Raw genomic sequence first — 57,671 nt, 5'->3', positions numbered from 1 at the left:
TTGCCCTGGAGCGGGCGAAAAAGGCTGGCATCAAGGCCGTCTGCGTCAACCGCAAGCAGTACGATGGCCGTGAGCCCTTTGAAAAGGCCTTGATTGCTGAGCTCGAAGAAGCAGGGGTAACGTTGGTTGTCTTGGCTGGATTTATGCGAATCTTGACGCCAGTATTTGTGCATCATTTTGCCGGCCGCATCATGAATATCCATCCGGCGCTTTTGCCGAGCTTTCCCGGTGCCCATGCCCATCGCGATGTACTCGCCTATGGCGTAAAGGTCAGCGGCTGCACCGTACACTTTGTCGATGAAGGCACTGACAGCGGCCCGATTATCCTGCAGGCGGCAGTTCCTGTCCTCGATGGGGATACGGAAGAAACCCTGGGGGCCCGCGTTCTCGAGCAGGAGCATATCATCTATCCCCAGGCCATCCAGCTTTACTGCGAAGGACGGTTGCAGGTAGATGGACGTCAGGTACGGATTTTGGATTGAGTTTTTAGACAGAGGAGAATATATCCATGCAGATTAAACGCGCACTTATCAGCGTATCGAATAAAGACGGTGTTGTTGAGTTTGCTCGCCAGCTCCATGAGGCTGGTGTGGAAATCGTTTCGACGGGCGGCACGATGAAGGCCATCAAAGAGGCAGGCATCCCGGTCACTTATGTCAGCGATGTCACGGGCTTTCCGGAAATCATGGATGGCCGTGTGAAGACGCTGAATCCGTATATCCATGGCGGCATCCTGGCTGTTCGTGACAACGAAGAGCATGTCAAGCAGATGCAGGAGCATAAGATTACGGGCATCGACCTGGTAGCCGTCAATCTCTATCCGTTTAAGGAGACGATTGCCAAACCAAACGTCACGCTGGCGGAGGCCATCGAGAACATCGATATCGGCGGCCCGGCCATGGTCCGTGCAGCGGCGAAGAACTTCAAGTTCGTCACGATCGTGACGAATCCTGCCCGCTATGCAGAGATTGCCAAGCAGGTCAAGGAGAATGGCTGCGTCGATGACCGCACGCGCATGGAGCTTTCCCAGGAAGCCTTTGCCCATACGGCAGCCTATGATGCAATGATTAAAGATTATCTCCTTGAGCAGCTGAAGAAATAAGAGGGGTAGACGATGAATATTCTTGTTATTGGTTCGGGTGGCCGTGAGCATACGCTGGCCTGGAAGCTTTCCCAGTCGCCGAAGGCCACGAAACTCTATGCGATTCCGGGCAATCCGGGCATGGCCGAGGTGGCAGAATGCGTTGCGGGCATTTCCATCACCGATAATGATGCGGTGGCCGCCTTTGCCAAGGAAAAAGAGATTGACTTAGCTGTGGTTGGCCCGGAAGTTCCGCTGACAAATGGCCTGGTGGATGCCTTGAATGAGGTTGGCATCAAGGCCTTTGGCCCGACGAAACTGGCGGCTGAGATTGAAGGTTCGAAGGCTTTTTCGAAAGGCCTGATGAAGAAGTACAACATCCCGACGGCAAAATATGAAGTCTTTACCGAGGCTGATGCGGCCCGCGCTTATATCGAGCAGGAAGGGGCGCCGATTGTCATCAAGGCGGACGGTCTTGCCGCAGGCAAGGGTGTTATCGTTGCCATGACGAAAGAGGAGGCCCTGGCAGCCATTGCTGACATCATGGAGGACCAGGAATTCGGTACGGCGGGCAGCCGTGTCGTCATCGAGGAGTTCATGGAGGGCGAGGAAGCCTCGCTGCTCTGCTTCACTGATGGCAAGACCATCTGCCCGATGATCAGCTCCCAGGACCACAAGCGCGCCTATGATGGCGATAAAGGCCCGAACACGGGCGGCATGGGCACCTATGCACCAGCACCGGTCATGACGAAGGCCATGGTGGAGAAGGCATATGAGACAATTCTCGTACCGACCATCAAGGCCATGGAGCAGGAGGGGCGTCTTTATAAAGGCTGCCTCTATGCCGGCCTTATGATCACGGCTGAAGGGCCGAAGGTTGTCGAGTTCAACGCACGCTTTGGCGACCCGGAGACCCAGGTTGTCCTGCCACTTTTGGAAAGCGATCTGGTCGATATCATGCTGGCCTGTGCCGATGGCACCCTGGCCGGGCAGGACATCCAGTGGAGCGATGGCGCAGCTGTCTGCGTGGTCATGGCATCGGGGGGCTATCCGAAATCCTACCAGAAGGGCTTTGCCATTGCAGGCCTGGCGGAGGCCAAGGCCGCTGGTACGGAAGTATTCCATGCCGGTACGGCGGAGAAAGACGGCCAGATTGTCACGGCGGGCGGTCGCGTGCTCGGCGTCGTCGCCAAGGCTGATGATGTCAAGACGGCTGTGGACAAGGCGTATGCTGGTGTCAGGGAGATTTCCTTCCAGGATGCGTTCTACCGCAATGACATCGCACATCGTGCTTTGGAACGGCTCTAAAAATTAGATACGTAACAAGTATGTTTATTTTTGTATACTTGCTATAACTATTTACAACTTGACAGCTGTCTATTATAATTAATTATATAGACGTCGATGATGGACGCTCTGAAGTCTCCTTGGGGACTGCAGAGCGTTTTCTGTATCTAGGTATGATGTGTGGAAAATGTGTAGACAAGCTGGAGGGTTTTATGGATTTTGCAAAACTGATGGCTGACATTAATGATTTTGTCTGGGGACCCATCATGCTGGCCCTATTGGTCGGGACCGGGGTGTTTTTGACCATACGATTGAAGTTTTTGCCCTGGCGCAATCTGGGCTATGCAATACGGATGATTTTCCGGCAGAAAAAAGAACATGAAGGGGATATTTCGCCATTCCAATCGCTGATGACGGCGCTTTCGGCCACGGTGGGAACTGGTAATATCGTCGGCGTGGCGACGGCGATGGTTCTGGGGGGGCCTGGGGCGCTGGTATGGATGTGGATTAGTGCGGCCTTTGGCCTGTCGACGAAATACGGGGAGTCGGTGCTGGCAGTCAAGTACCGTGAGACCAACAGCGTTGGGGAAATGTCCGGCGGTCCGATGTACGCGATGAAGAACGGCATCAAAAACAAGTATGTTGGCCGGGGATTGGCTGCATTATTTGCATTTTTTGTCGTTGTCTCGTCCTTTGGTATCGGCAATATGACTCAGGCCAATTCTATTTCGGCGGCACTTCATACGAGCTTTGCGATTCCTTCCTGGCTGACAGGTAGTGTCGTAGCCATACTGGCTATGTCGGTATTGCTGCGCGGTATTCGCAGCATCGGCAAAGTGTCCAGCGTCGTAGTTCCTTCGATGGCAGCCTTTTATTTTGTGGTCGCCGTCATTGTGATAGTAGTAAACTTTGCGGCAGTGCCAGCAGGGGTGGCGGAGATGTTCCGCATGGCTTTTTCCTTTGATTCAGTGGCTGGCGGTGTCGGCGGCAGCATTGTAGCTTCGATGCTCACTTCCATGCGTTGGGGGGTAGCTCGTGGCGTATTCTCGAATGAGGCCGGCCTTGGTTCGGCACCAATTGCTGCGGCAGCTGCCCAGACGGATCATGCTTCCCGGCAGGGCTATGTCAACATGACGGGCACCTTCTTTGACACGATGATTGTCTGTATGCTTACGGGACTGGTCATCGCTTCTTCGGGGGCTTTAGGTACCGTTGACCCGGAGACGGGGAAGCTGGTATCGGGGGCACAGCTTACGATTTTGGCCTTTAGTTCGGTGTTTGGAGAGTATGCCAAGCTGATTGTATCGGTGGCACTGGCGTTGTTTGCGTTTTCGACGATTCTTGGCTGGGAATACTATGGCGAGAAGGCGCTGGAGTATCTCGTGAGCAATCGCAAGGTTATCATGGGCTATCGTGTTTTGTTCAGCTTGGTTACCTTTGTGGGGGCAACGACGGCGCTGGAGGTTGTGTGGAATTTCTCGGATACGATGAATGGTTTGATGGCAATACCAAACCTTATCTGTCTGCTGTGGCTCAATAAGGATATTGCCGACGAGTGTTTTGAATTCCAGAAAGTGGTAGTAGAACGGGAGAAACAGGGGGAAGACGTTGATTATCCGATTGACTCAGAAGATTTACAGATTTGAGCTGGGGAATCGATGATGCACAATCCATTACGTTATCAGATTTCCAGCTACGATTGTGGCCCTACCTCTTTATTGAATGCGATAAGTTATCTGTTTCCGCGGGAAGAAATTCCCGCGGAAATTATTCGCAATATCATGCTTTACAGTCTTGATTGCTATGGGCCAGGAGGAACGCCGGGGAAAGCCGGTACTTCCCGCATGGCGATGCGATTTTTGGCGAATTGGCTCGATGGTTTTGGCAAGGCGACACCGCTGCCCCTTTCGGCGCGGTATCTTTCCGGTCAGGCTGTGCGGCTGAGCCAGGAGAGCTTGATAAACGACGCGTTGTATCGTGGGGGGGCAGCAGTGGTGCGGCTTTTTTACGATGTGGAGCATTATGTCCTGCTGACTGGCGTCCGGGATGACAAGGTATTGATGTTTGATCCGTGGTATTTGCCAGGAAATGACCAGCAGATGTCCGCAGCTCAGGTGGAGGTCACCCTGTCCCATGAAGACGCGTATAATCGCATTGTTCCCCGGGAGCTATTCAACCGCGAAGTTAAGGAACTCTATGCATTAGGGCCGGTGGATACCCGGGAAGCCGTGCTGCTGTTCAATGAACAGACGGAAAAGACAGCGGCGGCGACGATTGAATATTTTATTTGATTGTTTTTTTCGAAAAAGGGTTGACACTGTGAAAACCCTGTGATAGTATAAAGCACATACAAAACATATCTGATTAATTAAAACAACCGGACATCCGGTAGAACATGTTTTGTATGTTGAGAATTTAAAATTGAAGCGAGCAGCTGATTATACAAATAAAGGCTGGATGGCATGATGATGCCGTCCAGCCTTTTTGTTATTCACTCATTTGTGAATCTGCCCATTTGCAGGCAGCGGCTTCAAAAAAGGATGCCAAAGGCATTAAAGAGAAAGGGAGGAATGACGACATGACAACGACGGCAATCGCGCGGATTTATTCCGCATACCAAGGTGGGGCTACGGATCTGATGATCGCTCCGGAGGCCATGTGCTGTATGGGTTATTGGTACAGCTGCAGAAACGGTGGACAGAAAAAAGATATCCGTGAGAATGCCATGCGTTCATTCGCAGTTCCGTTCTGATGGAGCCCGCTGACAATCTGGACAGGTACCGAAAAGACTTTTGGTGCAATTGCCTTTCATTTGGGGGATTGCACCGGAAAGTCTTTTTCTTTACGCAAATTTAGCTTTCTTTGAGGGGGATGGATTATATGAAATGTGTTTGTATGGTTACCGCGAAAACGAATAGCAGAAAATATGAGCGAATGTGCAGGTAAGGAGGGATGGATATGATTGCCGCGCAGGAGAGTATGACGGCGAAGCTTTGCTCCTTTGCTCGGGCTTACCATTCGATGTTGGGGAAGAACAAGATATTTGATGACTATCTGGCCTACGACATCATTGGGAAAGATGAGTATGATAAAATCGGTGATTTGCTAAAGGGGAAGGCAGCCAGTGATGGATACCTGCCAAGGTATGGATTCGAGAGTTTACAGGTCTTTGATGAGATGGACCACTATTTTTCGCCAGTAGCGCTTTCGCGTATCGCGTTTGCTGAGCGGGCATTGGAACGCTTTGCCAGAGGCAGGGCGGAATGTCAGTATGTAATCTGCGGAGCAGGGATGGATACCTTTGCTTTTCGCAATACCGACGAGATGGTGCAGATTTTTGAATTGGACCATCCCGACACACAGGCCTATAAACTCCGCCGCATCCATGACTTGCGCTGGGAGATACCGCGAAATACCCACTACGCGGCAATCGATTTTGAACGGGACGACTTGGGGAAGACCCTGCTTCGAAGTGGCTTCCACCCGTATGAATCCTCGTTCTTTTCGTTGCTGGGGGTGTCTTACTATCTGACACCGGCAGCTTTTCGCGAATTTGTGCGCAGCATTAGCATCCTGGCATCACCAGGAAGTCAGTTTGTATTGGATTTCCCCGATGAGTCGACCTTCCAACCGGATTCGGCTTCGCGGGTACGTAGGCTGACGGAGCTTACCGAACGTCTTGGCGAACCAATGCGTCACGGCTTTTCCATCGATGAGATGCGGGAGATTCTGAGCGCCGAAGGTTTTGTCATTCGCATCCATGAAGCGCCGGCTGACATACAACGGCATTTCTTTGCGGGGCGCACCGACCAGCAGCAGGCAATGGAGAACATCCACTTCTTATTGGCGGAAAAGAAGCGAAATTAAAATTTTAACAGGAAAGGAACAGCGGGATTATGAGTTATCAATCGTTTCATACAGCTTTGATACATGGTGGTATCTATGGTGATTCAAAAACTGGTTCGGTGAATGTACCGATTTATCAGACTTCGACCTTTGAGCAGGATGGGCTGGGAGAGCTGCGGGAAGGTAAATGGGAATATGCTCGTACAGGAAATCCTACCCGGGCGGCTTTGGAAGCTCTGATTGCGGAGTTGGAGGGTGGTGTGGCTGGCTTTGCCTTCGCTTCGGGGATGGCGGCTATCACCGCCGTGTTGAGCCTGTTGCAGAGCGATGCCAAGGTAATTCTTTCCCGCAATGTCTATGGTGGAACTTTCCGCGTACTCGATAAGGTATTCAGCCGGTTTAATCTGCATTATGCCATCGAGGATACGACGAATCTGGTGGGGCTAGAAAAGCAGTTTACCCCCGATGTGAAGGCGATAATCCTTGAGAGTCCGGCAAATCCCTTATTGACGATAACGGATATCCAGGCGGTGGCTGCCAGGGCTCATCGTCATGGCGTTCTGGTTATTGTGGATAATACCTTTATGACGCCATATTTGCAGCGGCCCTTGGAATTGGGGGCAGATATTGTCGTTCACAGTGCAACGAAGTACCTGGGAGGACACAGCGATTTGGTGGCAGGCTTAGCGGTGGCTAAGACCAAGGAACTGGCCGATAAGTTGGCTTTTATTCAAAACTCTACCGGTGCAGTGCTCGGTCCCCAGGATTCGTTTTTACTGGTGCGAGGCATCAAGACGTTGGGGGTTCGGCTTGACCGCCATGTGGAAAATGCCGAGTTTTTAGCCGATTGGCTGCAGGAGAATGAGGCCGTAAAGACGGTACATTATCCGGGACTGCCCATACATCCTGGTTTTGAAATCAACCGGCAGCAGGCGAAAAATGGCGGGGCGATGATATCCTTTGAACTTACCGAGGAATATGACATCCGGAAATTCTTTAAGGCACTGAGGCTTATCGCCCTGGCAGAAAGCCTTGGTGGTGTGGAAAGCCTTGTCTGCCATCCGGCATCCATGACCCATGCGGCAATCCCCAAGGTGATTCGTGACCGCATTGGCATCACCGATAACCTAATCCGGCTTTCGGTGGGAATTGAGGATAAGAATGATTTGCTGGTGGATCTTCGGCAGGCGATAGAATCCAGCAAGATTGTAAAGTAGAAAGGAGAACCCGCTTATGCATTATTATCACTCCATGCAGGAGCTCATCGGGCATACGCCGCTCGTTGAGCTGACACATTTTGATTTGCCGGCGGGCGTCCGGCTGTTTGCCAAATTGGAACTTTGGAATCCGGGAGGCAGTGCAAAGGACCGCATTGGAAAAGCGATGATTGAAGATGCGGAAAAAAGAGGACTTTTGCAGCCCGGTGGCACGATTATCGAAGGAACCGCCGGAAATACCGGCTTAGGAATTGCTTTTGCGGCACTGAACAAGGGCTATCGCGTTATCTTTGTGGTGCCGGAGAAGTTTTCCGCTGAGAAACAGACTCTGATGAAGGCTTTGGGGGCAGAGCTGGTGCATACTCCGCGGGAAGGCGGGATGCTGGCAGCGGCAGCCAAGGCGGAACAGTTACGAGGTACGATACCGGGAGCCATTACCATGAAGCAGTTTGAAAATCCGGCTAACCCGCGGGCACACTATGAAACTACGGGCCCCGAGATTTTTGCTGACCTTGATGGGGCGGTGGACTTTTTGGTATCTGGAGCGGGAAGCGGCGGCACTTTTTCGGGCATCATGCGCTATCTCAAAGAAAAGAATCCGGCGATACAAGGGGTGTTGGCAGACCCCTATGGTTCAATTATTGGAGGAGGGGAACATGGTGATTACGAGATTGAAGGCATTGGCAACGACTTTATTGCCACTACGATGGAGACATCGTTTGTCGATTCGGTTTATAAGATTGCGGATGAAGAAGCATTTGCTGGGGTTCGTTATCTCGCTGCCCGGGAGGGTATATTTGCCGGCTCTTCGACAGGTGCGGCCCTGGCCGCTTCCTTAAAGCTCGCCCATTCCGGCATTACCGGCAACATTGTGCTGGTGGCCGCGGACCGGGCGGAACGGTATTTTAGCAAACATATCCTGGCGCAGCCGGAAGCAGTGCCGGGAAACTTGTGTGAAAATAATTCCATAACCAGATTGTATGCATAAACCAGTTGATGATAGAAAATCAAGGCTGGGCGGCAGAGGGGAATTCTGCTGCCCGGCTTTTTTATAGAAAGCGAGGTGATTATATGTCGTATCGTATTGCGTTGGCTTCCAGTGATGGGCTGCATATCGACCGTCATTTCGGTCATAGCGATGGCTTTGTCATCGTGGCAGTGGAACCTAGTGGAAATTTTGTCGAGCAGGAACGACGTCAGGCGAAAGCACCATGCCAGCATGGTTTTCATGACGCAGGAGCAATGCAGGCGGCGGTAAGAGCCTTGCGTGACTGCCGCTATGTGGTGGCGGAAGCCATTGGCCCCGGGGCACAGAAGGCCTTGGAACAGCAGGATATCCTGCCCCTGGAGATTGAAGGCGCGACGGTGGCTCAGGTGGTTCAGAAAATCTACGTGTATGAGAAGAATAAGCAGCGGGCAAGTGTCCGTGCTTGAGGAAGGAAAGGGCGTAGCGCTATGGATGCAAAACGAGTAAAAGAAATACACCCATGCTTTGGCGCAAAACAGAATCGAGGACGTATCCATTTGCCGGTATGTCCTGGTTGTAATCTTGCCTGCCGGTTCTGCGACCGAAAACTAAATGATGTCGAGAATCGGCCCGGGGTGACAACAAAAGTTATCGAGCCGGAAGAGGCAGCAGGGTATGTAGAAAAAGCCTTGCAGTTTTGTCCGGAACTCAGTGTAGTGGGGATTGCGGGGCCCGGTGATACGTTGGCCTCGGACCGGGCCTTGGAGACCTTCCGGTTAATTGGTGACCGGTTCCCGCAGCTTCTAAAGTGCATGAGCACCAATGGATTGCTGTTAGCTGAGCGGGCCGAGGAGGTAATCGCGGTCGGCATCGATACGTTGACGGTTACGGTCAATGGCGTTGATCCGTCTATTGTGGCCAAAATCATAAATGGTCTGGTCTATCATGGCCGGCGTTATGAAGGGGAGGAGGCAGGTCGTATTCTAATCCGCAATCAGCTGGAGGGCATCCGCAAGGTGGCAGAAGCTGGTGTGGTGGTCAAGGTAAATACGGTACTGGTGAATGAAATCAACCGGTTCCACATTGGTGAGATTGCCAAAGCGGTCAAGGCGGCAGGGGCTTCTATTTACAACATCATTCCCTTGATTCCGCAGCACGACCTTAAAGATTGTGAAGCACCTAGTTGTGTGGATCTGGCGGTGGCGCGGAAAGAGGCAGGAGAATACATCGATGTATTTCGGCACTGCCAGCATTGCCGGGCTGATGCTGTAGGGGTCCCGGGGAAAAGCAATTTCAGTCAGCAGGTCTATCAAGGGATGCTGGCGATCAAGGAAACCTTTTCTCATGGCTGAGAAAGATGCAGAAACAGTTATCGATAAAAAGGAGAGATTATTTATGGCAAATGAAAGCTTACGTCAGATTGCAATCTATGGCAAAGGGGGAATCGGTAAATCCACGACGACGCAGAATCTTACGGCGGGTCTTACGGAACTGGGGAAACATGTCATGGTGGTGGGCTGTGACCCTAAGGCGGATTCGACCCGGCTGCTGTTAGGCGGCCTGGCCCAGAAGACTGTTCTGGATACCTTGCGGGATGAAGGTGAAGATGTAGAGCTTGACAGCATTTTGAAAGAGGGCTTCGGCGGGACGCGCTGTGTGGAGTCAGGTGGTCCGGAACCGGGGGTGGGCTGCGCTGGCCGTGGCATCATCACTTCAATTGGCTTGCTGGAGCGGCTGGGTGCTTATACCGATGATTTGGATTACGTATTTTATGATGTCCTTGGCGATGTGGTTTGCGGTGGTTTTGCCATGCCGATTCGCGAAGGCAAGGCCAAGGAAATCTATATCGTTGCCAGTGGTGAGATGATGTCTCTGTATGCGGCCAATAACATCTCAAAGGGGATTGCCCGTTATGCGAAAAAGGGTGGCGTGCGTTTAGGGGGGATTATCTGTAACAGCCGCAATGTCGATCGGGAAATCGAACTTTTGCGTGCCTTTGCCAAGGAATTGGGCACGCAGCTCATTCACTTTGTACCCCGTGACAACATTGTTCAGCATGCGGAAATTAACAAAAAGACGGTGATTGAATACAAGCCGGAGGCCCATCAGGCAGATGAATACCGTCAACTGGCCAAAAGCATTGAGGATAATGAGAATTTTGTAATTCCTACGCCCATGACCCAGGAACGGCTGGAAGAAATCCTGCTGGAATACGGCTTGATGGATAATGTGGAAGACGATTATCGCATTTGAAGGGAGGATGTCCTATGCCAAAGAAGATAAATCTGGATATGGCCTCCGTAGAACCGCGGGAACAGCGCCTGGGGACGATTATCGCCTGGGATGGCAATTCGGAGGATTTACATGAGCAGTCCGGGTATGAACTGCGCGGACAAAAGGAGCGGGGCAGGAAAGGATGCGGCGGTAATTGCCGTCTTTGTGAATTGAGTGGCCCCTTCACTCAGGGGGCGGTTTGTAGCGAGCAAATGGTGGAATGCCAGGCTGGCAACGTGCGAGATGCTGTGCTGATTCAGCATTCCCCTATAGGCTGCGGCGGCGGACAGGTGGAATATAATGCCATCTATCGCAATGGCTTGGCAATGCGGGGCTACAAGGTGGAAAACATCCGCATTATCAGTACTAACCTAAAGGAAAGTGACATGGTATTTGGGGCCGCCGATAAACTGCGCCAGTCCATCGATGACGCTTGGGAACGGTATAAACCCCAGGCAATCTTTGTGGCGTCTTCCTGCGCTACGGGAATTATCGGGGAGGATATCGAAAGCATAACCGATGAAAAAGAAGCGGAGCTGGGGATTCCGGTAGTGCCCTTGGCTTGCGAAGGTTTTCGTTCCAAGCATTGGAGCACCGGTTTTGACGCTACGCAGCATGGAATTTTGCGGCAGATTGTACGCCGCAATCCTCAGAAAAAACAGGAAGACTTGGTCAATGTCATCAACCTCTGGGGGTCGGATGTGTTTACGCCGCTGCTCAAGAATTTGAATCTGCGGGTAAATTATGTTGTGGATTTGGCTTCCGTTGAGGAGTTGGCTCAGATGTCGGAAGCGGCCGCTACGGTGGGGTTCTGCTATACGCTGTCCTCTTATTTGGCTGCGGCACTGGAACAGCATTTTGGCGTGCCGGAGGTTAAGGCGCCGATGCCCTATGGCTTTGCTGGTACGGACGCCTGGTTGCGGGAATTGGCGCGGGTCACTCACCGGGAAGATTTGGTGGAACCCTTTATCCAGGCAGAACACGAACGGGTTAAGCCCCGGGTGGAAGAGCTGAAGAAAAAGCTTAAGGGCGTCAAAGGATTCGTGGCTACCGGTTCGGCCTATGCTCACGGCTTGATCCAGGTTATGCGGGAACTGGGGATTGAAGTAGATGGTTCTTTGACCTTCCACCATGATCCGGTCTATGATAGCGGTGATACCCAGGAGGATTCTTTAGGGTATTTGAATCAGCACTATGGCAAGGTCAGCAACTTCCATGTTTCGAATCGCCAGCAGTATCAGCTTTACGCATTTCTGCAGCAAGTCAAACCGGATTTTCTGCTTATCCGTCATAACGGGCTGGCACCATTGGCGTCGCGGCTGGGGATTCCGGCAGCGCCGTTGGGGGATGAGCATATTGCGGTAGGATATGATGGTATGATAAATCTCGGCGAGACCATTTTGGAAATTTTAGCGCATAAAAAATTCCACGATGATATCCGTAAGCATGTAAAACTGCCCTATAAAAAATGGTGGCTGAAACAGAAGGATGCCTATATTCTGGCCAAACATCCGGAATTGATTGAGGATGACGAAGAGGCAGAAGGATATCGTGCAGAGGAAAGAGTGGAGGTTGGTGCTCATGCCTAAGACAAAGAAAGATAAATGCAAACAGACAAATTCCATCAATCAAGTGCGTTATGGCTGCGCGTTGGGGGCGTTGCATTCGGTTACTGCGATTCCGGGAGCCATGCCCATCACCCATTGCGGCCCAGGCTGTGTTGACAAACAGTATATGAGCCTGGCCTTCTATAATGGCTATCAGGGCGGCGGTTATGCTGGTGGTGCCGTAACACCAAGCTCGAATTTGCAGGAAAAAGATGTGGTGTTTGGCGGTGCTAAACACCTTGATCAGCTGATAGCCGCCTCTTTGAAAATCATGGAAGCGGACCTGTTTGTCGTGCTCAATGGCTGTATTCCCGAAATTGTAGGTGATGATATTGGCGCTGTGGTGGCTCGTTACCAGAAAAAAGGGATTCCCATTGTTTCGGCGGAGACTGGTGGTTTCAAGGGGAATAATTTTACTGGTCATGAGATTGTTACCGAAGCCATCATCGAACAGTATGTAGATAAATTTGCGCCGGATAAGACAACCAAGAAGAAAGGCCTGATAAATGTCTGGGCAGAGCTTCCCTTTCAGAATACTTTTTGGCGAGGAGATCTAGCGGAGCTGAAACGCATCCTGGAAGGTGCGGGATGGCAGGTAAATATCTTGTTCGGCTATGGCTCGGCTGGGGTAAAAGAATGGCTGACCATACCCAACGCGGAGTTTAATCTGGTAGTAGGACCATGGCTGGGGCTGAAAACGGCAAAATTGTTGGAGAGAAAATACAAGCAACCCTATCTCCATTTGCCGATTCTGCCCATAGGAGCCAAGCAGGTAGGGGGATTTTTGCGGTCGATTGCGGCCTTTGCGAAAGAGAATGAGGTAAAGACGGAAGCTTTCATCAAACGTGAGGAAAAGGAATACTATTATTATTTGGAATACTTCACGGATTTTTATGCCGAGTATTGGTGGGGACTGCCGGCTTCTTATGCGGTTGCCAGCGATGCGACGTATAATCTGGCTCTTAACAAATTCCTGGTCAACCAGTTGGGACTTATCCCGGCTAAACAGATTATCACCGATAATACACCGGAGAAATACCGGGAGGCGATTCGTGAAGAATACAAACAGTTGGCTGATGATGTATCGGCGGAGGTAGATTTTATCGAAGACGGGTATCTCGTCACTCAGGCAATCAAGCAGGGAGAATATGGACATAAACCGCCGATAATTTTTGGTACCACCTGGGAACGGGACATTACGAAAGAGCTTAACGGGCACATCGTGGAAGTCAGCTATCCGGTTTCCTATGATGTGGTCATCAATAAGACTTACATTGGTTATCGCGGGGCCCTTACGCTTTTGGAGAAAATCTTTACAACAGCCATCAGTAAATCGGCATAAGCAGGGCATGAAATTAAATACAAAAAAGCCAGCAACCGAAGTTGCTGGCTTAACTTTTCAATGGTCGGGATGACAGGATTCGAACCTGCGGCCTCTTCGTCCCGAACGAAGCGCGCTACCAAACTGTGCCACATCCCGTGAGTACATGAAATATTATACGCAGAAACCTAGTGCTTGTCAACACTTATTTTAAAATTTTTCAAGAAAGTTTATAGTTGCATAAATTGTGGGTATTTGTTACACTATTATCGTTAATTGTATAAGAAGATTCACTAGGGGCGCAGGCTTGTCCTGCTGAGAGACGTTACGTCGACCCTTGGAACCTGTTGGGTTAAGACCTGCGTAGGGAAGTGAGATGCAAAAAATGCCGCTTAGCTATGCTGGGCGGCTTTTATATTTTTAGGAGGTAACAATATGGCAACACAGATGCAGCTGGCACGTGAGGGCAAGATTACTGATGCAATGAAACAGGTGGCTTTGGATGAACACCTATCCCCAGAGGTGATACGCGCCGGGGTAGCAAAAGGGGTTATTGCAATTCCTTGCAACATCAATCACAAGGGGCTGAAACCCCGTGGGGTAGGGGAAGGCCTGCGGGTAAAAGTAAATGCCAATATTGGTACGTCCAGTTCCTATCCTGATGTGGCCCCCGAACTGGATAAGCTGGCGGAAGCGGTCAAATGCGGTGCGGATGCTGTCATGGACCTTTCCACGGGCAATAATATTGACCTGTCAAGAAAAGAAATCATCGAACATTCTCCGGTCATGGTGGGAACTGTTCCTCTTTATCAAGCTACGGTTCGGGCCATCAAAGAGCATGGAGCAGTAGTAGAAATGACCGAAGAAGATATTCTGGAGACGATTGAAAAACAAGCCAAGGATGGCGCCGATTTTATGACCTTGCACTGTGGTGTAACGCTGGCCGCAGTAGAGCGCATGTGCAAACAGGGGCGCATCATGGATATCGTCAGCCGGGGCGGGTCTTTTATCGCTGGCTGGATGCTTCACAATGAGCGGGAAAATCCTCTTTATGAGCATTTCGATAAGATTCTTGATATCTGTGAAAAATATGATGTGACGCTCAGTTTGGGCGATGGCATGCGGCCAGGGTGTACGGCAGATGCTACCGATCGCGGCCAGCTGACGGAGCTCATTACGCTGGGCGAGCTCGTCGATCGGGCTTGGCGCCGCGGTGTGCAGGTCATGGTGGAGGGGCCGGGGCATGTCCCTTATGATCAGATTGCCGCCAATATGAAATTGGAAAAACGACTGTGCCGCAATGCTCCCTTCTATGTGTTAGGCCCGCTGGTGACGGATGTGGCGCCGGGGTATGATCATATTACCGCGGCAATCGGCGGCACGCTGGCTGCGGTAAGCGGTGCGGATTTTCTTTGCTATGTGACGCCGGCTGAACATTTGGCTCTGCCGACGATTGAAGACGTCCACACCGGTGTGATCACTTCGCGGATTGCGGCCCATGCAGCGGATATGGTGCGCGGAGTTCCGGGAGCTGTAGAATGGGACCGCAAAATGGCCGAAGCGCGTAAGATTCTCGACTGGGATGCACAACTGGAACTGGCTATCGATCCAGATTTAGCACGGAAAAAACGCGGGGAACGAAATAAGACTGGTGAAGAAGCTTGCTCCATGTGTGGCGACTATTGTGCGGTTAAGATTATCAGCAAGTATTTTGATAAACCGCAGTGTCCCTGTAGCGATTAATCCAAGGGGAATGTTCAGAGAAAACAATTGAAAAAATTCTGTCTAAAAGCAGGAATCATCAGGAAAAATACCGAATACTAAGGTATAAACAATAAAACAGACTCGCAGGGAGGTTTTATTATGGGGAAAATCAAAAAAATCCTGGTTCCGGTTGATGGTTCGGTCAACGGTTGCAAGGCGGTAGACGAGGCAATTTTCTTTGCGGAAAAGTGCCAGGCGGATCTGGACTTTGTCTATGTAGCCAGCAATATCAATAAGGACATTCCCAGCCATATCGTATTTGACCGCATTTGGGAGAAGATTCCGGATGATCTCCGCGCTGCGAAACATGTAGAAACGGGCAATATTCCCAAGGCCATCATTCGCGTGGCCGGACAGGAACACAGCGACATGATTATCATGGGCAGCCGCGGTCTCGGACTTTTCAAAGGGGCCTTGATTGGCAGTGTCAGTCAGAAGGTTATTGAGGAGTCGCCGATTCCCGTTATGGTCATTAAATAAGAATGTTGGCAGCTGCCAGTGGTTTTCCGCTGGCAGTTTTTGCTAGGGACGAAGCGAGGTGCGTATCATGCTGGTAAAAGAAATCATGACCAAAGAGGTGATTACCGTTCATCCGGAGGCAACAATCCGGGAATTGGCGGAGCTTTTGATTTCCAATCGGATATCGGGAGTACCGGTGGTGGATGCGGCAGGAGAACTTCGCGGTATTGTCAGCGAAGGGGATTTGCTCCGCAAAGAGGCTGCGCCAGAGGCCCCTGATGAACTATGTATCCTTGGTGCAGTAATCTACTATAATGGCCTGACGGAATATCGGGATGCTTTCCGGAAGTTTGCCGCACTTACTGCTGAGCAGATTATGACAGAAAAGGTTATGACCGTCAAAGGGGAAGATGAGGTTGGCAAGGTGGCCAAAATCATGTTGAACAAACATATCAAACGGCTTCCGGTAGTGGATGATATCGGCCATTTGGTCGGCATTGTCAGTCGAGCAGATATTGTGAAGATGTTTTTGTAAATATAACAAATGGCTGTACCGAAAAATGGTACAGCCATTTGTTATATTTTGGGATTTTTTTGTGCAAGCCAGCGCGAATTTTTTTTGTTTTCCAATTGGCGCAGGCGATGTTCGTAGATGTCTTCAATGACCAATTTGCAGATGACGATGAAGGGGACAGCCAGGAACATGCCGGGGGCACCAAGTAGTTCTCCTCCGAGAATAATGCCAAGAATAATGGCAATGGGATGGAGGTTTAGGGATTTACCAATCATTGTGGGATAGATGAAGTTGTGATTGATTTGTGTGAGCAGCAGGTAAAAGCCAGCAGTCTGTAGGGCGATGAATGGATCAACGGTGGCCGTCAGTAGGATTCCAAAGGCAGAAGCGACCGTGGGACCCAATACAGGGATGAACTCGCAGATGCCGGAAACCATGGCAAAGACTGAAGCATAGGGGAGATTCCGCAGAGTAAAATATAGGAAGACAATCACAGCAGTAATGCAACAGATGACGAGCTGACTGAAAATGTAGGTACGCAGAGCATTTAAAATGCGGTTAAAAAGTTTCAAGACGCGTCCGGTATCCTTTTGTGGGAAACGGGTAGCAAGGTACTGTTTGATTTCTTCGCCGTCTTTGAGGAGATAAAAGGTCACAAAGAGGATGATGACCATGTCGATGATTTTGTTGAATAGGGACAAAAGAACGGTTAGAGAGGATTTTAGGGCATCGACACTGGTGGATTTCAGCTCCGCCCAGACATTATCCAGTTCGGTATTAAGAAATTCGGATTCCTGCAATAGTGGAACGTTCTGAATTTTTTCCGTCAGTTGTGGGAAATCGGTAATGAAGTGAGAGAAGGTCGGGACAAAGCTGCTGGAGACTAATGCCAGCAATAGAAACGTAAAGCTGACAAAAGCAATGAGTACAATTCCGGCGGCTAAGGCGCGGGGCATTTTTTTATTCAGGCAGTTTACTGGTGGCAACAAGAGAAGTTGCAACAGCAGGGAGATGAAGATGATAAAGGCCAGTTGCGGCATATACCAGAAGGTGGATAACAAAATGGTAAAGGTAATACCTAACAGGATGGAAGTGCGATAATCGCGTATTTGCATGATGATGTCCTTTCGCATGACTGCATTACGTATTTGTTACCATTATATATCAGTCGTACAAAAAAAGGAAAGCGGTTCATTTTGAACGCTTTCCTTGAGAGACTTCATTGCCTATCGCCACTGGTCATTTATTTGATTTGGTTGAGGCGGGCAGCAAGCGTCGATGCGGGTTCGTCGCCTTCGACGCAGGTCATGATGGGGTGGGCGCCAAGCATGACGGTATTGCCGTTGGCATAAGCAGCACTGCGGTTATGGCCATTATGATAGGCGGCACAGAGGTTGCCCATGACGAAGTAAGCACGTTCACGGGCACTCATGCCGCCAGCGGCTGCCGGTGTCGTGAATACTTTGGTGTTGACCTTTATGACGCCGTCTTTGTTGGTAACATGTCCACCGCTGTAGGTGGTAAGTTTTTTGGAATAGGCATCGCGGCGGTTATCGTTGGAAGGATGGTCGGATATAAAGGCCTGGATGCCAGAAGGATTGCTCTTCGAAAGGTCCATTACGCGCTGCCATACGGCGGCTGTGGCACCGGGGTTGTAATTCGTGTGGATGATGTAGTCAAAAGCCAGTGCATCAGCCTCGCGTTCCATTGGTTTCGTAATGTTACGATTATTTACGACGGTTGCCATGATTGCACCGGCAGTGGTTCCCGTTGCTGAGCCCAGAATCGCCATGTTGAGTGACCGGCGGGCACCCTTTGCCGGATGGTCTTTTTGACCGTGGCCGAGTTCGTGCCCTAATACGACAGCAATTTCATCTTCGTTGGTAAGTACATTATAGAGCCCCGTATTGACGCTAAGGTTGTGTCCTAAGGTGCAAAAGGCATTGAAGCTGGTTTCGTTGTTGATGAAATAATTATAGGGCTTTTGATAAATGGATGGATCGACCGCACCGATGGCTGCCGTGAGATTGGTCATGATGCGGTCAAGCTGCTGGTTAAGAGCCCAATCATTGTTGACGCCGTACTGTTTTTTCATGGCTTGGAAATATTCCTGACGGCCTTCTTCGGTATCGTTGTATTTGTGCAGGGTTTTATTGAGTTCGCTGCGAGCTTGTATTCCGCCAATTGCCGCACCTAAAATGCTGGCGGTACTGGCTTCGGCCGGAGTCGGCATAAAGACTCCCGCAGCAGTCGTTGAGGCAATAATGCCGGCAGCTAGCAGGCTGGTTATTTTTTTACGGGATTGGAACCGGGTAATCATACTATCAACCTCCGTTATATATATCAATTGCTATCTTCAATTATAACAAAAATAGGTTAGAAAAAAGTATGAAAATTCTAATGAACTTCTTAAAACTAAGGGAAGTTTTGCCTATGGCAAAACTAGAACATTGGCGGTATAATGCAAGAAGAGTTTGCTTTTACCAAAGGAATGATAGGAGGAGAAAATATGGGGGGGAAAGTGTGGCGAACCTGCCGCCTTACAATAAATGGCCTGGGGCATAAGGTACAATACAATCAGGCGACAATTGATAATCTGTTTGTTCCATTCCTGCGTCGAATGACCAAAATGCAACAAGGGGTAGGAAAACGTTTGGTGATTTTTTTGGTAGCGCCTCCGGGAACTGGCAAATCCACGTTGGCACTGCTGTTAGAGCAGCTGTCCTTGACGGATTCATCTCTTGAGCCCGTGCAATCCATTGGCCTCGATGGGTTCCATTATCATAGCGATTACATCCGCAATCATCATGTGGAGCGCAATGGCGAAAAGATTCCCATGGCGGCGGTAAAGGGATGTCCAGAGACTTTTGACGTGGAACACCTTGTGGAAAAGCTCGAAACGGTCCGCATGGCAGATATTCGTTGGCCGATTTACGACCGTTCGATTCACGATGTCGTGGAGGAAGTCGTAAAGATTCGCCGCAAGATAATTCTATTGGAAGGAAATTGGCTGTTGTTAGGCGAAGACCCGTGGCAGAAAATCCGCAGTTATGCGGATTATTCGCTGTTTATCAGTGCAGAGCCGCGTGATTTGAAAGAGCGGCTTATTGCCCGGAAAATGGCCGGCGGTAAATCGCGGGAGGATGCAGAGCGGTTTTACCGGGAAAGTGACCGTATCAATGTGGAACGGGTGCTCAAAAAGTCCTGGCCGGCAGATGAAACTTGGCAGATGCTTGGCGATGGGGATTACCAGCTGAAGGGAAAAATTATGCCGACCAATATGGTGGATCGGAATGCTTTGTGGAAAAAGCCAAATGTCTCAATCGAAAGCAGTTTGCTGGGCGGAATCAATCGCCGTATGGGGGTAGAGCAGGGAAATAATGGTGCTTTATTCAAAAATGGTTATGCGGAAGGCTTATCCGCAGCCCGCCGTACAATCCTGCGGAAATTGTACTTGGATGGGACAATGAGCAGTAAGGCTATTATGGAGACGTTTGAACTGACACCGGAAGAATTGGCGGATATCTTGAAATAAAAGGTGGAACTGCCCTCTTGGGTAACAATAAGAGGGTAGTTCTTTTTGCGTGCAAATAGGATTGAAAACATTTTCAAAACGTGAAAACACGAATAAACACGTTTTTATTATACTATAATCATAACAAGGGGAAAAACAATTAGGGGTCTTTACTGGAAGAAAAAGAAAGGGAAAGTGTCATGGAAAAACTCATTCAGATGGTAGAGAAAATGAAGCCTCTTTTCGAAAAGGTTTCTAACAACATCTATTTGCGGGCAATCCGGGATGGATTTGTCAGCTGCATACCGGTTATCCTATTTTCATCGCTATTTATTTTGGTGGCATGCGTACCAGAGATTTTCGACTACAAATGGCCGAAAGCCATCAGTACGGTCTTATGGCAGGCTTATAACTACAGTATGGGCATGCTGGGCATCCTCATGGTGGCTACGATTGCGAAAAGCCTGACGGACAGCATTAACACCAAAATGCCGAAACTGCGTCAGATCAATGACGTATCGGTCATGATTGTTTCGATTATCTGCTTGCTGCTCTTGGCAGTTGCTCCCGTGGAAGGGGGAATTTCCACAGAGTTCATGGGGACGAAAGGTCTGCTTTCCGCTTTTGTCGTAGCCTTCACCGTTCCGAATATCTACAAGTTCTTTGTAAAGCGTAACATTACCATCAAGCTGCCGGATGAAGTTCCGCACTATATTGCGCAGACTTTCGCGGATCTTATCCCGTTGTCGGTAGCAGTTATGATTTACTGGGTTTTTGGCATCGTGTTCAAGGAAGCTACGGGCATGATGTTCGGTGCCTGGATCCTGGAAGTATTCAAGCCGCTCTTTGTGGCAGCGGATGGCTACATCGGTCTGGCTATCATCTATGGTGCCATGGCTATGTTCTGGTTCGTGGGAATCCATGGCCCGTCGATTGTTGAACCAGCGGTTACGGCTATCTACATTGCCAATATCGAGGCAAACCTGCAGATTGTCAATGCGGGGGGACATGCCACGAACATTCTCACGCATCCGACGTCTTACTTTGTCGCTACCCTGGGCGGTACGGGCGCAACGCTGATGTTCTGCGCTATGTGTGCCTTTATCGCAAAATCCAAACAGCTTCGTGCTGTGGGACGCGCTTCTATCGTGCCGGTTACGTTTGCCGTCAACGAACCGATTATCTTCGGTGCTCCGATTGTGCTTAATCCGGTATTGTTCTTCCCATTTGTCCTTACCCCGATTCTCAATGTCTGGGTGTTCAAATTCTTCGTGGATAATCTGGGCATGAATGCCTTTACGTATATCCTGCCATGGACTACGCCGGCGCCTATCGGTCTCATCATCGGTACGGGCTTTGCCCAGATGGCCTTTGTACTGGCTCCGTTGCTTTTGGTTATGGATGCGGCACTGTACTATCCGTTCTTCCGTGTTTACGATGCGCAGCTGGTAGCAAGGGAAAGAGATGGAGTCATGGAAGACATAATGGCCAAGGCGGATGAGGATGAGGCTGCAGTTCCTGAGCCGGCTCCGGTATCCGCTTCCGAGGAACTGCCTAGTGAGGAAAAACGAGTCCTGGTACTCTGTGCTTCTGGTGCTACCAGCTCTATGCTGGCTAAGGCGATTACCAAAGGGGCTGAGCATCGCCACGCACCGGTAGAATCCATTGCTATGGCATATGGACAGCACAAGGATATCATTACGGATTTTGATCTCGTTGTCCTGGCTCCGCAGATGGCTTCGATGTACGATGAATTGAAGTCTGACTGTGATGCCAAAGGCGTCAAGAGTGCTACGACCAGCGGCCGCGAATATGTGGGGCTCACGCGTGACCCGGACAAAGCTTTGGACTTTGCCCTGGCCTTGATGGCACACTAAACTTTATGTAGGAAAAATAACTCCTGCTGCCAGTTGTAGGATGGCAACGGTGGCAGCAGGAGTATTTTTATGGGAAATTTTACAGAATATTGGGGAAATTAGGAGGAAAAAACATGAAAAAAGCAGCTCTTATGGCAGCAGTCTTAGCAGCAACGACGATGAGCACGACGGCTTTTGCCGCACAGAATCCCTTCAAGGATTTACCAGAAGGACATTGGGCTTATGACGCAGTCACCATGCTTGCCGAGGATGGCGTGCTGGAAGGCTATAGCGATGGCACATTCAGGGGAACCAAGACCATGAACCGCTATGAGATGGCGCAGATCGTGGCCAAGGCTATGGAGAAATACGACAATGTCCAGCCGAAGGATAAAGGAGCCATTAACAAACTTAAAAAAGAATTTTCCGCGGAGCTCAAAGATATGGATGTACGCCTGTCCAATGTAGAACAGGAAATCAACAATATCAAGAGCAAGCAGTCTAATATCAAGATGTTTGGCGATGTGCGTTTCCGTTATGCACAGAACATCAAGGGAAATTATTATAAAAAATTGAATGTGGCTGGCATGGATGCTGATATGAAAAAACATTTGGACAAGAAGGAAAAAGTAGCGCCGACTCGTTTCCGCCTTGGGATGTGGGGAGAGCCTGCTCCAAATCTGTCGTTCAATGCACGTTTGAAACTCGAGCATGAGACCAATCGCAGTGATGCCGATAAAGACCATGGACTGGGCAGTGATAACCATGGTAATGTTACCCTGGATCGGGCCGAAGTGAATTGGTCCGCGAAAAATGGTTTCCGGATTGACGCTGGCCGCATGGAGAAAAACCTTGGACAGGGCCTTATCTGGTGGGAAAATGGTATCGATGGTTTCGCGGTAAATAAGACCTTCGGCCCGAAAATGGATGCCATGTTTGGCTGGGGCGATATCACGGCAGAAAACTGGGGTCAGGGAAAAGATAAGTGGATGCCAGGGTTCTTTGCCAATGTATCCGTACGGTCGAGCAGTGCTACGACCATTACCGTGTCCCACTTGAACGCGAAAATGGATGCGCAGCTCTGGAATCCTTCTGTCAACGACTGGGGCTGGATTAATTTCTATGGCAAAGCAGTGGATTATAAACTGAACCAGACTGCGGTGGGCTTCAACACCAAACTTTCCCCGCGTGTTACCTGGCTCGCAGAGGGGATTGTCAACAATGTGGCCATGACGGGCAAAGACCAGAACAAGCATGGCTTCTGGACGCGCGTGGTCTATGGCAATCTTGACTGGATGAAGAAAAATACGTGGCATACGTATGTGGAATATGCAGCATTGGGCAACTATGCGGTGGATTCCTCTGGATGGGGCCATCATATGGATTTTGCTGGTGGTAATGGTTATGGCGGCGACGCAGGCGGCTGCCGTGGTTATGGAATTGGCTTCAGTTATATGCTGGCACCGCAGGCAAATGTGGAACTCAACTGGCATCGTATGAAGACGTATAATACGAAATATGGCACCTATGACAACATGCTGCTGTCGGGACTTATTTTCAGCTTCTAAGCAAGAAGGGCAAACAGGTTGCAGGAGGAAGATAGCATGAAGAACGCAAGTCTTAAAAGTTTAGTATTGGGAGCACTAGCAGCAGGGGCCGTATCGTTGTTTCCGTTTACGGCTGATGCAGCCGTGCAGGTCAATCCCATTCCCAATCTCAGTGCGGATTTTATTAAAGGTGCGGATGTGTCTATGCTGCCGGAGCTGGAATCCCTGGGCGGCAAGTTCTACGATATGGATGGCACGGAGATGGATGAGCTGGCCATCATGAAAAAATACGGCATCAACTGGATCCGCCTGCGCATCTGGAATAATCCGGATCATGCCAATGGCGGCGGCTATACCACGGCAGAACGTGCTTTGGCGATGACAAAGCGTGCGCATGAACTCGGCATGAAGGTGCTTATTGATTTCCATTACAGCGATTTCTGGGCGGATCCTGGCAAGCAGTGGGCACCGAAAGCCTGGGAAAAGGATGATGCCAAAAAAGTGGCCAAGGATGTCTACCAGTATACGAAAAAAGTGCTGGGGGATTTCAAGAAAGCCGGTCAGCTGCCGGAAATGGTGCAGGTGGGCAATGAAATCACCAACGGCATGATCTGGCCTCTGGGCAAACTGCCAGCCAAGGATAATGGCAAGACGCTGGCTTCCTTTGTGGCAAGCGGCCTGAAGGCTGTACATGAGACGGATCCGAATATCAGGACCATGATTCACATCGACAAAGGTGGCGACAATGCCGCTTCGCAGACATTTTATAATCAGTTGATCAAGGATAACGGGGTCAATGATTTTGATGTCATTGGTTTGTCCTATTATCCGTTCTGGCATGGCAATATGGATGCTATGCGTGCAAATATCAAGGATTTGTCGGCCCGTTACAACAAAGATGTGATTATTGTCGAGACGGCATTCGGTTATACCAACGAGAACTTTGACGATACGAAAAACCCCTATGATGCACAGGCGGAATATGTGGGCGGTTTCCGTTCGACCGTACAGGGGCAGGCTACGGGGCTGCGTACCGTTATGCAGAGTCTCGCGGATGTGCCGAATGGCAGAGGTATCGGCATGTTCTATTGGGAGCCGGACTGGTATGCTGTGCCGGGGGCTGGTGCCTTTAAGGATCAGGGAAATGAATGGGATAACCTGGTCATGTTCGATAACAAGGGCAAGGCACTGGAGTCCTGGAAGGTATTTACGGATGTCAGCGACAAGTCGCTGCCGACGGTCAAACCGGCCGTTAAGGAAGTGGATGATGTGACGGGGGAGGCCGGCCGTGGCACGGCAGCCAAACTGCCGCCCAAGACGCGCGTGACGTTCTCGGATGATCATGCGGAAAGTGTGGAGATCGATTGGGAGAAGCCGAATCCTGTTTTCCAGCAGGCCGGAGATTATACGGTCAAAGGGACCGTTACCGTTGAGGGAAAAAAATATCCGGTTACTGGCTTGATTACGGTGGTGGACAAGGTAAACCTGTTCAAGAATGGTAACTTTGAGAACGCGCAGAATCTCGACGGCTGGACGATTACTGGCGATAAGGTATTGGATGTGGTAACCAAAGGCGGCGATGCTCTGGATACCAGTGCGATGCACTATTGGAGTGACAAGGCATTCAAGTTCACGGCCAGCCAGGAATTCACCGGATTGGCGGATGGCAAGTACACCGTAGCAGTGTCGACCCAGGGCGGTGGCGGACAGAGCAAGTATCAGCTTACCGCTGCCACCAGCAAGGGGACGAAGTCGGTGGATATCAAGGACACGGCTTGGAACGAGTGGCATACCTTTACCATCAAGGATGTTGAGGTAAAAGGCGGCAAGTGCACGGTGGCAGTGACTATGGAAGCTGCTCCGGGAACCTGGGGATCGCTCGATAACTTCGAATTCTACAAACAATAACACGTACAAAATCCAATCACCCCTGCAAGCAGCTGCCTGCAGGGGTGATTTTTTGTGCAGGTTCCGCGATGTTATGAAAACTCTTCCAAAAGGCGAAAACAAAGGCGCGGTTCCGCTACCTATAATAAAGCCATAAGGAGAAAAATGATGCCTACGTAAAGGGAGAGATTATGATGAAACTGCACAATACCAATGAAATGTTAAAAGATGCTCAGAAGAAGCATTATGCGGTGCCAGCGTTTAATATTCACAATCTGGAAACATTCCAGGTGGTAGTGGATACGGCCAGTGAAATGCGTTCCCCGGTAATCATCGCCGCTACACCGTCAACGGTGCGGTATGCAGATAAGGATTATCTGGTGGCACTTACGGGAACTGCTATGGAAAAATACGACATTCCCATGTCGTTCCATCTCGATCATCATGAGGATGTGGCAGAAATCGAGAGTACGGTGGCTGCCGGTTGCCGCAGCGTAATGATTGATGCTTCCCGCCTGCCGTATGATGAGAATGTGAACAAGGTAAAAGAAGTAGTAGCTTTTGCACATACCTGTGGTGCTTCGGTAGAGGCAGAGCTTGGGAAACTGGTCGGACAGGAAGATGATCTTGTGGTGGATGATGCGGATAGTGCCTATACCAATCCGGAGGATGCCCTGCGCTATGTAGAAGATACGGGAATTGACAGTCTGGCTGTGGCAATCGGTACGGCTCATGGACTTTACAAAGGAACGCCAAAACTGGACTTTGACCGTCTGACGGAAATCCGCCAGCGCGTAGAAGTCCCGCTGGTACTCCATGGTGCTTCGGATGTACCGGACGAATTGGTCCAGAAAGCCATTTCGCTGGGTATCTGCAAGGTCAATGTAGCCACGGACTTGAAGATTCCATTTTCCAATGCCGTGAAGGAATTCTTCAAGGAAAATCCGGGGGCCAATGATCCGCGCAAGTATATGACTCCGGGCAAGGAAGCAATGAAGGCTATCGTAAAACATAAGATTGAGGTATGCGGCAGCCAGAATCGGTATTGATTTCTGCTGACAAAGGGAAGGAACGCTTATGATACTGGTAATAAATTTAAATGCCTCGCTTGATAAGCGCTATGAACTCGTGGATTTTGCCAAGGGAAAAATCGTCCGGGCCAAATCGGTGGATAATACCCCCGGCGGTAAGGGCATCCATGTCGCGAATGTGGATACCATTCTGGGTGAGGAAACGGTGGTAACAGGATTCCTGGGCGGCAAGACCGGTGAATTCGTAGCAGGCAGGCTTTATGACTATGGCATAGCTGGTGACTTTGTTGAGGTGGCAGGAGAGACACGTTCCTGTCTGGCTATACTCACCGAGGATGGTGCCCAGACGGAAATCCTCGAGCCCGGACCCGATGTAAGTCTTGCAGAATTAAAAAAGTTCCGTGATAAGTACACGGAACTTTTAGGAAAAGCGGATATTGTCGTAGCCTCCGGCAGTGTGCCGCGAGGTGTGCCGGTTGACTTTTATGCTGAGCTGATTGAAGAGGCTCACCAGGCTGGAAAGAAATTCCTGCTCGACACCAGCGGGGATTTACTGGCCCGCGGCATTGCAGCCCGTCCGGATTTCATCAAGCCAAACCGGGATGAGATGGAAGCCCTGCGCGGATATCGTCTCCACAGCGAAGAAGATGTCGTGCGGGAAATCCGTCACTTCCTCGAGGAAGGAATTGAGATGGCGGCGGTATCCTTGGGCAGTGAAGGCTCCCTGGTGGGTTTTCAGAATCAGGTATATCGTGTCACTGTGCCAAAGATTGATTGCCAGAATCCTGTCGGTTCTGGGGATTCCTATGTGGCAGGGATTGCTGCCGGTTTTGCCCGCAAGCTGCCGATTGAAGACATCCTGCGGCTGGGGGCTGCTTGTGGTACCGCAAATGCTTTGGAAGCCGAAAGTGGTTTCGTGCAGAAAAAGGTAGTGGCACAACTTTTGCCGCGGATTTCCGTAGAGAAAATTGCCGGCTGATGAGCCTGCCCAATCAAAAATAATGTTCCCGACGATAAGCCGCCTCTTTGCGGGCGGCTTTTTCGCGTTCCTCATCCTGACGTTTGGCCAGATAGTCTGAGATGATACGGCTGATGACATAGATGGGAAGACGGGAGGTGGCATCGACGTTTTTGATGGCTACATGGCTGTGCTTGAAGCCGTAGGCTGTAAGGTGTGCAATACGTGCCAGCGGTGTGTCCGGAGAGCCGCAGGTGATGGTGACGATGCGGGCACCCAGAGAGGCCGCATTCTCGGCGGCTGTGAGAAGCTCCGGGGTCTTGCCAGACAGGCTGAAGATGATGACGAGTTCCTGATTCTTTACACGGCGGGTCATGTCCTGCATGATAGACGGATCGGAGTTGGCAAAGACATGGAATCCCTGCAGCTGGAGTTTCAGGGCAAATTCCTCGGCTACGTGCTCCGTGAGCCCGCGTGACAGGAGATAGATACGCTTGGCCTGGCAGATTTCCCGCACGACCGCCAGGATGGTTTCAATGCTCAGCTGTTCGATGGTCTGTGTTACTTCCATCAGGCTTTTATTGAAAATCTCATTGACGTTGATGCTGTCTTTGTGGACGTCTGTTTCCTGGGTGATGAGATAACGCAGTTCGGCAAAGCCGGAAAAGCCGCATTTTTTTATGGTGCGGGATACGGTGGCGGGAGAGGAATAAGTCGCCTCGGCTACGTCACTGATGGACATAGAGGAAATCTTTTCGGTGTTGCTGTTGATGAAGGCGATGACTTTCTTCTCCGTTTCGGTTAGGTGTTCGTGAAAATCATGGTCGATCTTAATTAACATGATTTATCAGCTCCTTGTAATTCATTCAGTATTCTTATTATATCACGGCGAAAATGCTTTCAAAACCTGAAAACAACGAAAAAGCAAGAATGATTATAATAAAATCATCAAGAAGACAGAAAGGAAGTCAGAATATGAAAGTTGCATTGGCTGCGAATGGTGCTGGCGCAAAACTGAAAGACAGCATCAAGGATTATTTGCTTGGCAAAGGTTATGAGATAGAGGATTTGTCCCATGAGGATATTTTTATCGCCACAGAAAATGTGGTGGATGCGATTTTAACCAAGGGGATTACCCGGGGCATTGTCGTGGACGACTATGGAGTGGCTCCGTTTATGATTGCTGCGAAACATCATGGCATTGTCTGTGCTCCGACTTATGAGGATTACACGTCATCCATGACCCGCCGTCACAACAGCACGCAGATCATTACGCTGGGGGCAAATGTTACGGCAGAGAAGCTTTCCTGTGAATTAGCGGAAAACTTTGTGAAGACGGAGTATGATGGTGGACGTCATCAGATTCGCATTGATATGCTGAACCGGGAAGTGTGAAGGAGGTTAATACGATGAAGATTGCAATTGGTTGTGACCATATTGTTACCGATATAAAAATCAAAGCGGCAGAATTCTTGAAAAAACAGGGACATGAAGTCATCGATGTGGGTACCTATGATTTTATCCGTACGCACTATCCGATTTATGGACGCAAAGTAGGAAAACTGGTGGCAACTGGTGAGGCGGATTTGGGCGTGTGTATTTGCGGTACTGGTATCGGTATTAATAATGCCGCACAGAAAGTAAAAGGTGTTCGTGCAGCCTGCGTGGCTGATGTGCAAACAGCAGTAGCGGCAAAAGAGAATCTTAATGCAAATGTAATTGGGTGTGGAGGTCGTGTTATTGGTATTGGATCGATTGAATATATTCTGGAGGCCTTTCTAAAGGCTGAGTATAAACCGACTCCGGAAAAGGATGCACTGATTGCGAAAATTGATGGGCTGATTGATGACAATGATTGCATAGAGAATGATGCACTCTTTGATGAGTATCTGAAAAAATGGGAGGAAGGTTACTATCACGACTGATGTCGTGCTATAATGGTGTCGGTTAGCTAGCTTACTTTTTTTAGGGGTAAAGAAAGTAAGTGGGGCACTAGGGAAAAATATTTACGAAAAGGGGATTCTTATGACAATGACGAAAGATGAAATGGCAATGATTGCTATGGAAATTGTGGCTTATTCCGGCGATGCTCGGACAAAATTCCTAGCCGCGATGGATGCTATTGGTGAAAAGGATTTTGCAAAAGCAGAATCGCTCATCAAAGAAGGGGATGACTTGATCCTCAATGCCCACAATCAGCAGACGGAACTCATTACGAAGGAAGCAGCCGGCGAGGAAATCGAAATTGGTTTTCTTACCGTGCATGCACAGGATCATCTGATGACAGCTATGCTGCTTTCGGATATGGATAAACGTTTCCTCAAGATGTTCCGGGAGAAATGAGGGTTGATTATGGCAAAGAAATTTCCAGCTGGTTTTATCTTTGGCGGGGCTACTGCTGCCTATCAAGTGGAAGGTGCAACCCGCGAAGATGGGCGCGGTCCCTGTGTCTGGGACGAGTATATGAATCGTCCTGGCGCAAGGTTCAATGCGGATCCTGCCAGCGATTTTTATCATCAATACAAAACGGATTTGCAGCTGGCACATGATTATAACATCAATGGCATCCGCATCTCCCTGTCTTGGACGCGGATCCTTCCCGAAGGGGAAGGCAGGGTGAATCCGGCTGGTATTGCGTATTACAATGAGCTGATCGACGAGTGCATCAAACAGGGCGTAGAACCCTTTGTGACGCTGCACCATTTTGATACTCCCCTAAAATTTTTTCAAAATGGCCATTGGCTGAATCGCGATTTGATTGACAAATTTGTGGAATACGCCAAAATCTGTTTTGAGGCCTTCGGCGATCGGGTGACGAAATGGGCTACCTTTAACGAACCTTGGTCCATTGCTCAGAATGGCTATCTGGCAGGGAATTTTCCCCCGAATGAAACCTTCCAGATTGAGAAGGCCATCCAGATTGAGCACAATCTCATGGTAGCGCATGCCCGGGCTCTGAATCTGTACAAGAGCATGAACTTGCCGGGAAAAATCGGTATTGTCCATACGTTGGAGGGCAAGGTGGCTATATCGGCTTCCCCCGCTGATTGCCATGCCCGCGACCTGGATGATGCGATTTCCAACCGTTTTATGCTGGATGCCTGCTATTTGGGAAAATACAGCGATACGACCATGTCGCTGATAAATGAAATCCTGCAGAAGAATGGCGGCAAGCTCATCACGGAGCCGTCCGATTTTGATGATTTTGCGCGCGCTGCCAAGCAGATTGACTTTTTAGGCATGAATTACTATTCCAGTCACTTTTTGCAGGCCTGGGATGGTGACAGCCAGGTGGTGAATAACAGCACCGGCGAAAAGGGTACCAGCGTGTTCTGCCTCAAGGGCATCGGTGCACGTGTCAGCAATCCGGAAGTCCCCACTACGGATTGGGATTGGCCGATTTACCCGGAGGGCATGTATAGGCAGTTAAAGCGTATCGCCAGGGATTATCCGAACTACAAAGAGATTTTTATATCCGAGAATGGCATGGGCTATAAGGATGACTTTGAAGACGGAAAAATCGATGACACGCCGCGCATCGAATATGTCACCAAGCATCTGGAAGCAATCCTGAAGGCCATCGAGGAAGGCGTCAAGGTAAAAGGCTATTATATTTGGAGCCTGATGGACGTACTGTCCTGGAGCAATGGTTATAACAAACGCTATGGCTTGTTTTATGTGGATTATGCCAATCAAAAACGATATCCCAAAAAAAGTGCTTATTGGTATAAAGCAATAAGTCAGCGGAGAGAATTAGTTCCGATGGAAAAATTTCTTATTGATTTTTGAAGGAAAAAGCTATAACACAATAGCTAAATGAAAAGACGGTTCGAAGACTTGAATGAGTCAGCGAACCGTCTTTTCTCATAAAGACAATAATTACATGTTGAACAAGGTGGTAGGTGTTGAAGGGATTCAGTTTTTAGCGTGCTTTGCTGGAAAACAGATAAACAAGCGTGGTGAGAATAATGCCGCCAACGCCCCACATCCAGCCTTTATCGTACCAGGCATAAGCCGTGCAGGCGAGGCAGAAGAGGACTGCGATAAACGTTTGCTTGGCGTTTTCTTTGCGCAGGGCAAAGGTCTGGTAATCAACGCCAGTAAGTTCTTTGAAGCACTCTTGACAGATGACTTTTTTTTCTCCGTCTTCGGTGGTATGAACAAGCGCATCCTTTTCCTCAAGGGTACGTCCGCATTCGGAGCAGTTCAGCATGGTTGGGTTCCTCCCGTCGAATTTCATCAAATTATCACGTATTTTCTAATTTTACCGCATTTTGTGCGATTTGACCAGGTTTTCTTGACACTCTACGGGAAAAACTATAGAATATAAAGGTATAGTTATGGATAAAACTATTCAGGAAAACAAATAATGCATGAAAGCAAATAAAAAAAGAGGGGGTGAGTATTATCGTTATCGAAGTAGTAGCGGTAATAGTTGCAGTTATCATCGGTGTCGGTCTTGGCTACGCTGCCCGTAAGCGTACGGCAGAAGCTCAGATTGGCTCCGCTGAGGAAGAAGCAAAACGAATTGTAGCAGAGGCTGAAGAAAAAGGCGAGACAAAGAAGAAAGAAGCTCTGTTGGAGGCGAAGGAAGATATCCATCGCCTGCGTCAGGAGCTTGACCGCGATACAAAAGAGCGCCGCAGTGAGATTCAGCGCCAGGAGCGCCGTATTGTGCAGAAGGAAGAGAATCTCGACCGCAAGCTGGATTCCATCGAAAAGAAAGAGGAAGCTCTTTCCCGGAAGGAATCGCGTCTCGACAAGAGTCAGCAGGCTATCGATGAGATGCATGAAAAGCAGAAGGAAGAGCTGGAGCGGATTTCCGGTCTGACGTCGGATGAAGCCCGTACCATGCTCATGGCTGAAGCTGAGGATGAACTCAAGCACGAGAAAGCCATGAAAATCAAAGAGTATGAGCAGCAGATAAAGGACGAATGCGATAAGAAGGCACAGGATATCCTGAGTCAGGCAATCCAGCGCTGTGCTGCTGACCATGTGGCTGAGACGACGGTTTCGGTTGTCGCATTGCCCAATGACGAAATGAAGGGCCGCATCATTGGTCGTGAGGGCCGCAACATTCGCACGTTGGAAACTATGACCGGGGTTGATCTCATTATCGATGATACGCCAGAGGCTGTCATCCTGTCGGGATTCGACCCGGTACGCCGTGAGGTGGCTCGGATTGCCCTGGAGAAACTGATTCAGGACGGCCGCATTCATCCGGCACGCATCGAGGAAATGGTGGAAAAGGCAAAACGCGAAGTTGACCAGCGCATCAAAGAAGCTGGTGAACAGGCTACCTTTGATACTGGTGTTCACGGTATCCATCCGGAACTGGTCAAGATGCTGGGCCGTTTGCGCTATCGTACGAGTTATGGACAGAATGTGCTCAATCATTCCATTGAGGTTGCCCATCTGGCTGGTGTCATGGCCTCGGAGCTTGGCTGCGATGTGACGCTGGCAAAACGCGGTGGCCTGCTGCACGATATTGGTAAAGCCATCGACCGTGAGGTGGAAGGTTCCCATACCACGATTGGTGCAGATTTGGCACATAAATTCCGTGAGTCAAAAGATGTAATCAACTGCATTGCTTCCCATCATGGGGATGTGGAGGCAACCAGTGTTGAGGCAGTCTTGGTTGCTGCCGCTGATGCCGTATCGGCTGCAAGACCTGGTGCCCGTCGTGAGAGCCTTGAGTCCTACCTCAAGCGCCTCAAACGGCTGGAAGAAATTGCAGAGTCCTATGAGGGTGTTGAGCGCTGCTTTGCCATTCAGGCTGGCCGTGAGATTCGCGTTATGGTCAAACCGGATAAAGTTGATGATGCTGAGTCGGTGGCACTGGCTCATGATATTGTCAAAAAAATCGAAGATGAGCTGGAATACCCGGGGCAGATTAAAGCCACGGTTATCCGCGAGACGCGCGTCGTCGATTACGCGAAATAATCAATCAGAAAATGTTTGGGGGTGCGGGGCCTGGCTCTGCATCCCCAATTCTACCTATAAGGGGAACAATCATGCTTGGATTCAAGGATTGGCTAACAAAGGCAGCGGGCAGGAAGGCTGCCACGGATAAAACTGGAATACAGCTCATTGCGGCGATTCTGGCCTGCTATCCGGAAATCGAATCGGTAAGCTATGTGCCTGAGGCCACCGAAATGACATTGGATTTTGTCCTGGAGGGCAAAGTGGATAAGGAAGAACTGGAGCCCTTTGCCAAATTGCTCGATGACAGCCTGCAGGCTTATCACGAGCTGGATTCCGGGGTTCCAGTATGGATGGCCGTAGAGGCTGAAAGTCATGGCCGGGCAACGATGGTGCATATCCATCGCCAGCTGATTACCATGACGCGGGGGGAATTGACGCTTATAACGGCGCTTTTCCGGGAGACTTTTTCGGAGCGTCTTAAATGCGATAAGCATACCCCTGACCAGTTGGAACCGGAATTTGCTGATGCCCAGAGTGCGGTCCTCGATACCCTCTTGGACCAGAATCAGGAATACCGCATCAAGGAAAAAATGATTGGCATCCGCGATAAAGACCGGGTAGTTGTCTATAACCGTTGATTCTTTTGCCAAGGGAATCAGCGGAAGGAGGAATACATGCGAGTAATGTTGACAGGAGATGTCGTGGGCCGTCCAGGCCGCAAGGCATTTCAGGAGTATACGCCGAAGCTCCGCAAGGAAAAGGGCATTGATGTGGTCATTGTGAATGGGGAAAACTCTGCCGGTGGCAAGGGCTTCACCCGCAAATCGTTGGATGCTCTTTACCATGCAGGGGCGGATATCATCACTTCGGGCAATCACGTCTGGGATAAGAAGGATGTAATGGAGTTTATTGACCAGGAGCCCTTTTTGATTCGTCCGGCAAATTATCCGGAAGGAACTCCGGGGAAAGGCTATTGCATCTTTCCCTTCAAGGCCAAGAATATCGGCGTCATCAATCTTTCGGGCCGGGCCTTCATGCCGGCCTTGGACTGTCCCTTCCAAAAGATTGAAGAGATACTCCGCGAGATAAAAAAGGAATGTGATATTCTTTTCTTGGATTTTCACGCCGAGACAACTTCGGAGAAAATGGCAATGGGCTGGTACTTGGATGGCCGGGTAAATGGCGTAGTGGGTACCCATACCCATATCCAGACGGCGGATGACCGTATTCTGCCGAAGGGGACGGCCTATATTACGGATTTGGGCATGACTGGCCCGTGGAATTCCATTTTAGGCGTCAAGACGGAGATTATTCTACGGAAGTTTACGACGGCCATGCCCTGCCGATTCGATTTGGAGGAAGAAGGGCCGATGGTTTATTCAGCAGTCATTATGGATATTGATGACAATACCAATCAAACAACTGCAATTGAGCGAGTCATGATTGTGGAATAATCGCAAATCGTAATAGATTGTTTTGAGAAAAGAAGGACTTTGCAGGTTTTTGAAGAATACTCTAGCTAGTGACAGTAAGTTTAACCAATAGGATACATGCATTGTATGAAGTAATCTTTATGTTGAGAGGACGTGCTGAACATGGAAATTCTAAAAGTATCTGCAAAGTCAAACCCAAACTCAGTGGCAGGCGCATTAGCAGGCGTGTTGCGGGAATCCGGAAGTGCTGAGATGCAGGCAATTGGTGCTGGGGCATTGAACCAGGCGGTCAAAGCGGTAGCTATTGCCCGCGGATTTGTTGCGCCTCATGGAATTGACCTCATCTGTGTTCCGGCTTTCACGGATATCAAGATTGATGGGGAAGAACGTACTGCAATCAAACTGATTGTTGAGCCGCGCTGAGTAGATTATAGGAGTGAACCCGAATGCCAAGTGATTTGCATATGCATACGACCTTTTCCGATGGCAAGATGACACCGGAAGAGCTTGTAGCAGCCGCAAAGGATGCGGGCCTTCAATACATGGCAATAACGGACCATGATACGGTGGAAGGCATCGTGGAATTATACGAGAATGGGCATTATCCAAGCCGGGGTATCCATATCATTCCCGGTATTGAGTTTAGCGCGCATCATCCGACCAGAGAGATTCATATTTTAGGGTTTAACCTGGATATATACTATCGGGCGCTGGCGGATAAATTAAATGAGGTTACCGAGGCTAGGTGGACTCGTTTTTCGGAAATGATTGAAAAACTGCAGGCTTTGGGGTATAACATATCGGAAGCCGATGTACTTACCATTGCTGGGGCCAGTAAGTCTATTAGCCGTTCCCATATTGGACGGGTGCTGGTCAAAAAAGGATATTTTACCTCGGTGCGAGAAGCATTTGATGCTGTTTTGAAAAAGGGCACACCAGCTTATGTGCCACACTATCATCTGGAAGCAGCGGAAATCATTGCGCTTATCAAAGCTGCTGGAGGGACGCCGGTGCTGGCCCATCCTAAGCTCATAGGTGATGATGAATTAGTTCGTGAGCTTTGCCAGAGCGGCATTGAAGGGATTGAAGCTTTTTATCCTCAGCATGATGAAGCGGATACGGCCCGTTACTTGTCGATGGCAGAGGAATTTGGCTTGTTGGTATCCGGTGGTTCGGATTTCCACGGCTATCCGACGCGTTATCCGTCGGAACTTGGTGTGTTTACCATTGAAGACAAATGGGCGGAAAAATTCTATCGTCCGCAGCAACAACTGGGATAAACAGGAGAGGTAATATGGATGTTATTGCACTGGTGGGTCCCAGTGGTACCGGCAAGAGCCATCGCGCGCTGGTTGTCGCTCACGACAATCGGGCCGATGCCATCATCGATGATGGTATTCTTATAAAGGATGGCAAGATACTTGCCGGTCATTCAGCTAAAAAAGAACAGAGTAAAATCATGGCTGTGCGCCGGGCGATTTTTGTTTTGCCCGGTCATGCAGAGGAGGTGCGGGCTGCAATCGATGAAGCAAAACCGCACCGCATTTTGATTCTCGGCACCTCCGAGAATATGGTTCATAAAATCGCCAAGGCATTGAAATTGCCGTCGATTGCCAAGATTATCAATATCGCCGATGTGGCGTCGAAAAAAGATATGGAAAAGGCGCAGTTCTATCGTCTGAAACAGGGAAAACACATTATCCCAGTGCCGACGATCGAGCTCAAACCGCATTTTTCCGGCTATTTGGTCGACCCCTTACAGACTTTTTTCAAGCGGTCTTCCACCAAACGTCGGCGGTTGGGAGAAAAATCAATTGTCCGGCCGGTATTTAGCTATTTCGGCAAGCTTTCCATTGACGACTCGGCCATCAAGGCAATTATTCGTCATGTGGTCATGAAACAGGCAGCCTTCACCAAGATTGGTGGTTTGCAGGTGGAACATCTCATGCAGGATGGAGAGGACATGGGCCTTCGGATTTCCTGCGATGTGGTTCTCACCTATGGCAACCATATACCGACTCTTATCCAGCAGGCCCAGAAAGAAATCCGCGATGCGGTGGAATTCATGACGGGCATGGTGGTTCACGAGGTGAATATCCGGGTCAAGGCCCTTTACGTACAGTCATAAAAAATCGAATAATGCTATCGGTTTAGTTAAAAAAGGTGTTGTTTTGGCAGCACCTTTTTTTTAACAGCAAAATAAGTGAAAATAATACTTGTTCTTTCTTGTTTTTACGTGTATAATGATTTTAGCAATAAAAGAAATCGTTTACTATAAACTAAGGGGGAAGTTCCATGCCAGAAGCCAAATTTTCCTTAAATCATTTAGCCGATCCCTGTTTTTTCCAAGAAAATCGGCTGCCAGCCCATAGTGACCATGGGTATTATGCGGATATGGCAGAATGGAATGCGAGGGAATCATCTTATGTATGCAGGTTAAACGGCTTTTGGTATTTTAAGTATTTCCAAAATCCTCAGTTGGTGACAAGGGGATTTGAACAGTTAGATTTTGATTGTCGTGATTGGCAGACAATTCGGGTACCGGCCCATTTTCAGCTGGAAGGCTATGGAGTACCCCAGTATACCAATCAGACCTATCCTTGGGATGGACATGAGGCTGTTTTGCCTGGGGAGGTGCCACTGCGTGACAATCCCACGGGCGTATATGTGAATTATTTTTATTTGCCCCAGGGCTGGCAGAACCTTTATCTTTCCCTTCAAGGAGCAGAATCGGCGGTAGTGGTTTACTTCAATGGGAAATACGTTGGCTATAGTGAGGATAGCTTTACTCCAGCGGAATTTGATTTAACCCCTTATTTGCAGGCGGGAGAAAACAAGCTAGCGTTGCAGGTTATGCAGTTCTCCTCCGGCAGCTGGCTGGAAGATCAGGATTTTTGGCGCTTTGGCGGGATTTTTCGGGACGTATGGATTGGGACGAAGCCGAATTGTCATATTGCGGATTTAAATTTTACGGCGATTCCAGTAAACGATTACAAAGATGGCCGGCTTACTGGCAAAATCACTTGGTCCAATGAAGCACTGCGGAAGGTTGAAATCCGGCTGTTAACAGCGGAGGGAAAGCAGGCAGCTGCGACTACGCTCACGGGAACGGGATTGCAGGACGAATTTGAGCTGGCTGTGGAAGCGGTAAAACTCTGGAGTGCGGAACAGCCCTATCTGTACCAGCTGATGCTAACCGTTTATGATGGGGCAGATGTTTTACAGGAAGTTGTTCCCTATGCGGTGGGTTTTCGGGAATTTAAACTAGATGGCAATATCATGAAAATCAACGGCAAGCGCATCGTATTCAAAGGCGTTAATCGGCATGAGTTTGATTGTCGCCGCGGTCGGGCAATGAATCCGGAAGATTTCGAGCAGGACATTGTGAATATGAAAAAGCATAACATCAATGCACTGCGCTGTTCACATTATCCCAATGCCAAGGAGCTTTATGATTTATGTGACCGCTATGGCCTCTATGTAATTGATGAGACCAATTTGGAGACCCATGGAACCTGGCAGAAAAATGGTGTGCTGGCCCGGGATGAGAATACCATTCCCAATGATAATGGCAAGTGGCAGGAAAATGTTTTGGATCGGGCAAAATCGATGCTGGAACGCGATAAGAATCATGCATCGGTTCTCATTTGGTCCTGTGGCAATGAGTCCTGCGGCGGCAAGGATATCTTTGCTATGAGCGAGTATTTTCGTCAAGCGGATTCCACGCGGCTGGTGCATTATGAAAGTATTTTTTGGGATAGGCGGTATGCGGCAACCAGTGATATGGAAAGCCAGATGTACACGAAGGCAGCGGATATAAAAGCCTTTTTGGAAAAACACCGTGACAAGCCCTTTATCTGTTGTGAGTATACCCACAGTATGGGGAATAGCAACGGCGGCATGCACAAATATACCGAGCTTACCGAACAGGAACCCTTGTATCAAGGTGGTTTTATTTGGGACTTTGTGGATCAAGCGCTGGTGAAAAAAGACCGTTATGGGCGGGAGTTTTTGGCCTATGGTGGTGACTTCGGGGACCGTTCCAGTGATTATAATTTCTGTGGCGATGGCATTTTTTGGGCGGATAGGATGCCGACGGCTAAGCTTCAGGACGTGAAATATAATTATCAGGATTATCATTTGCGGGTGTCTGAAGATGGTATTGTTGTGGAAAACAATAGCTTGTTTACGGACGTCAAAGAATATGATTTGCATTATGAAATGCTGGTGGAAGGAAAAAAAGTCTGGGAAAAGACTGTGGCGGCTCCATCGGTCAAACCTGGCGAGAAAAAACGAGTGGAGCTGGCTGATTTGCCGATAGGTCCTAGAGGCGAGGTGTGCCTTACCGCCGCCTTAGTTTTAAAGGAAGATAGGCCTTGGGCCACAAAAGGCTATGAAGTAGCATTTGGGCAGGGGATATGGCAGCGTGAAGGAGCGCCGCTTTACAAGGGAGAAAACGCTCCGAAGGCGGTCAATGACCATAGTTCAATACCCAATCCCTTGGATAAGCCTTTGCGGGTAGTAAATGGCGATATTAATTTGGGGGTGAAATTTCAGGGGGGTGAAATTCTATTTTCCAGTGCCCAGGGAAATATCGTTTCGTATAAGTTAAATGGTGTGGAATTGTTAGAAGAAATGCCGAAACCGTTATTCTGGCGGGCTCCGGTAGATAACGACTACGGCAACCGTCGCGATTTTTCGGTGGCGCAATGGAAGTTGGCAAGTCTTTATCGCCGTTGTGTGAAGCAAGAGATTCAGCTATCGGATGGACTTTGGCAGAAGTATGAATGGTTTGGGCAGCTGGGCATCAAAGAGTATGCTGCCAAACAAGTTAAGATACGATTTACTTATGAGCTTGCCACGGCACCAACCGCCTTTTGTCAAATAACCTACTGTGTGGGTTCAGGGGGGATTTTAAAGGTGGAACTTGATTATGAGAAGACAGCTGGCCTGCCGGAAATACCAGATTTTGCGATGCTCTTTATACTGCCTGCTGATTACGACCAGTTGCAATACTATGGGTATGGGCCAGCGGCCAATTATATCGATAGACAGGAAGGGGCAAAGCTGGGGGTATATACTTCCACGGCCCAGCAGGAAATGGAATCCTATCTTGTGCCTCAGGAATGTGGCAACCACGGCGGCATCCGTTGGCTGGAGGTAACGGATAAACGTGGCCGAGGCGTGCGGGTAGCCGGGGAAATACCGCTGGCGGTTTCTGCTTTACCATATAGTGCCCAGGAATTGGAAAATGCTCGTCATCAGTATGACTTACCGCAGGTACATCATACCTATTTACGGGTTTCAGCTGGACCGTGTGGTGTCGGTGGCGATGATACCTGGGGGGCACCGGTATTAGAGGAATATCGCCTAAAAAATGAATCGATGCATTTGATGTTTTATTTTCAGGGAATATAAGGAGGTATATCATGATTGAATTTGACTCGTCACGAGGTGTGTTCCATCTTCACAATGAGCATATGAGCTACGTTATGCAGGTGGTGCGAGACCGATATTTGCTGCATCGTTACTGGGGACATCCCCTAAAAGAATTTCGGGATAGTGCACCGCTGCAAGCTATCGACCGGGCTTTTTCCCCACAGCCGGCAGCTTATGCCAACGAGCGTACTTTTTCGCTGGATGTGTTGCCACAGGAGTATCCAGGGTATGGTCATGGTGATTACCGTTTGCCAGCCTATGAAGTGCGTCTGGCCAACGGGACTACCGTGACAGAACTATTCTACGACCATTATGAGATTACGGCAGGGAAGCCTAAATTGGCAGGCTTGCCCGCCGTATATGCCGACAAGGACGAAGCAGAAACTCTGCATATACATCTGCTGGATAGCCAGGGGAAGCTGGCGGTAGAGCTTTTATATACGCTGCTGACCAATACGGGAATGCTGACCCGTAGTGTGCGGATTACCAATTGTGGTAATGAGGCGCTCACGTTGACTGGCGCCGCTAGTTTTGCCCTCGACTTTGCTGACCATGATTTTGACCGTTTGAGCTTGTATGGTGGCCACGCAGCAGAACGGAGCTTGGAGCGGGTACCTTTGATGCGTGGGATACAGGAAACCGGCAGCCGCCGCGGCGTTAGCTCCCATCAGCAGTCCCCCTTTATGGCCCTGGCCCGCAGAAATGCTACAGAAAATATTGGGGAAGTGTATGGCTTTAGTTTGATATGGAGTGGGGAGTCGTCTTTTGTTACCGAGGTGGAACAGTTTGGAACTACCCGAGTAGCAGGCGGCATTAATCCCTTTGAATTTGCTTGGCAGTTAGCCCCACAGGAGAGTTTTCAGACACCGGAAGTCATGATGGTATATAGCGAATTCGGGTTAAATGGCATGAGTCAGGTGTTCCATCAGGTGGTCCGCCATCATATTGTCCGTGGCAAATATCAGCATGAATTGCGGCCGATTTTAGTGAATAACTGGGAAGCAACTTATTTTGATTTTGATGATGAGAAAATTGATAGTCTGGCACAGACCGCCAGTGAGCTGGGGATGGAATTGCTGGTACTGGATGATGGTTGGTTTGGTAAACGTGATGACGATAACAGCAGTTTAGGGGATTGGGTTGTCAACACGAAGAAGTTAAAACAGGGATTAACGGGAGTAGCTGCTGCCGCCCACAAACGGGGAATGAAATTTGGTTTGTGGTTTGAGCCGGAGATGATATCAGAGGATTCAGAGCTATTCCGCCAGCATCCCGAGTGGGTCTTGCAAGTGCCAGATTATAAAAGCTGCTTTAGCCGCCATCAGCTGGTGTTGGATTTGTCACGGCCGGAGGTATGTGAATATATTGTAAATGCTGTCAGCAAGGTGTTGGAGGCTGCCCCTATTGACTATGTGAAGTGGGACTTTAACCGGCATTTGACGGAAGCCTTCTCAGGGGCACTTCCCAGCCAGCGGCAGGGGGAGACAAAAACGCGCTTTGTTTTGGGTCTCTATGCTGTTTTGGAACGCTTGACGGCCAAATTCCCGGATGTCTTATGGGAAAGCTGTTCTGGTGGCGGTGGCCGCTTTGATGCGGGGATGCTCTACTACATGCCCCAGACCTGGACCAGTGATAATACCGATGCGATTTGCCGCTTGTCGATTCAAAGTGGTACCAGTTTGGTTTTTCCACCAATAACCATGGGAGCGCATGTATCGGTGGCACCAAATCATCAGGTAGGCAGGATGACTAGTCTACAGGTACGTACTTTGTGCGCTTTTGCTGGTGACTTTGGTTATGAGTTAGATATCACGCGCATGAGTGAGCAGGAAAAAGAACAGGTAAAGAAGCATATTGAATTGTATAAGAAATTGCGCCCAACCTTGCAGCAGGGGCAGTTCTATCGCTTGATGACGCCCTTTTCAGGAACAAAAAACGAAACGGCTTGGCAGTTTATCCGTGAAGATGGGCAGCAAGTAGTGGTATTGTACTTCAAAACATTGGCTGAGCCAGCGGCACCGATACGGATGCTTCGTCTCATGGGATTGGATTCATCTGCGGGCTATCGCTTGACCGATTACCTGCCGGCACAGCGCATGAGCATGGACTTTGGTGGCGAAAAAGCTATCGATCAGACAGGTCAGGTATATTACGGGGATGAACTCATGCATAATGGCATTGGGGTGGAAAAGATTGATGCAGATTTTGCTGGCTATCTATGGGTATTTACCAGAGAAAAATAAGACTGAAAATTTTTATTTAAACAATATGTTGCAATATTCGTCAAAGGGGGTATAATAAGAAATAAGGAAATCGTTTACTATTGATTCATACGAAAATGATTTGAATCATAGGACGATATTTATTTTACACATTTAAGAAAACGTTTACATAGTAAACGGAAGAGGGGGAACTGGTATGGAAAACACAATAATTACCATCAGTCGTCAATATGGTGCTGGTGGCAGGGAATTGGCGGGGATTCTTGCGCGGAAGCTTGGCATAAAGTTATATGACCGCCAGATTGTGCATATCGCCGCTGCCAAAATGGGGCTGGATGATTTGCGGGAAGAAGAACTGTTGGAAATGGAAAATCAAGTGAAGCCATTGGCACTGAATTTTATTCCCTTCCACTCTTTTGGCACCCACATGGGAAGCAGCAGTCAGGAAATGTTTTTGAGCGAATCGGCAGTTATCCGGAAAATTGCTAAAGATGGTCCCTGTATTTTCCTAGGGCGCAGCGCCGATTATGTGTTACGAAAAATGGATAATGTTTTCTCGGTTTTTGTTTGTGCAGACGATGCTTTTCGTGAGAAGCGCGGTTGCGAGGTCTACGATGGCAAAAGTTTGAAAGAGCTGGATGCCGAGGATGCAAAACGTGCTCGATATTATAACTACTATACAGGACGTACCTGGGGAGATGGTGAGAATTATGATTTGGTTGTAAATACCAGTTCGGGGGAATTGGAAAAGATGGCAGAGGCTTTGATTGCCTATATGCGTGTGATAAAGGGCTGAATTTAGGAGGTCGTGATTATGGAAGCAGTAATATCGCAGGAAAAGAAAAACAACATGTGGCCGCGAATTGCTTATGCTTGCGGTACCTTTGGCCATGATGTATTTTATGCTATGCTGGCAACATATTTTATGATTTTTGTAACCAGCAACTTATTTTCATCCAACAATCCCAGTCAGGATGCCTATATGATCGGCGTCGTTACTACGATAATTATGGTATTGCGTGTAGCAGAGCTTTTTATTGATCCTTTTATGGGAAATGTCATCGATAAAACCAAGACTCGTTGGGGGCGTTTTAAGCCTTGGGTTATTGTCGGTGCATTTGTAGCGGCGATTACGCTGGCAGTGTTGTTCACCGATTTTGGTGGACTTACGGTTTCCAATCCAACCTTGTATTTGATTCTTTTTGCGATTGTCTATTTTGTGATGGATGTGTTCTATTCTGCTAAGGACGTGGCTATATGGTCGATGATTCCGGCTTTGTCCTTTGATTCCCGTGAGCGTGAAGTTACGGCAACAGTGGCCCGCATTGGTTCGGTGTTTGGTGGACAGCTGGTCACAATTATGGTCATGCCCATTGTGTTGTATTTTTCGGTTAATTCAAATGGTGGTGCCGGTGACCCGCAAGGATGGTTTGCTTTTGCCTGCATTGGTGGTGGTATTGCTACCTTAGGGGCAATTATTCTAGGCCTGGGAACGAAAGAACAGGACTCCGCTTTGCGGGAAAACAAAGTGGATACTTCCTTTAAAGATGTCTTTAAAGTGTTGGCCAAGAACGATCAGCTCTTGTGGACGGCTTGTGCTTATCTGATTTTTGGCCTGGGGCAGAATATTGTTAATAATTTCAACCTGTATTACTTCATCTATGTAATTGGCGATGCTACAAAATTTTCCATTTTAGGTATCATTAATGTGGTGATTGGTTTGATGGCGGTAGCACTGTTCCCCCTGCTTACGACAAAATTCAGCCGCCGAAACTTGTTCTTTAGTTCTTTGGGGATTATGATGGGTTCGCTGGTTTTGTATGCGTTGTCTGGTACTAACGTATGGTTAGCACTTACCGCTGCTGGACTGTTCGCTTTGCCTCAGCCTCTGATTTTTTTGGTAGTGTTGATGACGATTACCGATTCGGTAGAATATGGCCAGCTGAAGCTGGGACATCGCGATGAAGCAGTATGCCTTTGCGTTCGTCCGTTAGTAGATAAACTTTCTGGGGCAATCACTGGCGGCATTGTCGGTTTGACTGCTGTGTGGGTAGGAATGACTGGTGGTGCTTCGGCAGCTGATATCACCACCGGTGGTTTGTTAAAATTCCAACTTATCATGTTTGCTATTCCGGTGGTACTGCTGGTATTGGCTGCTGTAGTTTACCGCAAAAAAGTAACGCTGACGGAAGAAGAACACGCTCGTATCGTCGAAGAGCTGGAGGAGACGTGGGAAGATATCAATAAGTAAAGCCAAGGGGAAAATCGTTCGAGTAGTCATATTTAAGAAAACGTTTACAAACTGTATTGACAAGCAGCAGTTTCAGGGGTAAACTAAACATAACAAAAGGGTGCAGCTTTGGTTTTCGCTATAAGTTGCACCAAAATTTTCAACAAATAAGAAAACGTTTACATACAAAAGCAGGAGGTAGAAGCATGGAACAGGAAATCTTAGAAAAAATGCAGGCGGAGTTTTCTAAAAAATTTGGTTCTAAGGAGACGCGGCTTTATTTTTCGCCGGGACGGGTCAATTTAATTGGCGAACATACAGATTATAACGGCGGTCATGTATTTCCTTGTGCAATTTCCCTGGGAACTTATGCGTTAGTAGCAGATCGTCAGGATGATAAGACCAGGATGTTTTCGATGAATTTAGCCGATAAGGGCGTGATGGAGTTTCCGATGGCTGGCCTTGTCTACGATAAGAGCAAGGATTGGGCGAATTACCCGATGGGAGTTGTGAAGGTCTTTGAGGATGCTGGTTATAAAGCTTCGCATGGTTTTGATATTTTGATATATGGGACATTGCCCAATGGCTCCGGTTTGTCGTCTTCAGCTTCCTTGGAGGTTTTGACAGCGCTTATCTTAAATGATGCATTTGCCTTTGGGTTGGATATGGTGACGATGGTTAAACTTTCGCAGAAGGCAGAAAATACTTTTGTCGGTGTTAATTGCGGCATCATGGATCAGTTTGCTGTTGGTATGGGGCGGAAGGATTGTGCAATCTTGCTCGATTGCAATACGTTGGAGTATCGGTATAGCAAAATCGCATTGACTGGTGCCAGCATCGTCATTGCCAATACCAACAAGCCGCACAGTTTAGCATCAAGTGCTTATAATGTGCGGCGTGCACAGTGTGAACATGCTTTGAATGAATTGAGGGAAGTAAGACCGGATTTACATGCTTTGGGAGAACTTAGCAACGAAGCGTTCAATCAGTTGGCTGGGGCGATTTCCGAACCCCTGGAACGGCAGCGCGCACGCCATGCGGTAATGGAGAATAACCGTACCTTGGCAGCGGTTGAGGCATTGGAAGCAAAGGATGTCGCAAGGTTTGGCAAGCTGATGAATGAATCGCATTATTCGCTGCGTGATGATTATGATGTTACAGGCCGTGAACTTGATACGCTGGCAGAACTGGCATGGCAGGTGGATGGCGTTATCGGTTCGCGGATGACTGGTGCTGGTTTTGGCGGGTGTACCGTAAGTTTGGTAAAAGATGAAGCCATTGAAGCGTTCAAGGAGAAAGTCGGAAAAGCGTATACGGAGAAGATTGGCTATGCGCCAAGCTTCTATGTGGCAAATATTGCAGATGGTACGCATCGGGTGAAATGATAGAAACAAATATAGTAAACGCATAGAAAAGATGGTAAAATAGAAAGCGATTTCTGTTTGATAAAAAAGGAGCGCATGAATATGTCAATTCTTGTATGTGGCGGTGCTGGATATATTGGTTCTCACGCCGTACATCAGTTGGTGGCAAAAGGAGAAGATGTTGTCATCGTCGATAATCTGCAAACGGGCCATCGTGATGCCTTGAATCCGAAGGCAAAGTTTTATGAAGGAGATATTCGTGAGGCAGAGGTTCTGGATAAGATTTTTACCGAGAACCAAATCGATGCGGTTATCCATTTTGCCGCTAATTCGCTGGTAGGCGAAAGCATGGAAAAACCCCTGAAGTATTTCAACAACAATGTATATGGTATGCAGGTGCTGCTGGAAGCGATGGTCCGCCATAAGGTGGATAAGATAGTATTTTCTTCTACCGCTGCAGTTTATGGCGAACCGAAGCGCATTCCCATTCTCGAAGAGGATGAAACCTGCCCGACCAATACCTATGGGGAAAGCAAGCTTACCATGGAGAAAATGATGAAATGGGTTAGCCGTGCGAATGGCATCCGTTATGTTTCGCTGCGTTATTTCAATGCAGCTGGCGCGTTGGATGATGGTTCTATCGGGGAAGATCACAGCCCGGAAACGCATTTGATTCCGCTGATTTTGCAGGTCCCCTTAGGGAAGCGCGATCACATTACGATTTTTGGTGATGACTACGCTACGCCGGATGGAACTTGCCTGCGAGATTATATTCATGTTATTGATTTGGCTGATGCGCATGTACTGGCGTTGGAATACCTGCGTCAGGGCGGTGAAAGCAATATTTTCAATCTGGGCAATGGCCAGGGCTTTTCGGTCAAAGAAATGATTGAAGCAGCCAAAGAGGCTACAGGCAAAGACATCAAGGTGGAAATGGGCAGCCGTCGTGCCGGCGATCCAGCGCAGTTGATCGCTTCTAGTGAAAAGGCGCGGAACATTTTGGGGTGGAACCCTCGTTATACCGATGTGCGCCAGGTTATTGGCACGGCTTGGACCTGGCACCAGAAGCATCCAAATGGCTATGAAAAATAAAACGGTTTATCCGTTAGCCTGATGGCTGCCACCTTTCTTGGGAAAGGGCGAAAGGAAGATAATAGTGACTATCAATACAGAAATCAATCGCCTGCTGAACTTCGCTAAGCAGCGCGGTCTTATCAGCGAAGAGGATTATTATTACAGTGCAAATTTACTGCTGGACGTTTTGCATGTCAGTGAATTTGTGCCGGAAGAGATAAACGAAACTTTAGAAACGGCTGCACCGATACTGGCGTCTATGCTGGATTTTGCGGTGCAGGAAGGACTTATCGAAGATACGGTTTGTCAGCGGGATCTGTTCGATACCCGCCTGATGAATTGTGTGATGCCGCGGCCTTCCGAGGTGGTACGCAAATTCCAGGAGGATTATGCGCGGGCACCGAAGGCGGCAACGGACAATTTTTATAAGATGAGTATTGCTGCCAATTATATCCGCAAAGATAGGATTGATAAGAATCTGAAATGGCAGACGCCCACAGAATACGGTAAGCTGGATATAACCATCAATCTTTCGAAGCCAGAAAAGGATCCCCGGGATATCGCCAAGGCGAAGCTGGTACCGTCGAGTGCTTATCCGCAGTGCCTATTGTGCCGGGAAAATGAAGGATTTGCCGGTCATGCCGGGCATCCAGCCAGACAAACGCATCGGTTGATTCCGTTGCGGCTCGCATCGCATCGTTGGTTTTTGCAGTATTCTCCGTATACCTATTACAACGAGCATTGTATCGTGTTGAATCGCAAACATACGCCGATGAAGGTGAATCGCAAAACCTTTGAAAATCTGCTGGATTTTGTAACGATTTTTCCGCATTATTTCCTCGGTTCCAATGCCGATTTGCCAATAGTAGGCGGCTCGATTCTTTCCCATGATCATTATCAAGGTGGACGTTATGATTTTGCTATGGCCAAGGCCCCGGTGGAAAAGGAGTATGCAGCAGCTGGTTTTCCTTCGGTAAAAATCGGCCGGGTCAAGTGGCCCATGTCGACCATTCGGCTGACTGGAGAGAACCGGGAAGAGCTTGTAAGCCTTGCGGATAAAATCCTCACCAAGTGGCGTTCCTATCGGGATGACAGCGTTGGTGTACTGCCTGTTTCCGATGGCAAGCCCCATAATACCATTACGCCTATTGCTCGCCGCCGCGGGAAGGCCTATGAGCTGGATTTGGTGCTGCGCAATAACCGAACCAGCGCGGAGCATCCCTTGGGGATTTTTCATCCCCATGCCGAGGTGCACCATATCAAGAAGGAAAACATCGGTCTTATCGAGGTAATGGGGCTGGCGGTATTGCCGGCACGGCTGAAACAGGAGATGCAGCGGCTGGAGCAGGAACTGGTCAAGGGTACGGAAGATATTTCGGGGATTGCTGAGTTGGCAAAGCATGCGGACTGGTATCAAATGCTGCGGGAAAAATATCCGAAGGTTGCGACGGAGCAGGTAACGGAAATCCTGCAGGCAGAAATCGGTAAGGTTTTTGCAGTGGTGTTGACCCATGCTGGTGTTTTCAAGCGCGATGCCCAGGGAATGGCAGCTTTCGATAGGTTTATGCAAACCGTTTCTGAGGATTGAGGTGCCGAAGAAAGCAGGTCGTTATGGAAGAGAAGAAACAGGCTACGATTGTGGATGTAGCAAAGGCTGCTGGTGTATCGGTGGCAACGGTGTCCCGGGTGGTAAATGGCAATTATCCGGTAAAGCGGGAGACCCAGGAGAAGGTTAAGGCGGCAATAAGCAGCCTTAATTATGTGCCCAACGTGCAGGCCCGAGAACTTAATACCCGCAAATCCACCACCATTGGGGTGGTGGTACCGGGACTGCACAATATGTTTTTTGCCGAGGTAATTGACGGCATCGAAGAGGCTGTTCGGCAGGTGGGGTTTTCCTTCCTGCTCAATTGTGCCAAGAATGACCCAAAGCAGGAAAGTCAGGCCATTAATGCGCTGGTGGCGCGCAACGTGTCCGGGATTATCGTCATCAGTCCGAATACGAAAGACATCAAAGAGAGCTTCTACGAAAAATTAGTGGAGCGGGTTCCCTTGGTGTTTATCAACGGGTATCACCGGATAAATGGCGTGTCCTATGTGGGCAATGATGAGCAGCTGGGCTGCAAAACAGCCTTGGACTATCTGCATGGCTTGGGACATAGGCAGATTCTGTTTGTGCGGGGGGCGAATTCCGATTCCTATGACATCAAGGAGGAAACCTATCGCCAGGTCATGACCGCAGCGGGCAGGGGGGCCGAGGATTACATCTTAAATATCGGTGAAGGCAATGGTGTTGACACCGTGGATGCCACTATGGCGGCCTTGGTGAAAAAACTGCCCCAATTAAGGCCGACGGCTATTTTTTGCTGCAACGATTTAATGGCGGTAGGTGCCTTGAATGCCTGCAAGCGGTTGGGGCTGTCCGTACCACAGGACATTTCCATTATGGGCTATGACAATATCGCCTTATCGCGGTTGGTGGAGCCAAAACTTACCACCATGGACCAGAATATGTTCCAGCTAGGAGAAAGTGCCGCCAATCTGCTGATTGAAACCATTCGCGGCGGGAAAAGCAAGCGCATTCTTCTCGACAATGTGCTGGTGGTTCGGGATACCACCGGAAAAATTTCTCTATAAGCAAAATACCTGCCCTAGCGGTAAAATCCGTCAGGGCAGGTATTTTTTGCTTGTTTTTCGGTTATTCTGTTGGGCTGGCTGCGGTGGGAATCTTGGTTATCATGATTTTATCGATCCGCGCCCGGTCCATATCGACGACTTCAAAGGTAAAGCCGTTCCAGTCTTTCTTTTCCCCAGCCTTGGGGATGTAGCCAAAGTAGGAGGTGAGGAAGCCACCCATGGTCTGATAATGGTCGTGGTCTTCGTCGGGAAGTTCATCGATGGCGAAGCGCTCCTTGAAATCATCGATGGAGTAAAGTCCGTCCACCAGCCAGGAGTTTTCATCCCGTACCGTAAGCTGAACCGGGTCTGGTTCGCCGGTGGCGTGGGTGTCGCTGATGATTTCCTGCAGGATGTCATCCATGGTCAAAAAGCCGATGACTCCGCCGTATTCATCTAGTACCATGGCTTCGTGGGTGCCGCTTTCCCGGAATTGTTCCAGTACCCGGAAGGTTTCCATGGAGCGGGGCACAAAGAGGGGCTTGCGGATGTAGTTGGACAGATCCAGGGTCTTCCGCTCCAGGGCGGCATTGAGTAAATCCTTGGCGTAGAGGATGCCGCAGAAGTCATCGAGACTATCCCGACCCACGGGAAAGACATCTTGATGATTCTCGCGAATGAGCCGCAGGTTGTGTTTCAAGGAGTCGGAGAGGTCGAGCCACAACATCTGGGTGCGCGGCGTCATTAAGGCGTAGGCAGTTTGGTCGCTCATGTGGAAAATTCGGTCTACCATAGCCTGCTCGGTCTTTTCAAAGGTGCCATCCTCGGTGCCCTGCTCGATGAGGTCCTTGACTTCATCCTCGGTAACGGTATCGTCAAACTTTGGATTGATGCCGAAAATCAGCAGGATGAGATTGGCCGAGCCGGAGAGCAGGGAGATAAACGGCCGGGTTAGGCTGGTGATGATTTCCAGCGTGCGATGGTATTTGAGTAGCACGGCTTCCGGCTTTTGCATCGCGGCTTTTTTCGGCAGAAATTCGCTGAATAGCAGCGTGATATACGTCATGGCGACAATGGAAATAATCAGGGCAACCAGCCAGCCTTGTGGCAAAAATGTCAAGTAACCGGCTAAATATGGCGCCAGAAAAACACCGGTGCATAAACCAGTCAAAATACTGGTAAGCGTAATGCCAACCTGGCATAACGAAAGCATCGGCTCAGGATTTTCGAGAATCAGCAGGGAAGCCTTGGCATCCGCACTGCCATCTTCCTGAAGTTTTTCCAATCGTCCGCGGTGACTTTCGGTAATCGCGGTTTCAATCAGGGAAAAGAAGCCATTGGCTATCAATAAAATAATCAGCGATACGAACAGTAAACCTGCTTGGGAACTATCCAATGAATCATACACATCCTTTGTTTATATTATCCCTAGTATAGCATAGAATCTTCACTCAGTCATCATAAGCCCAGTGGCCATTGCCAAGGATGATTCCTCCATGAATGACGGCCGGACTGGAGCTCCCGGCTGTGCGGGCAGGCAGATTGGTGGAAAGAACGTAAGGCGTATCGGTGAGCCAGGCCGTGACGAGAACGGCATCGTCTTTTAGCTTGCGATAGGCCTTACGGTCAAGCTCTGCCTGATAGACTTCGCTTTGGTGGGGGGCGATGGTGGTACTAGTCAAGGCCTGGGTGAAGGCCATGCCAGTCGAATAGCGATAGAGCGCCTTGCCTTTTTTGTCTAAGATGGCAAAGTCGTAGACTTGGCCGTTGCGATGGGAAATGGTATAGGGGGTATCGCCTACGTTAGTGACCTTAAACTCCAGCAGCAGCCGGCCGTGCCGGTCCTCCACCGTGAGCTCTTCGGTAAGCTTATCCGCCCGGAAGGCGGCGTAGGTTTTGCCAGGCGATGCGCTTTTGCTGCTGCCGCTGGTGGGAATGGAAATACCGATGCCTGTTCCAATTCCGGCGGATACGGGAATGGTGGAAGTTCCCATCAGGCAGAGGGCTATCGTGGAAACGGCGAAAATTTTTGCAAAATGCTTGCGCATAACAATCACTCCTTCGTATTATTATCGTTGCATGTGTCCGAAAGATTAAATGGAATTTGGCGTCTGAAAGAAAAGCGGACACTGCTTGCAAGGATATTGTATAATAGAACCATTAAAACTTGAAAACGAAATCGGAGGATAGATAAATGACGGATAACGATATGCGGAAGGACATCCCGACGCTGCAGTGGTTCCCAGGCCACATGAAAAAGGCTCAGCGCCTCATTGAGGAGAACCTGAAGCTGGTGGACGTGGTCATTGAACTGCTTGACGCGCGCATTCCCGCAAGTTCTGCTAACCCGATGCTGGCAGAAATCATCAAGGATAAGCCGCGGATGATAGCGCTGAACAAGGCTGACCTTGCGGACAGCCGCAGCACGAAGGAATGGCTGGAGTATTTCCGCAGTCAGGGAATTGTGGCGGTGGCAATCGATTCGGTCAAGGGCAAGGGCATGAAGCAGTTGGTAAGAGCGGCGGAAGAGCTGGCTCGCCCCAAAACGGAGAAGTTTGTTTCCAAAGGGGCAAAAGCCCGGGCTGCCCGCTGCATGATTTTGGGCATTCCCAACGTGGGCAAGTCCTCGCTAATCAATCGCTTGGCTGGTGCTGTAAAGGCCAAGGCTGCCAATCAGCCTGGTGTTACGCGGGCCAAGCAGTGGATTAAGATTGGCAGCAACCTCGACCTTTTGGATACGCCAGGTATTCTCTGGCCGAAGTTTGAAGACCAGACCGTTGGATTGAAGTTGGCCTTCACCGGGGCAATCAACGATGATATTTACGACCGAGAGCAGGTGACGGCGCTCTTGCTGGCATCCCTTCGCCAGAATTATCCAGAGCGTTTGGTGGAACGGTTTAAGTTCAAGGGGGAAATGCCAACGGATGGTTTGGAACTCTTGGAGGCTGTGGGACGCAAGCGGGGGTGCCTTGTAAAAGGCGGTATCGTGGATTTGGAAAAGGCGCAGAATATTGTCTTGAATGAATTCCGCGCCGGAAAACTTGGTTTGGTTACGTTGGATGGTGTTCCAGCCAGTGAGGCAGAACAGCAGGAGGCAGAAAAAAACATTGAATGATTTAGCAAATTATACGATAAAAGATATAGAGGGATTTTTTGCTGAAGGCAACGTGGATGAAGAATTCCTGGCGGCTTGTGCGGCGGATAAGCGCAAAGCAGTGGGCAGACTGGTGAAACGTTATGAACGGGAGCAGCAGGATCGTGCCCGGGTAGCGGAAATGTACGCCTTTGAGCACATGGCAATGGATGAAGGCTATGAATTGGTGGCCGGCGTCGACGAAGCCGGCCGCGGCCCCTTGGCGGGCCCGGTTTCGGTGGCGGCAGTCATCCTGCCTAAGGACCTTTATCTGCCTAAGATAAACGATTCCAAAAAGATATCGGCCAAGGTTCGGGAAGAGCTCTTTGAAGAAATCCAGGCTAAGGCGCTGGCGATTGGTACGGCACTTATCGATGCCCAGACCATTGATCGGGTCAATATCTATCAGGCCACCATCAATGGCATGTACGAATCAATTTTTATGTTGAAACCGGAGCCGCAAAAAGTGCTCATCGATGCGGTGAAGTTGGATAACCTGCCGATGGCCTCGGAATCCATCATTAAGGGAGATGCGAAATCCGCGTCGATTGCGGCGGCTTCAATTATTGCCAAGGTTACTCGAGATCGCTTGATGGATGCCTACGACAAACAGTATCCGGAGTATGGGTTTGCCCAGCACAAAGGCTATGGTACCGCCCAGCATCTTGAGGCGCTGAAAAAATATGGCCCCTGCCCGATTCATCGTGTGTCTTTTGAACCAATCCGCTCCCTCGTAAACGGTATGTATTAAATCAGTCTATGGATAAAGGTGTGTGAAAGCGATGCCCATGGAAACGTCTATGAATATAGGAATCCGTCCCGTTGACCGTCCCCAGTCTACTGGCAGTACCGAAGGCGTTTCTCGCCGCGATGATGGGGGCGGCTCTTCTGCCGCGTTTAGTCCCAAGACAAATGTGTCGATAAAAAATGCGGTAGATGATATGGCAGGGCTCCTGTCGAAGATTGCCAGCAATCAGACCGAGGCCGTCGATAAGATGCCGGAGGATTTGCAAAAGGTCATTCAAAACGTCTTGAAACAGGCCTTTTCCTTGGAGGAAACTATGGGACAAGGGTTGGGGAGTACCCTTGAGAGCCAGCGGTTTTCCATGGACCAATTGTCCGCCCTTTCCCGAATGCTTTCTCAGCTGGGGAACATGGCCGAGAAGGGGATGCCCATTGAAGTCAGCGACGAGCTGCGGGCACTGCTTACCAATTTAAAGGTGATGGTGTCGGCTGAAAGCGGTTCTTCGTTAGAACCGGTGCTTTTGACCAAGGCGGCTTTTGAGCTGCTGGACAACAAAAGTTTTTCGGAACTTCCTAAGGAAGTGCAGGAGCTTTTGTTAGCCCTTCAGCCTCAAGGCCAGACCATGGCGATGAATACGAGTGGCGGAAGTTCGCTGGAGTTTTTGAAGCAGCTGGTACAGTATTTCATGCCGCGCCCAGCGGCTAATGGCAGCCAGGCGAAGCAGGCTGAGCCACCGCAACAGGCGCCGCAGCAGGGCCAAAGCAACCAACCGGGACAGCAGGCCGCCGGACAGGAAGCAGCTAAGGGAACTATGGCTCAAGAAATGGTAGGACAAAAAAATGTGGCTACCCAGTCCCCAAATGCGGAGCTCCCTGGTCAAAATTTGACAAGTCAACAGGCGGGAAAGCAGTTAGGAAATAATCCAGCGGCTTCGCAAAATCAGCAGCCCCAGCCGGGGCAAACTGCCCAAACAGCCCAGCCGGGACAGGCGGGGCAACAGGCCCAGGCTGGACAAAACGCAGGACAGAGTCAGACTGCACCACAGGGGCAGTCCGCTTCACAAGGGGCCCCCCAGGGACAGCAACCTACGGGACAGCCGGCTGGGCAGACGACGGGCAATATGGCGCAGGGACAGAACGCCAGCGGAAATTTGACAAGTCAAGCCGGGCAAAATCAGAATCCAGCTCTTGTCAATCGTAACGCGGAGAATCTGCCGGAAAACAGAATGCCTGGACAGCAGGAGAATCCTGCCGGTGCACAGAAACCGGCGGGGAACTTCCAGCAGGCGGCGATGCAGCAGGCCAAGTCCCAGCTCATGAGCCAGACCATGGAAAACACCCCGCAGGCCATGAATATCATGAAGAATTTGGCCCAGCTGTTGATGAAGAATACGGAGATGAACCAGCGGGATATGTTGCTGTTGCAGAATTTTGTCAACGGCAGAAATGGCACGCTAAATGAGCAGGATGCAAAACAATTGCAGCAGCTCATACGGCTTTGCCAGCAGAATGTGCCGGCAACGGTTCAACAGGCAGCTTATCAGCAGGATATTCCGGATTTGCCTCGCCTGTGGGCCTTTATGCAGCTTTGCGATATGACTATGGCTAAGCGCATGACGGCGCGGCAGCTCAAAAAGGCCGGCAAGGATGTGGCAACCTTTGTGCTTTCTATGCGCAATTCTATGGAAGGTGGGAACTCAGCGGTGCAGGGGCAGCGGTCCCTAAACTTTATGCTCCCCATGTATATGGGAGACGACAGCACCTACCCGTCGTATATTCATGTCTATGATGAAAAACAGCCAGACCCCGAGACCGGGGAGCTCAAGAAAGAAACCTGGCTGCGGCTCTGTGTCCTTACCGATAACATCGGGGCTGTGGAGCTTACCTGTCGTGTTTATCAGGAAAATCAGCTGGATATGCGGGTGTTTTTCTCCAGCCAGGAATCGGCGGACCTCTTCCGTCAGCAGGCTAAGAGCCTTCGGGATTCGCTGAAGGATTCCGCGTTAACGCTCAAGGATTTTAAGATTGGAGCAGCTGGTGAACGACGTTTTATGTAAAAGAATAAGAAACAATGTCCTTGACGAAAAAACAATAGCAACATATAATGATACCGTGAAGGACCACTCAGGCAGGTGATAAGGATATGAAGGAGCGCCATAAGTTACAGGAAGAACCGGAGACAGATCCCAACGTACCCCAAAAGGCGGTTGCCCTAAAGTATGACTTGGAACGGGATACCGCACCACGGGTGGTAGCCAAAGGACGGGGGCATGTGGCCGAAAATATCCTGGCGGCAGCACAAGCGAATACGATTCCCGTCTATCAAAACAAAACGTTGGTCAACATGCTGATGGCCCTTGATATCGACCGGGAAATCCCGCCGGAGCTGTATCGTACCATTGCCGAGGTAATGGCTTATGTTTATCGTATTGATAAGCAGGCAAAGCCAAAGGAGAAGCCTAAGGTCCGGCTGTAATCGGAGCGGATGAGAGGGTGCGGCATGAATAACAAGGTTCTGGGCAGTCAAGGAGAACAAGCCGCTGCGGACTATTTGTCCCGGCACGGCTATCAGATTTGCGTGCGGAATTTTCGGGTGCCAGTGGGGGAGATTGATATTATTGCTTCCTGTGGGGAGGTGCTGGCCTTTGTGGAGGTCAAGACCCGCAGTGGACTGCGCTTTGGTACACCGGCGCAGTCTGTCACCTATTCCAAACAAAAGAAAATTATTCAAACGGCGCGTTGGTTTTTGCGGCAGAGACATTTAGAGGACAAGTGTCTCTGCCGTTTTGATGTTATTGAGGTCTATGTGCGGCCCAATGGACAGTACGAAATCTGCCATATACCTGGGGCTTTTGAGACCTGATAGGGGATTGGAATCGAGTCGGGGGGATTTGTATGTTTGCCAGAACTTACGGAGCGACGACGCTGGGGGTAGATGGGCTCATCATTGATGTGGAGGTGGATTCGGCGGCAGGCCTGCCGGGATTTAACATTGTGGGCCTGCCGGATACTTCGGTAAAGGAGTCCAGGGAACGGGTGCGGACGGCTATCCGCAACAGCGGCATCCGTCTGCGGCAGGAAAATGTGACCATTAATCTAGCCCCGGCGGCTATCCGAAAAGACGGTTCGGGGTTGGACCTGCCCATTGCTATCGGGCTTTTGGCCGCCTATGGGGTGATTCCCCAATCTCTGCTGGAAAAGAGTCTGTTTGTGGCCGAACTTTCTCTCGAGGGGGAATGCCGCGGAGTGCATGGCATCCTGCCCATGGCAATGCAGGCAAGGGAACGGGGGTTGACGGAATTATTTGTGGCCAGGGAAAACGCCAACGAAGCGCTGTTGGTGGATGGCATCCAGGTCTATGCGGTGGATAATCTCCTACAGTTGGTGCAGTTCGTCAATGGCCAGGAAGCCATGGACCCGGCAAAGGCTGAGGTGATAGCGGCAGAACCGGAGACAATCGTGGATGATTTTGCCGATGTGCAGGGGCAGTATCAGGCCAAGCGAGCGTTGGAAATTGCTGCCGCTGGCGGACACAATGTCCTGATGGTGGGAGTGCCAGGCGCCGGCAAGACCATGCTGGCAAAGCGAGTCAGTACCATTCTGCCAAAATTATCTAAGGAAGAGGCACTGGAGGTTACGAAAATCTACAGCATTGCCGGGCTGTTGCCGAAAAACAGCGGCCTCTTAACAAAGCGGCCCTTTCGCAGTCCACATCATACGGCGTCGATGACAGCGATGGTAGGGGGCGGCAGTGTCCCGCGGCCAGGAGAGGTCACCTTAGCCCATCATGGCGTGCTTTTTTTAGATGAGCTGCCGGAATTTAGTAAAAAAACGCTGGAGGTTCTTCGAGAACCCATTGAAGACCAGAAGATTACCGTGGCGCGAATCCATGCGACGATTACCTATCCCGCTTCCTTCATCCTCATTACGAGCTTGAATCCATGTCCCTGTGGGTTCCTGGGCGACCCAGACCATGACTGTTCCTGTACACCGGGGGAAATCAAGCGCTATATGCGGCGGATTTCCGGCCCGCTGCTCGACCGCATCGATATTCATATCCGGGTGTCCCGGGTAAAGTATGAGGATTTGTCCTCCAAACAGAAAGCCGAATCCTCAGCGGTAATCCGCCAGCGGGTGGAAAAGGCCCGTCAGCGCCAACGGGAGAGGCTCAAGCCCTATGGGCTGTTCTGTAACGCCCAGATGTCCCATGCGATAATCCATAAGGAGTGCCCCCTGCCAGAAGAGGCTCAAAAACTTTTGGAACAGGCCTTCCAGCGGCTTATGTTGTCGGCCCGTTCCTATGACCGGATTATCAAAGTGGCCCGGACCATTGCCGATTTGGCAGGAGATGAGGATATTTC

Annotated in this window: 53 protein-coding genes, 1 tRNA gene and 1 riboswitch (2 of these 55 running past the window's edge); of the genes, 47 read left to right on the top strand and 7 right to left on the bottom strand. The window is 49.6% G+C overall.

Going from position 1 to position 57,671, the window contains the following annotated elements; all coding sequences use genetic code 11:
- The 14 genes from purN to BLQ36_RS00530 all read left to right on the top strand — a co-directional run.
- Positions 1 to 482, top strand: the 3' portion of a protein-coding gene (gene purN / locus BLQ36_RS00590) for a phosphoribosylglycinamide formyltransferase (RefSeq protein ID WP_081342166.1). The gene continues 136 nt to the left of window position 1, outside the view; 482 of the gene's 618 nt are visible here — the last part of the coding sequence; the start codon falls outside the window, past its left edge; it ends in the stop codon at positions 480 to 482.
- Positions 483 to 508: 26 nt separating this feature from the next.
- Positions 509 to 1,102: an IMP cyclohydrolase gene (locus tag BLQ36_RS00585; RefSeq protein ID WP_074513514.1), complete on the top strand. Its 594-nt coding sequence runs from the start codon at positions 509 to 511 to the stop codon at positions 1,100 to 1,102.
- Positions 1,103 to 1,114: 12 nt separating this feature from the next.
- On the top strand, positions 1,115 to 2,389 hold the full coding sequence (gene purD / locus BLQ36_RS00580) for a phosphoribosylamine--glycine ligase (protein WP_074513513.1): 1,275 nt from the start codon (positions 1,115 to 1,117) through the stop codon (positions 2,387 to 2,389).
- A gap of 191 nt (positions 2,390 to 2,580) precedes the next feature.
- Positions 2,581 to 4,014, top strand: coding sequence for an alanine/glycine:cation symporter family protein (locus BLQ36_RS00575; RefSeq protein ID WP_074513512.1), 1,434 nt, complete (start codon positions 2,581 to 2,583; stop codon positions 4,012 to 4,014).
- A gap of 15 nt (positions 4,015 to 4,029) precedes the next feature.
- Positions 4,030 to 4,659 carry a peptidase C39 gene (locus BLQ36_RS00570; RefSeq protein WP_074513511.1) on the top strand — a complete coding sequence of 210 codons (630 nt, stop codon included), beginning with the start codon at positions 4,030 to 4,032 and terminating at the stop codon, positions 4,657 to 4,659.
- A 287-nt stretch (positions 4,660 to 4,946) separates the two neighbouring features.
- Positions 4,947 to 5,120 (top strand): hypothetical protein, encoded by a 174-nt coding sequence (locus BLQ36_RS13355; RefSeq protein WP_156033462.1) that lies wholly within the window; start codon positions 4,947 to 4,949, stop codon positions 5,118 to 5,120.
- A 206-nt stretch (positions 5,121 to 5,326) separates the two neighbouring features.
- Complete coding sequence (locus BLQ36_RS00565; protein ID WP_033169630.1) at positions 5,327 to 6,235, top strand: class I SAM-dependent methyltransferase; 909 nt, start codon at positions 5,327 to 5,329, stop codon at positions 6,233 to 6,235.
- 29 nt (positions 6,236 to 6,264) lie between these two features.
- Entirely contained in the window at positions 6,265 to 7,431 is a 1,167-nt protein-coding gene (locus BLQ36_RS00560; protein ID WP_074513510.1) for a trans-sulfuration enzyme family protein, read from the top strand.
- A gap of 16 nt (positions 7,432 to 7,447) precedes the next feature.
- Positions 7,448 to 8,419: a PLP-dependent cysteine synthase family protein gene (locus BLQ36_RS00555; RefSeq protein WP_074513509.1), complete on the top strand. Its 972-nt coding sequence runs from the start codon at positions 7,448 to 7,450 to the stop codon at positions 8,417 to 8,419.
- Between the two features lie 83 nt (positions 8,420 to 8,502).
- Entirely contained in the window at positions 8,503 to 8,865 is a 363-nt protein-coding gene (locus BLQ36_RS00550) for a NifB/NifX family molybdenum-iron cluster-binding protein (RefSeq protein WP_074513508.1), read from the top strand.
- Positions 8,866 to 8,886: 21 nt separating this feature from the next.
- The gene (locus BLQ36_RS00545) at positions 8,887 to 9,750 is read left to right on the top strand and encodes a radical SAM protein (RefSeq protein ID WP_074513507.1); all 864 of its coding nucleotides are present in this window, start codon (positions 8,887 to 8,889) and stop codon (positions 9,748 to 9,750) included.
- 43 nt (positions 9,751 to 9,793) lie between these two features.
- Positions 9,794 to 10,651 (top strand): nitrogenase iron protein, encoded by an 858-nt coding sequence (gene nifH, locus BLQ36_RS00540; protein ID WP_033169720.1) that lies wholly within the window; start codon positions 9,794 to 9,796, stop codon positions 10,649 to 10,651.
- 14 nt (positions 10,652 to 10,665) lie between these two features.
- On the top strand, positions 10,666 to 12,261 hold the full coding sequence (locus tag BLQ36_RS00535; RefSeq protein WP_074513506.1) for a nitrogenase component 1: 1,596 nt from the start codon (positions 10,666 to 10,668) through the stop codon (positions 12,259 to 12,261).
- A complete protein-coding gene (locus BLQ36_RS00530; protein ID WP_074513505.1) occupies positions 12,254 to 13,621 on the top strand; it encodes a nitrogenase component 1 in 1,368 nt (455 codons plus the stop codon). The genes BLQ36_RS00535 and BLQ36_RS00530 overlap by 8 nt, the downstream gene beginning before the upstream one ends.
- Before the next feature lie 61 nt (positions 13,622 to 13,682).
- Here the strand turns inward: BLQ36_RS00530 and BLQ36_RS00525 are convergent.
- Positions 13,683 to 13,759 (bottom strand) — tRNA-Pro (locus tag BLQ36_RS00525).
- Between the two features lie 126 nt (positions 13,760 to 13,885).
- Positions 13,886 to 13,987, top strand: a riboswitch (TPP riboswitch).
- Positions 13,988 to 14,035: 48 nt separating this feature from the next.
- Here BLQ36_RS00525 and thiC point away from each other — a divergent pair.
- The 3 genes from thiC to BLQ36_RS00510 all read left to right on the top strand — a co-directional run bounded on the left by thiC (position 14,036) and on the right by BLQ36_RS00510 (position 16,358).
- Positions 14,036 to 15,343 carry a phosphomethylpyrimidine synthase ThiC gene (thiC, locus tag BLQ36_RS00520; RefSeq protein WP_074513504.1) on the top strand — a complete coding sequence of 436 codons (1,308 nt, stop codon included), beginning with the start codon at positions 14,036 to 14,038 and terminating at the stop codon, positions 15,341 to 15,343.
- Positions 15,344 to 15,463: 120 nt separating this feature from the next.
- On the top strand, positions 15,464 to 15,844 hold the full coding sequence (locus tag BLQ36_RS00515; protein ID WP_033169624.1) for a universal stress protein: 381 nt from the start codon (positions 15,464 to 15,466) through the stop codon (positions 15,842 to 15,844).
- A gap of 67 nt (positions 15,845 to 15,911) precedes the next feature.
- A complete protein-coding gene (locus tag BLQ36_RS00510) occupies positions 15,912 to 16,358 on the top strand; it encodes a CBS domain-containing protein (protein ID WP_074513503.1) in 447 nt (148 codons plus the stop codon).
- A gap of 41 nt (positions 16,359 to 16,399) precedes the next feature.
- On the opposite strand, the gene BLQ36_RS00505 is transcribed toward BLQ36_RS00510, so the two are convergent.
- Complete coding sequence (locus BLQ36_RS00505) at positions 16,400 to 17,452, bottom strand: AI-2E family transporter (protein ID WP_033169622.1); 1,053 nt, start codon at positions 17,450 to 17,452, stop codon at positions 16,400 to 16,402.
- A gap of 128 nt (positions 17,453 to 17,580) precedes the next feature.
- A complete protein-coding gene (locus tag BLQ36_RS00500) occupies positions 17,581 to 18,657 on the bottom strand; it encodes a M48 family metallopeptidase (RefSeq protein ID WP_074513502.1) in 1,077 nt (358 codons plus the stop codon).
- 189 nt (positions 18,658 to 18,846) lie between these two features.
- Here BLQ36_RS00500 and BLQ36_RS00495 point away from each other — a divergent pair, with 189 nt between their 5' ends.
- The 6 genes from BLQ36_RS00495 (at position 18,847) to BLQ36_RS00470 (ending at position 27,151) form a co-directional block, all read left to right on the top strand.
- Positions 18,847 to 19,872, top strand: coding sequence for a nucleoside/nucleotide kinase family protein (locus BLQ36_RS00495; RefSeq protein WP_072022698.1), 1,026 nt, complete (start codon positions 18,847 to 18,849; stop codon positions 19,870 to 19,872).
- Between the two features lie 179 nt (positions 19,873 to 20,051).
- The gene (locus BLQ36_RS00490) at positions 20,052 to 21,728 is read left to right on the top strand and encodes a PTS lactose transporter subunit IIBC (RefSeq protein WP_074513501.1); all 1,677 of its coding nucleotides are present in this window, start codon (positions 20,052 to 20,054) and stop codon (positions 21,726 to 21,728) included.
- 113 nt (positions 21,729 to 21,841) lie between these two features.
- Positions 21,842 to 23,275 (top strand): S-layer homology domain-containing protein, encoded by a 1,434-nt coding sequence (locus BLQ36_RS00485; protein ID WP_074513500.1) that lies wholly within the window; start codon positions 21,842 to 21,844, stop codon positions 23,273 to 23,275.
- A gap of 36 nt (positions 23,276 to 23,311) precedes the next feature.
- On the top strand, positions 23,312 to 25,162 hold the full coding sequence (locus BLQ36_RS00480; protein WP_081342163.1) for a glycosyl hydrolase 53 family protein: 1,851 nt from the start codon (positions 23,312 to 23,314) through the stop codon (positions 25,160 to 25,162).
- A gap of 173 nt (positions 25,163 to 25,335) precedes the next feature.
- Positions 25,336 to 26,190, top strand: coding sequence for a tagatose bisphosphate family class II aldolase (locus BLQ36_RS00475; protein ID WP_218970061.1), 855 nt, complete (start codon positions 25,336 to 25,338; stop codon positions 26,188 to 26,190).
- Between the two features lie 28 nt (positions 26,191 to 26,218).
- Complete coding sequence (locus BLQ36_RS00470; protein ID WP_074513498.1) at positions 26,219 to 27,151, top strand: 1-phosphofructokinase family hexose kinase; 933 nt, start codon at positions 26,219 to 26,221, stop codon at positions 27,149 to 27,151.
- Between the two features lie 13 nt (positions 27,152 to 27,164).
- Here BLQ36_RS00470 and BLQ36_RS00465 read toward each other — a convergent pair whose 3' ends face one another.
- Positions 27,165 to 27,971, bottom strand: a complete 807-nt coding sequence (locus tag BLQ36_RS00465) for a MurR/RpiR family transcriptional regulator (protein WP_074513497.1) — start codon at positions 27,969 to 27,971, stop codon at positions 27,165 to 27,167.
- A gap of 134 nt (positions 27,972 to 28,105) precedes the next feature.
- Here BLQ36_RS00465 and BLQ36_RS00460 point away from each other — a divergent pair, with 134 nt between their 5' ends.
- The 4 genes from BLQ36_RS00460 to lacG all read left to right on the top strand — a co-directional run bounded on the left by BLQ36_RS00460 (position 28,106) and on the right by lacG (position 30,919).
- Positions 28,106 to 28,525 (top strand): RpiB/LacA/LacB family sugar-phosphate isomerase, encoded by a 420-nt coding sequence (locus BLQ36_RS00460; protein WP_074513496.1) that lies wholly within the window; start codon positions 28,106 to 28,108, stop codon positions 28,523 to 28,525.
- Between the two features lie 14 nt (positions 28,526 to 28,539).
- Complete coding sequence (gene lacB, locus BLQ36_RS00455) at positions 28,540 to 29,055, top strand: galactose-6-phosphate isomerase subunit LacB (protein ID WP_033169614.1); 516 nt, start codon at positions 28,540 to 28,542, stop codon at positions 29,053 to 29,055.
- Positions 29,056 to 29,155: 100 nt separating this feature from the next.
- Positions 29,156 to 29,473, top strand: coding sequence for a PTS lactose/cellobiose transporter subunit IIA (locus BLQ36_RS00450; protein ID WP_143558641.1), 318 nt, complete (start codon positions 29,156 to 29,158; stop codon positions 29,471 to 29,473).
- A gap of 9 nt (positions 29,474 to 29,482) precedes the next feature.
- A complete protein-coding gene (lacG, locus tag BLQ36_RS00445; protein ID WP_074513495.1) occupies positions 29,483 to 30,919 on the top strand; it encodes a 6-phospho-beta-galactosidase in 1,437 nt (478 codons plus the stop codon).
- A gap of 133 nt (positions 30,920 to 31,052) precedes the next feature.
- Here the strand turns inward: lacG and BLQ36_RS00440 are convergent, their stop codons facing one another.
- Positions 31,053 to 31,343, bottom strand: coding sequence for a hypothetical protein (locus BLQ36_RS00440; protein ID WP_074513494.1), 291 nt, complete (start codon positions 31,341 to 31,343; stop codon positions 31,053 to 31,055).
- A gap of 185 nt (positions 31,344 to 31,528) precedes the next feature.
- Here BLQ36_RS00440 and rny point away from each other — a divergent pair, with 185 nt between their 5' ends.
- The 14 genes from rny (at position 31,529) to BLQ36_RS00370 (ending at position 49,454) form a co-directional block, all read left to right on the top strand.
- The gene (gene rny / locus BLQ36_RS00435; protein WP_074513493.1) at positions 31,529 to 33,073 is read left to right on the top strand and encodes a ribonuclease Y; all 1,545 of its coding nucleotides are present in this window, start codon (positions 31,529 to 31,531) and stop codon (positions 33,071 to 33,073) included.
- Between the two features lie 71 nt (positions 33,074 to 33,144).
- On the top strand, positions 33,145 to 33,693 hold the full coding sequence (locus tag BLQ36_RS00430; RefSeq protein ID WP_074513492.1) for a hypothetical protein: 549 nt from the start codon (positions 33,145 to 33,147) through the stop codon (positions 33,691 to 33,693).
- A gap of 36 nt (positions 33,694 to 33,729) precedes the next feature.
- Complete coding sequence (locus tag BLQ36_RS00425; protein ID WP_180364813.1) at positions 33,730 to 34,509, top strand: TIGR00282 family metallophosphoesterase; 780 nt, start codon at positions 33,730 to 33,732, stop codon at positions 34,507 to 34,509.
- 141 nt (positions 34,510 to 34,650) lie between these two features.
- Positions 34,651 to 34,911, top strand: coding sequence for a stage V sporulation protein S (locus BLQ36_RS00420; RefSeq protein ID WP_033169608.1), 261 nt, complete (start codon positions 34,651 to 34,653; stop codon positions 34,909 to 34,911).
- Positions 34,912 to 34,934: 23 nt separating this feature from the next.
- Positions 34,935 to 35,768 carry a PHP domain-containing protein gene (locus BLQ36_RS00415; protein ID WP_074513490.1) on the top strand — a complete coding sequence of 278 codons (834 nt, stop codon included), beginning with the start codon at positions 34,935 to 34,937 and terminating at the stop codon, positions 35,766 to 35,768.
- A gap of 14 nt (positions 35,769 to 35,782) precedes the next feature.
- On the top strand, positions 35,783 to 36,616 hold the full coding sequence (locus BLQ36_RS00410; protein ID WP_074513489.1) for an Asp23/Gls24 family envelope stress response protein: 834 nt from the start codon (positions 35,783 to 35,785) through the stop codon (positions 36,614 to 36,616).
- A gap of 167 nt (positions 36,617 to 36,783) precedes the next feature.
- The gene (locus BLQ36_RS00405; protein ID WP_074513488.1) at positions 36,784 to 39,906 is read left to right on the top strand and encodes a glycoside hydrolase family 2 TIM barrel-domain containing protein; all 3,123 of its coding nucleotides are present in this window, start codon (positions 36,784 to 36,786) and stop codon (positions 39,904 to 39,906) included.
- Between the two features lie 11 nt (positions 39,907 to 39,917).
- On the top strand, positions 39,918 to 42,170 hold the full coding sequence (locus BLQ36_RS00400) for an alpha-galactosidase (protein WP_074513487.1): 2,253 nt from the start codon (positions 39,918 to 39,920) through the stop codon (positions 42,168 to 42,170).
- Between the two features lie 175 nt (positions 42,171 to 42,345).
- The gene (locus BLQ36_RS00395) at positions 42,346 to 42,945 is read left to right on the top strand and encodes an AAA family ATPase (RefSeq protein WP_074513486.1); all 600 of its coding nucleotides are present in this window, start codon (positions 42,346 to 42,348) and stop codon (positions 42,943 to 42,945) included.
- Between the two features lie 18 nt (positions 42,946 to 42,963).
- A complete protein-coding gene (locus BLQ36_RS00390; RefSeq protein ID WP_074513485.1) occupies positions 42,964 to 44,400 on the top strand; it encodes a glycoside-pentoside-hexuronide (GPH):cation symporter in 1,437 nt (478 codons plus the stop codon).
- Positions 44,401 to 44,585: 185 nt separating this feature from the next.
- Positions 44,586 to 45,764, top strand: coding sequence for a galactokinase (locus BLQ36_RS00385; RefSeq protein ID WP_074513484.1), 1,179 nt, complete (start codon positions 44,586 to 44,588; stop codon positions 45,762 to 45,764).
- Positions 45,765 to 45,845: 81 nt separating this feature from the next.
- Positions 45,846 to 46,835 carry a UDP-glucose 4-epimerase GalE gene (galE, locus tag BLQ36_RS00380; RefSeq protein ID WP_033169601.1) on the top strand — a complete coding sequence of 330 codons (990 nt, stop codon included), beginning with the start codon at positions 45,846 to 45,848 and terminating at the stop codon, positions 46,833 to 46,835.
- Positions 46,836 to 46,899: 64 nt separating this feature from the next.
- Positions 46,900 to 48,405 carry a UDP-glucose--hexose-1-phosphate uridylyltransferase gene (galT, locus tag BLQ36_RS00375; RefSeq protein WP_074513483.1) on the top strand — a complete coding sequence of 502 codons (1,506 nt, stop codon included), beginning with the start codon at positions 46,900 to 46,902 and terminating at the stop codon, positions 48,403 to 48,405.
- Positions 48,406 to 48,428: 23 nt separating this feature from the next.
- A complete protein-coding gene (locus tag BLQ36_RS00370) occupies positions 48,429 to 49,454 on the top strand; it encodes a LacI family DNA-binding transcriptional regulator (protein WP_074513482.1) in 1,026 nt (341 codons plus the stop codon).
- 61 nt (positions 49,455 to 49,515) lie between these two features.
- Here BLQ36_RS00370 and BLQ36_RS00365 read toward each other — a convergent pair whose 3' ends face one another.
- On the bottom strand, positions 49,516 to 50,829 hold the full coding sequence (locus tag BLQ36_RS00365) for a hemolysin family protein (RefSeq protein ID WP_074513481.1): 1,314 nt from the start codon (positions 50,827 to 50,829) through the stop codon (positions 49,516 to 49,518).
- A gap of 55 nt (positions 50,830 to 50,884) precedes the next feature.
- Positions 50,885 to 51,481 (bottom strand): BsuPI-related putative proteinase inhibitor, encoded by a 597-nt coding sequence (locus BLQ36_RS00360; protein ID WP_074513480.1) that lies wholly within the window; start codon positions 51,479 to 51,481, stop codon positions 50,885 to 50,887.
- Between the two features lie 146 nt (positions 51,482 to 51,627).
- Here BLQ36_RS00360 and ylqF point away from each other — a divergent pair, with 146 nt between their 5' ends.
- From ylqF to BLQ36_RS00330, 6 genes are all read left to right on the top strand, one after another.
- Positions 51,628 to 52,548, top strand: coding sequence for a ribosome biogenesis GTPase YlqF (gene ylqF, locus BLQ36_RS00355; RefSeq protein ID WP_074513479.1), 921 nt, complete (start codon positions 51,628 to 51,630; stop codon positions 52,546 to 52,548).
- Positions 52,541 to 53,317 carry a ribonuclease HII gene (locus BLQ36_RS00350; protein WP_074513478.1) on the top strand — a complete coding sequence of 259 codons (777 nt, stop codon included), beginning with the start codon at positions 52,541 to 52,543 and terminating at the stop codon, positions 53,315 to 53,317. The genes ylqF and BLQ36_RS00350 overlap by 8 nt, the downstream gene beginning before the upstream one ends.
- Positions 53,318 to 53,348: 31 nt before the next feature.
- Positions 53,349 to 55,367: a hypothetical protein gene (locus BLQ36_RS00345; protein WP_074513477.1), complete on the top strand. Its 2,019-nt coding sequence runs from the start codon at positions 53,349 to 53,351 to the stop codon at positions 55,365 to 55,367.
- Positions 55,368 to 55,453: 86 nt separating this feature from the next.
- Entirely contained in the window at positions 55,454 to 55,786 is a 333-nt protein-coding gene (locus BLQ36_RS00340) for an EscU/YscU/HrcU family type III secretion system export apparatus switch protein (RefSeq protein ID WP_074513476.1), read from the top strand.
- A gap of 24 nt (positions 55,787 to 55,810) precedes the next feature.
- Positions 55,811 to 56,173, top strand: a complete 363-nt coding sequence (locus tag BLQ36_RS00335) for a YraN family protein (protein ID WP_074513475.1) — start codon at positions 55,811 to 55,813, stop codon at positions 56,171 to 56,173.
- A 32-nt stretch (positions 56,174 to 56,205) separates the two neighbouring features.
- A protein-coding gene (locus BLQ36_RS00330) for a YifB family Mg chelatase-like AAA ATPase (protein WP_074513474.1) crosses the window boundary here: on the top strand, positions 56,206 to 57,671 show its 5' portion. Its footprint extends 61 nt past the window's final position; only the first 1,466 of its 1,527 coding nucleotides appear in the window; the start codon lies at positions 56,206 to 56,208; its stop codon lies off the right edge, out of view.

The organism is Selenomonas sp. WCT3 (assembly GCA_900100835.1).
In the GTDB taxonomy this organism is placed as follows: domain Bacteria; phylum Bacillota; class Negativicutes; order Selenomonadales; family Selenomonadaceae; genus Selenomonas_A; species Selenomonas_A ruminantium_E.
This window is presented reverse-complemented; position numbering and strand designations above follow the sequence as displayed.

Coding starts and splice junctions, on each gene's coding strand:
- BLQ36_RS00585 (WP_074513514.1), top strand. CDS start 509: ATGCAGATTAAACGCGCACTTATCAGCGTATCGAATAAAGACGGTGTT.
- purD (WP_074513513.1), top strand. CDS start 1,115: ATGAATATTCTTGTTATTGGTTCGGGTGGCCGTGAGCATACGCTGGCC.
- BLQ36_RS00575 (WP_074513512.1), top strand. CDS start 2,581: ATGGATTTTGCAAAACTGATGGCTGACATTAATGATTTTGTCTGGGGA.
- BLQ36_RS00570 (WP_074513511.1), top strand. CDS start 4,030: ATGCACAATCCATTACGTTATCAGATTTCCAGCTACGATTGTGGCCCT.
- BLQ36_RS13355 (WP_156033462.1), top strand. CDS start 4,947: ATGACAACGACGGCAATCGCGCGGATTTATTCCGCATACCAAGGTGGG.
- BLQ36_RS00565 (WP_033169630.1), top strand. CDS start 5,327: ATGATTGCCGCGCAGGAGAGTATGACGGCGAAGCTTTGCTCCTTTGCT.
- BLQ36_RS00560 (WP_074513510.1), top strand. CDS start 6,265: ATGAGTTATCAATCGTTTCATACAGCTTTGATACATGGTGGTATCTAT.
- BLQ36_RS00555 (WP_074513509.1), top strand. CDS start 7,448: ATGCATTATTATCACTCCATGCAGGAGCTCATCGGGCATACGCCGCTC.
- BLQ36_RS00550 (WP_074513508.1), top strand. CDS start 8,503: ATGTCGTATCGTATTGCGTTGGCTTCCAGTGATGGGCTGCATATCGAC.
- BLQ36_RS00545 (WP_074513507.1), top strand. CDS start 8,887: ATGGATGCAAAACGAGTAAAAGAAATACACCCATGCTTTGGCGCAAAA.
- nifH (WP_033169720.1), top strand. CDS start 9,794: ATGGCAAATGAAAGCTTACGTCAGATTGCAATCTATGGCAAAGGGGGA.
- BLQ36_RS00535 (WP_074513506.1), top strand. CDS start 10,666: ATGCCAAAGAAGATAAATCTGGATATGGCCTCCGTAGAACCGCGGGAA.
- BLQ36_RS00530 (WP_074513505.1), top strand. CDS start 12,254: ATGCCTAAGACAAAGAAAGATAAATGCAAACAGACAAATTCCATCAAT.
- thiC (WP_074513504.1), top strand. CDS start 14,036: ATGGCAACACAGATGCAGCTGGCACGTGAGGGCAAGATTACTGATGCA.
- BLQ36_RS00515 (WP_033169624.1), top strand. CDS start 15,464: ATGGGGAAAATCAAAAAAATCCTGGTTCCGGTTGATGGTTCGGTCAAC.
- BLQ36_RS00510 (WP_074513503.1), top strand. CDS start 15,912: ATGCTGGTAAAAGAAATCATGACCAAAGAGGTGATTACCGTTCATCCG.
- BLQ36_RS00505 (WP_033169622.1), bottom strand. CDS start 17,452: ATGCAAATACGCGATTATCGCACTTCCATCCTGTTAGGTATTACCTTT.
- BLQ36_RS00500 (WP_074513502.1), bottom strand. CDS start 18,657: ATGATTACCCGGTTCCAATCCCGTAAAAAAATAACCAGCCTGCTAGCT.
- BLQ36_RS00495 (WP_072022698.1), top strand. CDS start 18,847: ATGGGGGGGAAAGTGTGGCGAACCTGCCGCCTTACAATAAATGGCCTG.
- BLQ36_RS00490 (WP_074513501.1), top strand. CDS start 20,052: ATGGAAAAACTCATTCAGATGGTAGAGAAAATGAAGCCTCTTTTCGAA.
- BLQ36_RS00485 (WP_074513500.1), top strand. CDS start 21,842: ATGAAAAAAGCAGCTCTTATGGCAGCAGTCTTAGCAGCAACGACGATG.
- BLQ36_RS00480 (WP_081342163.1), top strand. CDS start 23,312: ATGAAGAACGCAAGTCTTAAAAGTTTAGTATTGGGAGCACTAGCAGCA.
- BLQ36_RS00475 (WP_218970061.1), top strand. CDS start 25,336: ATGAAACTGCACAATACCAATGAAATGTTAAAAGATGCTCAGAAGAAG.
- BLQ36_RS00470 (WP_074513498.1), top strand. CDS start 26,219: ATGATACTGGTAATAAATTTAAATGCCTCGCTTGATAAGCGCTATGAA.
- BLQ36_RS00465 (WP_074513497.1), bottom strand. CDS start 27,971: ATGTTAATTAAGATCGACCATGATTTTCACGAACACCTAACCGAAACG.
- BLQ36_RS00460 (WP_074513496.1), top strand. CDS start 28,106: ATGAAAGTTGCATTGGCTGCGAATGGTGCTGGCGCAAAACTGAAAGAC.
- lacB (WP_033169614.1), top strand. CDS start 28,540: ATGAAGATTGCAATTGGTTGTGACCATATTGTTACCGATATAAAAATC.
- BLQ36_RS00450 (WP_143558641.1), top strand. CDS start 29,156: ATGACAATGACGAAAGATGAAATGGCAATGATTGCTATGGAAATTGTG.
- lacG (WP_074513495.1), top strand. CDS start 29,483: ATGGCAAAGAAATTTCCAGCTGGTTTTATCTTTGGCGGGGCTACTGCT.
- BLQ36_RS00440 (WP_074513494.1), bottom strand. CDS start 31,343: ATGCTGAACTGCTCCGAATGCGGACGTACCCTTGAGGAAAAGGATGCG.
- BLQ36_RS00430 (WP_074513492.1), top strand. CDS start 33,145: ATGCTTGGATTCAAGGATTGGCTAACAAAGGCAGCGGGCAGGAAGGCT.
- BLQ36_RS00425 (WP_180364813.1), top strand. CDS start 33,730: ATGCGAGTAATGTTGACAGGAGATGTCGTGGGCCGTCCAGGCCGCAAG.
- BLQ36_RS00420 (WP_033169608.1), top strand. CDS start 34,651: ATGGAAATTCTAAAAGTATCTGCAAAGTCAAACCCAAACTCAGTGGCA.
- BLQ36_RS00415 (WP_074513490.1), top strand. CDS start 34,935: ATGCCAAGTGATTTGCATATGCATACGACCTTTTCCGATGGCAAGATG.
- BLQ36_RS00410 (WP_074513489.1), top strand. CDS start 35,783: ATGGATGTTATTGCACTGGTGGGTCCCAGTGGTACCGGCAAGAGCCAT.
- BLQ36_RS00405 (WP_074513488.1), top strand. CDS start 36,784: ATGCCAGAAGCCAAATTTTCCTTAAATCATTTAGCCGATCCCTGTTTT.
- BLQ36_RS00400 (WP_074513487.1), top strand. CDS start 39,918: ATGATTGAATTTGACTCGTCACGAGGTGTGTTCCATCTTCACAATGAG.
- BLQ36_RS00395 (WP_074513486.1), top strand. CDS start 42,346: ATGGAAAACACAATAATTACCATCAGTCGTCAATATGGTGCTGGTGGC.
- BLQ36_RS00390 (WP_074513485.1), top strand. CDS start 42,964: ATGGAAGCAGTAATATCGCAGGAAAAGAAAAACAACATGTGGCCGCGA.
- BLQ36_RS00385 (WP_074513484.1), top strand. CDS start 44,586: ATGGAACAGGAAATCTTAGAAAAAATGCAGGCGGAGTTTTCTAAAAAA.
- galE (WP_033169601.1), top strand. CDS start 45,846: ATGTCAATTCTTGTATGTGGCGGTGCTGGATATATTGGTTCTCACGCC.
- BLQ36_RS00370 (WP_074513482.1), top strand. CDS start 48,429: ATGGAAGAGAAGAAACAGGCTACGATTGTGGATGTAGCAAAGGCTGCT.
- BLQ36_RS00360 (WP_074513480.1), bottom strand. CDS start 51,481: ATGCGCAAGCATTTTGCAAAAATTTTCGCCGTTTCCACGATAGCCCTC.
- ylqF (WP_074513479.1), top strand. CDS start 51,628: ATGACGGATAACGATATGCGGAAGGACATCCCGACGCTGCAGTGGTTC.
- BLQ36_RS00345 (WP_074513477.1), top strand. CDS start 53,349: ATGCCCATGGAAACGTCTATGAATATAGGAATCCGTCCCGTTGACCGT.
- BLQ36_RS00340 (WP_074513476.1), top strand. CDS start 55,454: ATGAAGGAGCGCCATAAGTTACAGGAAGAACCGGAGACAGATCCCAAC.
- BLQ36_RS00335 (WP_074513475.1), top strand. CDS start 55,811: ATGAATAACAAGGTTCTGGGCAGTCAAGGAGAACAAGCCGCTGCGGAC.